The sequence below is a fragment of the Stenotrophomonas maltophilia group sp. Smal12 genome (assembly GCF_037079935.1).
Taxonomy (GTDB): Bacteria; Pseudomonadota; Gammaproteobacteria; order Xanthomonadales; family Xanthomonadaceae; genus Stenotrophomonas; species Stenotrophomonas sepilia.
Genome location: NZ_JBAWUK010000021.1, coordinates 18,737 through 72,487, shown reverse-complemented (window position 1 = coordinate 72,487; position 53,751 = coordinate 18,737). Strand labels below are relative to the sequence as shown.

Below are 53,751 nucleotides of genomic sequence, written 5' to 3'. Positions count from 1 at the left end.
GCTCGTTTCAATGAGTTTTTGTATAGTATTTTGTAGTTGCTGGGGGGGGTGGGGGTGCGGGGGTGGTTTTGTGGTCTGTGGGGGGGGGGGTGGGGTTGGTGGGTTATTTTGGCTAAAGCTGTGAGGGGGCGGAAACGGGGGGGGTCGGGCCCCCGCGCGCCCCCTAAGAGGGCGCCGCGGGGGGCGCCCCCCCCCCCCCCCCCACTACCGTGACGATCGTCAGAGGTCGCGGTACTGGGTCTGCGAAGCCAGTACGCGCAGGCCATCGGCATTGCTGGACAGGATGCGCTCTTCGCTGATGCCTTTCTGCCGTTTCAGCTGGAAGCCCTGGGCTGCAGGCAGCTGCGCGGCGATGCTGTCCATGCGCTGCAGGGCATCAGGCCCGCTGCAGTCGAAGTGGCCCCAGTAGGCGCCATCGCGGTGGATCTGCAATCGGTAGTTCATCGCGGTAGCTCCGGCAGGTCCTGCAGCCAATGGTCGAACATCGCGGTGGCGGCCGCGGCCAGTGGCGCGCCATAGCGACGCGCCTGCGTGCGCAGGTCGTTCGGATCGATGCCGGCCTGCGCCAGTTCCAGGGTGTGACCGATCAGCCAGCGCTCGAACTGGCGCGCGTCCAGCTCCGGATGGCATTGCAGTGCCAACGCATGGTTACCGATGGCAAAGGCCTGATGGCGGCAGGCCGGCGTACTGGCCAGGCGGCGTGCACCCGCCGGGAGTTCGAACGCCTCGCCATGCCAATGCAGTACCGGAATGCCCTGCAGGGCCTGCAGTGGCGAGCGCTGGCCGTCATCGGTGAGCAGCAGCGGCGAAAAGCCGATCTCCTTGCCGCCACTGGCGGCGACGTCGGCACCGAGTGCACGCGCCATCAGCTGCGCGCCCAGGCAGATGCCCAGCGTGGGCCGCTGCTGCTGCAGCCGACATTGCAGCAGCGCGATGCTGTCATTGAGGAAGGGATAGAGATCAACGTCGTTGACGCTGACCGGACCGCCCAGCACCACCAGCAGGTCGGCGGCTTCGGCCGGATCGAGGGCGTCGACACCGGCTTGCAGCACCTGCAGCTGCCAGCCCTGTGCCATCAGCAGAGGCTGCAGGGTGCCGAGGTCTTCAAAGGCGACGTGTTGCAGGACGACCGCGTGCTTCATGCCAGGGCTCCATTGCTGGGCCAGTAGAAACTGTCCGGGGTGGCGCGTGCGCCGAAGATGGCCTGCCCGACGCGGACCACGGTGGCACCTTCCTCGATGGCCACTTCGAAGTCACCGGACATGCCCATCGACAGCTGCGACAGGTCGATGCCGGGAGGTGCAGTGCGCTGCAGCTGGTCGCGCAGTTCGCTCAGGCGCACGAAGCAGGCACGCACGCGCTCGACCTCGGGGGTGAAGATGGCCAGCGTCATCAGGCCGCGTACGTGCAGGCGGTCGAACGCTGGAAGCTGCTGCACAAAGGCCTCGACGGCAGCGGGTTCCAGACCGTACTTGCTGGGTTCGGCGGAGGTGTTGACCTGTACGAACACATCGAGCGTGCGGTCTTCCAGCTGCAGGCGCTGCTGCAGCGCTTCGGCCACGCGCAGGCTGTCAAGCGCCTGGAACTCGCTGGCGAAGCGCGCCACGTAGCGCGCCTTGTTGGTCTGCAGATGCCCGATCACCGACCAGTGCACGTCCAGATCGGCCATCGTCTCGGCCTTGCGCTGCGCCTCCTGCACCTTGTTCTCGCCCAGCTCGCGGCAACCGGCGGCCACCGCCATGCGGATGCGGGCGTCATCGACGGTCTTGCTGACCGGCAGCAGGCGCACGCTGGCCGGGTCCCGGCCGACGCGGGCGCAGGCAGCGGCGATGCGTTGGCGCACCGTGACCAGGTTGGCGGCGATCTGTTCAACGGACTGGGCGATGGGCCAGTCGGCGGCGGCAAGGGGCATGCGGGCACCTCCAATGCAGGATGGCCAGGGTGGGATACACTGGCACAGGACAAGAATTATTTTGGCATAGGACAAAATGAAAATCACCGGGCATAGCGCCGAGTCGATCTTCGACAGCATCCGTGATGGCATCGGCAAGGGCCGCCTGCCGGCGGGCAGCGTGCTGCCGCCGGTGCGCGAACTGGCCGATCAGCTGGGGGTCAATCGCAACACCGTGGCTGCTGCCTACAAGCGACTGGATGCGGCCGGCCTGGCCAGTACCGCGGGCCGACGCGGCACGGTGGTGCGTGGCCTGCCGCCGACGCTGGCGCGCGAGGGCAGTACGCCGGGGTTGGCGCTGCAGGACCTGGCCGGTGGCAACCCGGATCCTCGCCTGCTGCCCAGCCTGCGCCTGGCCCCGGCGGCGCCACGGCTGTATGGCGTGGGCACGGTCGACCCGAGGTTGCAGGCGTTGGCACGCGCCTCGCTGGATGCGGATTGCCCCGAGGGGTACGCGCTGGAGCTGACCCATGGCGCGGTCGATGGCATCGAGCGCCTGTTGGCGGCATGGCTGCTGCCGGGGGATCGCATCGCGGTGGAGGATCCATGCTTCCTCGGCAGCCTCAATGTGCTCAATGCCGTGGGCCATGTGCCGTTGCCGGTGACGGTGGATGCGCATGGCATGCAGGTTGAATCGCTGCGACAGGCGCTGGAGGCCGGGGCACGCGCGGTGCTGCTGACCCCGCGTGCGCACAACCCGACCGGGGCCAGCCTGGATGCGAAGCGGGCACGGGCGTTGCGCCAGCTGCTGGCGGCCTACCCGCAGGTGGCGGTGCTGATCGATGACCACTACGCACTGCTCTCGCAGCAGGCCTACCACTCGGTACTGCCGCTGGATGGCCGGCGCTGGGCGCTGCTGCGTTCGCTGTCCAAGCCGCTCGGCCCCGACCTGCGCCTGGCCTGGCTGGCCTGTGATGACGAGACCGCGATGCGGTTGCGGTTGCGGTTGGCGTCCGGCATCGGCTGGGTCAGTCATCTGCTGCAGGATGCCGCCACTTCGGTGCTGGCCTCGGCGCCGCAGCGGGCGAAGATCGTCTCGGCAGGCGAGCGGTACCAGCAGCGCCTGCAGTCGCTACAGGAACTGCTGCGCGCGCGTGGTGTGCCGACGCCGTTGCCGATGGAGGGATTGAACCTGTGGCTGCCGTTGCCGGCCGACAGCCATCCACAGGTACTGGCGCTGGCTGCGCGCGGATGGCATGTGCGTGCTGGCGAAGTGTTTGCGGTGGCTGCACCAGGGCATGGCCTGCGCATCACCTGCGCGGCGCTGGGGGCGGCGCAGCTGCGGCAGCTGGCCGATGACCTGGCGGCGGTGTGTGGGGTATAGCGCCCAGCCATGCTCGACGCTACTTCACCTTTGTAGAGCCGAGCCATGCTCGGCTGCTGTTGCTAGAAGCAGCCGAGCATGGCTCGGCGCTACAGGGGCGAAACAAAGTCGAGCATGGCTCGACGCTAGAAGCAGATCAGGGCGCGGCGTTGGCGTTGGGGCGCACGTAGTAGGACTGGCCACTGTCATCGACGAACATCAGCTCCGGCTTGCCCTGCCAGGAGGTGAGCATGGCGCCGGTATTGTTCTGGTGCTTGACCATCAGGCTGGCGCCACGGTCCGGGTTGGCGACGACCTTGAAGACTTCGGTGGTGCCGGTGGCATCGTCCAGAGTGAGCAGGGCTTCGCCCCCGCGGTCGCTGGTGCCATAACCGCCGCGCTCGGAACCGTCGGGGCCAAGCAGGATCAGGCCGGACAGCGCGGTTGCACGCGGTCCTTGGGTGCGGCCCCTGCTGAGGGGGTCCGGCACCGGCGCACCGAGGATCAGCCGTGGTTGGCCAGTGCCATCGTGGATGACCAGGCCGCGCGCTTCGATGATCCGCTCAGGCGATTGGCTGCGATGCAGGCTCCAGGCGGTCCAGCCGGAAACGAGCAGGGCAAGGGTCGAGACCACCAGGGTGGTCAGCAGCAGCACACGGGGCATCGGGTCGTCCTTCCTTGGATAGGCCGACGATAGCGGATGCCGGCGGGCAAAGGCCAGTTCGTTGTGTGACGATCTGTATCGTCAGTGGAAATCGCGGCTGTGGCTGCGCAGTCCCTGCAGCAGCTCATCCAGGCAGTGCATGCGCTGCACGATGACATGCTGCACGCCATCAACGCGCTCCAGGCGGCCATCGATCTGCATCAGCTGGGTGTCGACCAGCACCCGGTGCTGGCGGTCGGCCAGGTGGCGCCAGACCACGGCGTTGACCATGCCGGTCTCGTCTTCAAGGGTGAGGAAGGTAACGCCACTGGCGGTCTGTGGCCGCTGGCGCATGCGCACCAGTCCGGCGATGCGCACACGGCGGCCGTGGCCGTGCCCGGCCAGCTGTGCGGCATCCAGGCAGCCACGACTGCGCAGCTGCGCGCGCAGGAACGAGATCGGGTGGCGGCCGAGGGTGGTGCCCGTGCTGCGGTAGTCGGCCTGCATGTCCTCCCAGGCGCTGGGCAGTGGCAGGGGCACGCGTGCTTCGGCAGTGGCACGGGCCTGGTCGAACAGCGGCAGCCGGTTCTCTACGCCCGAGATATCCCAGCGTGCACGATGGCGATGGCCGCTGAGCCCGCGCAGTGCCCCGGCATCGGCCAGCAGGCCCTGCTGGCGGCGGTCCAGCGCGGTGCGCTGGCACAGGTCGCCGACGTCGTCGAACGGGCGCCGCGCGCGCTCGCGCATGATGGCCTGCACGGCATCTTCGTTGCAGCCGTCGATCAGGCGCAGGCCCAGACGGATCGCCGCCGGCCCCCTGCTGAAGTCCAGCGTGCAGTCCCAGTCGCTGTGGCGTACGTCCACGGGAAGAACGGTAATGCCATGCCGCCGTGCGTCCTGCAGCAGCTGGTCGGGGCTGTAGAAACCCAGCGGCTGGCTGTTGATCAGGCTGGCAGTGAATGCGGCCGGGTGGTGGCATTTCAGCCAGCAGCTGTTATAGGTCAGCAGGGCGAAGCTGGCGGCGTGGCTTTCCGGGAAGCCGTAATCGCCGAAGCCCTTGATCCGCTCGAACAGGTGCTCGCCGTATTCGCGACTGAAGCCGTTCTCCAGCATGCCGGCCAACAGCTTCTCGCGATGCGGTTCCAGCCCGCCACGACGTTTCCAGGCGGCCATCGAACGGCGCAGGGCATCGGCCTGGCCAGGCGTGTAGCCGGCTGCTTCGACCGCCAGCTGCATCACCTGTTCCTGGAACAATGGCACGCCCAGCGTACGCGCGAACACGCGTTCCAGCTGCGGTGGGTAGAGCGGGTTGTCCGGGTCGTTCAGTGCCTCCGGGCCCTGTTCGCGCAGGATCCGGCGCCGCTCCAGATAGGGGTGCACCATGTCGCCCTGGATCGGGCCGGGGCGCACGATCGCCACTTCGATCACCAGGTCATAGAACGTGCGCGGCTGCATGCGCGGCAGCATCGCCATCTGTGCGCGCGATTCGATCTGGAACACGCCGATGGTATCGGCGGCGCAGATCATGTCGAAGGTTTTCGCATCCTTGGGCGGGATGGCATCCATGCGCCCTTCGTGCAGGCCATGCTGTTTCAGCATCGCCAGGCACTTGCGGATGGCCGTGAGCATGCCCAATGCCAGGCAGTCGACCTTCATCAGGCCGGTGGCATCCAGGTCATCCTTGTCCCACTGGATGACGGTGCGGTCGGCCATCGCCGCGTTCTCCACCGGTACCAGGGTCGACAGTGGATGCTCGGAGATGACGAAACCGCCCGGGTGCTGCGACAGGTGGCGCGGAAAATCGATCAGCTCTGCGGTGAGTGCCAGCAGGCGCCGCATCAACGGCGTGTCCGGATCGAAGCCACGCTCGCGCAGGGTTTCCGGCAGCGGGATGTTGCCGCCCCAGTGGTCCATCGCCGCGCCCAGTTCGTTGACCTGGTCCATCGGCAGGCCCAGTGCGCGGGCCACGTCGCGGATCGCGCTGCGGCCACGGTAGCTGATCGCCACCGCGGTCAGTGCGGCGCGCTCGCGGCCGTAGCGCTTGAACACGTACTGCAGCACCTCCTCGCGACGCTCGTGCTCGAAGTCGATGTCGATATCCGGTGGTTCGTCGCGCTCGGCGGAGATGAAGCGCTCGAACAGCAGGTTGCTGCGTGCCGGGTCGATCTCGGTCACGCCCAGCACGAAGCACACCGCCGAGTTGGCCGCTGAGCCACGGCCCTGGCAGAGGATGTCCTGGCTGCGCGCAAAGCGCACGATGTCCTGCACGGTGAGGAAATACGAGGCGTAGTTCTTCTGCTTGATCAGCGCCAGTTCGTGCTCGATCTGCGTGCGTTGCTTCGCTTCGATGCCGCCTTTCCAGCGCCACCGGATGCCGCGCTCGACCAGCACGCGCAGCCAGCTGTCCGGATCGTGTCCTTCGGGCACCAGCTCGCGCGGATAGGTGTACTGCAGCTGTTCCAGGGTGAAGTGGCAGCGATCGGCGATGCGCAGGGTTTCAGCCAGCAGTTCGGGCGGATACAGCTGGGCCAGCGCGGTACGCGGGCGCAGGTGGCGCTCGCCATTGGGAAACAGGCGCCAGCCGGCCTCGGCCACGCTGCAGCGGTGGCGGATCGCGGTCAGTGTGTCCTGCAGGGCACGGCGACGGCGCACGTGCATGTGCACATCGCCACTGGCGACCAGGGGCAGGCGGTGGCGTTCGCCGAAGGCCTGCAGCTGCTGCAGGCGGCGTGCATCATCGTGTTCGCGGTGCAGTTCCACCGCCAGCCACAGCCGATCATCGAAGCCGGTGCGTAGCAATTCAAGATCGGTGGCGGATGGCTGCCGGTCCAGCCACAGGCACAACAAACCGTCGGGCAGGCCGAGCAGATCGTCGCGCAGGCAGCGGTATTCGCCCTTGGCAGCCCGCCGCCGACAGGTCGTGATCAACTGGCACAGCCCGGCATAGGCGGCCTGGTCGGTGCACAGCAGGGCCAGCTTCGGCCCGTCCTCGACCTGGAATTCGGCGCCGACGATCAGCGCCACGCCATGTGTCTTCGCTGCCTGCCAGGCGCGCACGATGCCGGCCAGCGAGCATTCGTCGGTGATCGCCAACGCGCGGTAGCCCTGGCCAGCGGCGCGCGCGAACAACTCTTCGGCGATCGAAGCACCGCGCTGGAAACTGAAGGCCGACAGGCAGTGCAGTTCGGCGTAGCCGGGCAGTTCGCTGTGCATGGCGGCTCAGCCGAACCAGCCGTGCAGCATCCACGGCGCATGCGGATCGTTGCGCGCGCGGAAGGCCCAGCCGCGCTGGCCATGCGCGGTTTCCACCACGTAGTAGTCGCGGCGCGCGTCAGCCTGGTCCCACCAGCCCGATTCGATCCGCTCCGGCCCGGCGATGATGCGCAGGCGCGGGTCACGCAGCGGCTGTGGAGCGTCCAGCAGCCAACCGGGGCGCAGTGGCCAGTATGCCGGTGGCCTGGCTGCTGGCTGGGTGCCGCTGGCGCGTTCGGGGCGATGGTCGGCCTGCACTGCCAGCGGCTGCACGGCGTCATCGCCGAGCCGCGCGCGCAGGCGCTCACGCAGCTGGTTCCACGGCATCGCCTGCGCCGGACGGGTATCGAACAGGTCACGCGCGGCGGGCACGAACGGCGGCAGCTGTTCGGCCTGCAGGCGCAGTGCGCGGCTGCCGGCCGGCAGGGCGAACGCTTCCATGCGGTTGCGCGCGATCTCGAACAGCAACGCGGGATCGCGTTCGGGCGCCAACAGGCCGATGGTCAGCACGCTGGCCGGCAACAGGTCATGCTCGAAATGCAGGTCGAAGCGCTGCACGCCGCCATCGCGCGAACACAGGAACGCGGCCAGGTCGAGCAGCAGGCGGCGCAGCGGGAACAGCAGGGCCTGGCTGGATTCGATCTCGTATTCGAATTCGATGCGCGCATCGAAACGGTCCGGTGGCTGGTAGTAGCGCAATGGCGCGGTGGGCAGCCCGCGCAATGCATCCAGCTGCTGCAGGACCTCGGGGGCGAAGCGCCGGGCCAGGCTGTCGCGCGGCAGCTTGAGCACCGCGCCCAACGTGCGCAGGCCGGAACGGCCAAGCACCGTCACCGCCTCGCTGGGCAGGCCGCAGCGCGCCAGGGGCAGCTGCGCCAGCGCCGCCGGCAGCTGCTGCGCATCAAGGCCGAGGCCATCGTGGACGTTGGCCAGCACGCGCGCGGCATGTGGGTTAGGCGCGGCCACCAGGCGGTGGCGGAAGCCGAGTTCGTGCAGTTCGTTGCGCAGGCGCTGCTGGATCGTCAGCCAGTCACCGAACAGGGCGCGGCTGGCACCGATTTCCAGCACCAGCGCATGCGGAAAATCGAGGCTGACCTGCGAGCTGTAGGCATAGGCCCAGCTGGCCAGCAGCTGCCGGGTGTGCTGTTCGGCATTGGGGTCGTAGTCGTGCAGGTGCATGTCCTGCACCAGTACCTGTGCAGCCGACAGCAGCATGCCCGGGCGCAGCCCTGCTGCACGTGCCGACGGGCTGACCGCGCGCAGCACGCGACGCTGCGCCGGCCCCTGCAGCAGTACCAATGGCCGCTGTGGGTCGGGCTGCAGGCGCAGCACGCTGTCCAGCGCCAACTGCGGCAACAACAGGCAGGCCCAGTGCATGGCGCGTCCTCAGTGGGCGATGGCCAGCGGCAACGGTTGTGCCGGCGGCAGGCCGCCACGGCACTTCAGCACCCGCACCTGGCCGTGGTCGAGCTGCAGGCGCAGGCTGGCCGGGGAAGGATTGCGCGCGGCCTGCGCCTCGCGGAACACGAAGCCCAGGCACTGGCCGCTGTCGGCGGCCACCTGCAGGCGGCGCAGGGCGCGGTCGTCGGCTTGATGCGGCCAGCACAGTACCGCCGCGCAGGCCGCAGAGCGCAGGCACTGTTCGGCGGCCCACAGTGCCTGCTTCGGCGTGGCCTGGATGACCTGCAGCTGGGCCAGTTCCAGCCCGGCCGCTGCCCAGGCCGGAGCGTGCGGGCGATAGGGCGGAGCGACCAGCACGATCGGGCGGTCGCGCTGGCTCAGCCTGGCCAGTGCCGGCCAGACCAGCGCCAGTTCGCCAACGCCGGGCGCCGCCTGCAGTACCTCGCACAGCCCGCTGGCCGGCCAGCCGCCGCCGGGCAGGCGTGCATCCAGTGCCGGATGGCCGCTGGCCAGATGGTCGCTGGTGGGGCCCTGGCGGGCCGGGCCACGCCACAGCTGGCGCCCGTCCAGCAGCCGGTCGAGGGCGACGACGGCACCCATCAGTCAGCCCTCCAGGGGAGGCGCCGGGCGGGCTGGAAACGGCAGGAACGGGCGGAAACGGCGGGCATGGCGCGAGTATCGACGGGCCGGTATCAGGGGCTGAGACCAGACATGCTACTCGCGTTGTAAGTAGAATTACTAATGAAATCGGAGGGTCCGGTTTCAGGTTGCTGAAGGGGGAAAGCATCCACGCATGGCGTGGATCTACTGGAGAGAGCCCCGGCAAATCCATGCCGCAGCCTGGTAGATCCACGCCATGCGTGGATAGCGGTAAAGCGCGGTGCCGACCAAGGTCGGCACCCACCCGGCATGGCCCGGCGCTACCCGGGGATGCCCCTGGTTACGGGCGCACCGGCAGCGCCACCGGGCGCAGCGGCGCGGCATCGCCACCGCGGATCTTCAGCGGGCCGCCGATGAAGGCGAATTCGTAGACCTTGTCGCGGGCCAGTTCGTCCAGCGCCACCAGCTCGATGATCGGCGCACCCTGCTGTGCCAGCAGGTAGGTGTGCAGCGGCACGTAGTCGTCGGACACCTCCGAAGGGAAGGTCTCGAAGCTGAGGTTGTCGGCACCGACGATCATCGCGCCGCCGTCCTCGACCAGGAAGCGTGCCGCGTCCAGGCCCATGCCCGGCGGGTTGGCCATGTAGGCCCTGGGCTGCTCGAACAGGCGCATGCGGCCGGTGCGGATCAGCACCACGTCGCCCTGCTGCAGTTTCACCTTCTGGCGTGCCAGCGCATCCTTCAGGTCCTGGCGGGTGACGCGGTAGCTGTCCGGCAGCATGTCCACGCCCTTGGCGGCGGCCACGTCGATCAGCACGCCACGCGCTATCAGCGGCGGGAACTTCTCGATGCCGGTGACATTCCAGCCACGGTCGCCGAGGTGCTTGTCGGCCTCGAAGCCGTTCCAGATCTTCCCGTGGATGCCGAAGTGGTTCAGCGCATCGATGTGGGTGCCGGTGTGGCTGTACATCGAGAACGCGGTGCCGGTGTAGCTGCGGGTGAGGTTCATGGTTTCGCCCACGCCCATCGGATCATCCATCACCGTGCCGCGCGGGGTGTGGGTCATCCAGAACTGGTAGTGCGGGTCGCCGGCATCCTGCCAGCTGGGCATGCCGACGTAGTATTCGGTGGCCAGGTCATAGGCCTTGCCGCCGCTGACCCGCGACAGGATCGCGGCGCGCGAGGCTTCGGTGATCAGGTTGAGGCGGCCGATCTCGTCCTTCGGCCCCCAGGGGCTGGTGCCGACCTGCTGGCCGGAGGGAACGCGTTCGTGTGCGGACACGGGGGTGGAAGCGGCGGTGGCGGCCAGCAGCAGGGCCAGCGCGGTGGACAGGGTACGTGGGGTCATGGGGAGTCTCCTTGCAGGGTGGGGGAGGGCGCGGCTCAGGCCGCGACCAGGGGCGCCAGGGCCTGGCGCAATTGCGGCAGCGGCAGGGTCTGCAGGCGCAGGCCGTTGCCGCCGATCACGGTGGGGATGGACCGGATGCCGAGCGCGGCAGCGTCGGCGCGATCGGCCTGCACGCGCTGGCGCACCGCGTCGCTGCGCATGTGGTCAGCGAAGGCGCCACGTGGATGGCCCAGCGATTCGGCAATATCCAGCAGCACTTCGGCATCGCCGATGTTGCGGTGCTGGTGCAGGTGTGCCCATTGCACCGCGTCGAACATCGCGCCATGGGCATCATTGCCACCGATCAGTCCTGCGGCCTGGCAGGCCAGTGCGCCGAGCCAGCCGGAGGGATACTCGAAGTCCTGTGCGCGCATGCCTTCGATATCGATGCGCGCGGTGTCTTCATGCGCGGCGCAGTCGGTCCAGTGGCGCAGGATGATCGCCTTGGCGCGCGCCATCGAGCCGAACACCTCGACCATCTGCGCGCGCGAATCCTGCAGCACGAAGCTGCGGTGGCGCACCTGGATGCCGAGTTCGGCCGATACCTGCTGCAGGCGCGGGGCCAGCACGAAGCACCAGCCGCAGACCACGTCGTGGAAGAAATCGACCACCGGCGCTGCGGTGGCGGGGGAAGGAACGGAAGACATCTGCCTGCCATCGGTGAGAGGGGAGGCGGCAGAGTAGGCAGCGCGGCGTGGCCGAAACAGCACGCTGCGGGCAGCTCAGTTTTCGCTGGCGGTTACGAATCCAGACCGGCGCAGCCGGGCAGCTCGGCGTGCAGGAAGTCGATGAAGGCACGCACCTTGGGCTGCAGATGGCGCGAGGTGGGGTAGACCGCATGCACGAAGCGCGGCGGATAGCGATGGTCGGGCAGCACCTGCTGCAGTTCGCCACGGGCCAGCGCTGGTGCCGCCAGGAACGAGGGCAGGGCGCCGATGCCCATGCCGGCCACCAGCAGGTCACGCAATAGCAGGCTGTTGTTGACGGTCACGCGTGCCGGCAGGGTGATCGTCACCTGCCCATCCGGGCCGAGCAGCGGCCAACTGCCGGGCGAGTCGGACAGGCTGTAGGCCAGCACGCTATGCGCCTGCAGATCGCCTACTGCCTGGGGTGCCGGATGCTGCTGCAGGTAGGACGGCGCCGCGCACAGCACCTGCTGCAGCGAGGCCAGCCGGCGTGCCACCAGTCGTGAGTCATCAAGCTCAGCGCGCAATCGTAGCGACACATCGAAACCCTCGCCGACCGCATCGAGCAGGCGGTCTTCCATCACCAGGTCCAGCGACAGCTGCGGATGCTGCTGCAGGAAGCGGGGCAGTAGCGGCGACAGCGTGCTCAGCGCGAACGACTGCGGCACATTGACGCGCAGGCGCCCGGTCACCTCGCCACGCTGCTCGGCGATGCCACGTTCCAGCGCTTCCAGCTCGTCGAGCAGGCGGCAGCATTCGCGGTAATAGGCGTGGCCGGTTTCGGTCAGGCTCATGCGCCGCGTGGTCCGCTGCAGCAGTACCACGCCCAGATGCGCTTCCAGCGTGCGCAGCTGTTTGCTGAGCCCGGCGGGCGACATGCCCAGGTCTTCGGCGGCACGAGCGAGCCCGCCGCGTTCGACGATGCGGCGGAAGGCACGCATCAGGTTGAAGGAATCCATGCCGGTCCCGGGCGCGATGAGGGCGCCATTGTAGATCCACGCCATGCGTGGATGTGGGAAACGCGGTGCGGCAGGGTTGCGCCGTTTGTTCAAGCCGGCAACCCGCACGTGGCGCCAGCATGCAGGCCCCTCATTTCCCGGGTTGCCCATGAAGCACTGGATCCTGCGCCTGTATGCCCCGTTGTTCCTGCTGGGGTTCGTTGCCACTGCCGTCGTCTGGGTCGGCCACTGCCATGGCGATCCGTTGTGGCTGCTGGCCCTGCTGGCGATCGCCATTGCGGTCTCGTTCGTCGCTGAGCGCGCCTGGCCGTATGACCCTGCGTTCAACCATGACCAGGGCGACCGTGTGCGTGATGCCCTGCACGCGCTGGTCAACGAGAGCCTGAACCTGCTGTCGATCGCCACGGTGCCGCTGCTGGCGGCGATCATTCCGTGGCAGGTCTGGCCGCTGCAGTGGCCGTTCGCGCTGCAGGTACTGGTGGCGATCATCGCTGCCGATCTCGGCATCACCCTGGTGCACTACGCAAGCCATCGCATCGGCTGGTTGTGGCGCCTGCATGCGGTGCATCACAGCGTGACCCGCATGTACGGATTCAACGGGCTGATGAAACACCCACTGCACCAGGCGGCCGAAGCGGTGGGAGGTGTGCTGCCATTGTTGCTGCTGGGCCTACCGATGCCGGTGGCGGCGGTGCTGGCGTTTGCCATCGCCATCCAGCTGCTGCTGCAGCACTCCAACGTGGACATGCGCCCGGGTGTGCTGGGCCGGGTGATGGCGTGGGCACCGCTGCATCGCTTCCATCACATGCGTTACGGCACCGCCGGTGACGTCAACTTCGGCCTGTTCCTGACCGCATGGGATCATCTGCTGGGGACCGCCTTCGATGCGCCCGGTTATCGGCTGCAGCAATGTGATCTCGGCATCGGCAGCCAACCGGACTATCCGCGCGATTACGCGGGGCAGCTGCTGGCGCCGTTTCGTGAACTGCCGCATGGCGAGGTGCCGGAGCTGCCCGAAGGCCTGCGCAGGCGTGGGTGATCGGCCGTGTCAGGTCGCGTGCAACTGCAGGCCCTGCAGCTGTGCGGCACCGATGCCGAACATGCGGCGCAGGCTGCGCGAGAGATGGGCCAGGTCGGCGAAGCCGGCGGCATGCGCGCTGGCGGTCAGGCTGTGCCCCTGCAGGTGGTGCGCGAGCGCGGTACGCAAGCGCTGCCACAGCACCCAGCCGCGCAGGGTCACCGCCAGGTCGGACTGGAAACGCCGGTGCAGCTGGCTGGTTGACAGGTGCGCGGCTTCGGCGATGTCGGCAGCCGGCACCGGGCCGGGCAGGTACTGGGCGATACGGGCCAACGCCGCCTGCACGCGGCGGTCCAGCGGTTGCGGGCGGCTCAGCCGTGGCAACCAATCGCGCAGCTCCAGCGCGTTGCCCGGCAGCGCGTGCAGATGCTGCTGGATCTGGGTGGGATCGGCGTGGGCCGGCTCAAGGAACACCGTGCAGCCTGCTTCCGGTGCCGACAGGATCGCGTGCGGCTGGAACGAAGGCAGCCATAGCCGCTGGCCCTGCTGCTGTACGCCATCGATCTCGACGTGCCAGGGCGTACCGTCGCTCAGCAGCAATTGATGGGCGTAGTGCGCATGCAAAGCGCTGTCACCGGCATGGCCGTGCAGCACGGCGGCGTGCGCATCCAGCAGCAATGTGCCGTTCCAGGGCAGGGCGGGGGAAGACATGACGGGATTGTAGATCCACGCCATGCGTGGATGAATCTCCATCGAAATCGAGTAATTCGACAATGAAACGAAGAGCATCCACGCATGGCGTGGATCTACTGCAGGTCGCGAGAGACTGTCGAAGGCGGGGTGGGTCCGGTTGCGGGGCGTGAGCGCCATGGATGGCGCGACCGAGCTTACATGGACGTACTTGCAGCGCCCCCCGCAGCCGGACCCACCCCGCCATCCCACAGGAAGCCCGCTTTTGCTTCGGCTGTTGCTTCTGAGGTTGCCGGCCAGCGGCCGGCACTACCGCGGGGGCCGGGCGCAGCCCGGCCGTGCGCACCCTCACCGCCCCTGCGGATCCGGCCGGTGATGCACGTACTCGACCACCGTGCCATCGGGATGCACCGCATTGAACGCCGCCCCGGTCGGGACCACCTGCAACGGGAAGATGATCTCGGCGCCGGCGGCGACCAGTTTGTCGTGATAAGGCCGAACGTCATCGACCAGCAGTGTCCCCGTGGTCGAGGTGAACGGCGCCAGCGCCGCCTCGCTGCCCTCGATCAACAGGAACGCACCGACCATGGCCAGGCGCAGCCCGGCCTCCGGAAACGGAAAGCCCGCATCGGCCACCACGCCCTGCAGCTGCTCGTAGAACGCCACGCTGCGTTCCAGCTCACCGGGGGCCACGAACACACGGATCAGCACGCGCGGTGCGCGCTGGCTGGACGTATCGCAGCGGTCGCGCCAGAGATGGTCGAAGTCGCGGTGGACGGTCATGGGATCGGTTCGTGGCCAGGGACCTTCATTATCGGCAGCCTCGCACGGCGCGCTGATGACCGCCGGTGATGGCCTGATAACTGCAGGCTGGGATCGCCCCTGTGACTTAGGTCCTGTTGACAGGTGTGAACGCCCTCGCACAATCTTCACAGGATTGGGTCGCCCTGCGCGGCTCGGGCAGGCAGGTTGTCACGCCGGGAGGAGGGTCCCGCGCGCAGACCGGCCTGTCCTTTGGCCTGCGGGAGGTTGCCTGGCAATCCCTGCGCGGCATGAACGCTGCACCCTTCGGCGGCACTTTCCCTGGACCGATTGCCTTGGCAACGGAATTACGCCTGTCGATGAAAACGTTTACAAAGCCGCTTGTACTGTCCCTGGCCCTGTCCGCTGCACTGGCCGCTCCAGCGTGGGCCGACCCTGCCGCGTTCACCGTGCTGACCCTGGAACAGGCCCCGACCGCCGAGGCGATGCCGGCCTTGGCCGCCCAGCTGAAGACCCTGCAGGTGGACGCGGTGAGCGTGCGCCAGGTGCAGCGCGGTATTGGCCAGGTCGATCCGCTGCAGGTGCTGGCCGACGGACTGGGTTACGAGTACCGCTTCATTGCTGCGGGCAAGGACGATGGCCAGACCCAGCGCGGCCAGGCCGTGCTGACCCGGCTGCCGATCGCCGCTGAGTCCGGCCCGGACCAGCCGGGTCTGAACTACCTGCGCCTGGACGATGGCCGCCACACCGTGGCGGTCTATACCGATGCCGGCGCAGGTGCCGCGCAGCTGCCGGCGCTGGTCACCCGTTCGCGGCTGGGTGCACCGGCGGTGCTGCTCGGCGCAGTGGCCGGTGAATCGGCCAAGGCCGCCGGCTTCGATCCGGCGCGTGTGGCGCTGGAAGCGGATGCCAGCTATTTCAGCGACGGTTTCCAGGCCGCCAGCAGCGCGCCGTTCAAGGTGGAAGGCAGCACCCTGCGCGCCACCCTGCTGACACTGGCCTATGCCGCCGACAAGCACGGCGAAAAGCCATGGATGGACACCGCCCTCAACGCCGATGCACGCGCCGCGCTGCTGCTGAAGGCGATGACCGAGGATGAGAAGTTCCAGATGCTGCACAGCTACTTCGGGCTGGGCAAGGATGGTGGCCCACTGCCGGAAGGCGCGGTCGGTTCGGCCGGTTTCGTGCCGGGCGTGGCGCGGCTGGGCATTCCGTCGCAGCAGTCGGCCGATGCCGGCGTCGGCGTGACCAATCCGGGCGGCATCCGTCCGGGCGATTTCGCCACGGCAATGCCCTCAGGCCCATCCACCGCCTCCAGCTGGAACCGCGAAGTCGCCTTCGCAGGTGGCGCGACCATGGGCCGCGAGGCGTGGCAGCAGCGCTTCAACATCCTGCTGTCGGGCAGCGTCAACCTGCAGCGCGATCCACGCAACGGCCGCAACTTCGAATATGCCGGTGAGGACCCGCTGCTGGCCGGTTCGATGGTCGGCGCGCTGATCCAGGGCGTGCAGAGCCAGCACGTGATCTCCTCGATGAAGCACTTCGCGCTGAACGACATGGAGACCCGGCGCAACTTCCACGACGTGCGCATCGGCGAACAGGCCATGCACGAGTCGGACCTGCTGGCCTTCGAGATCGCGCTGGAGGCTGGCCGCCCGGGCGTGGCGATGTGCTCGTACAACAAGATCAACGGCACCTACGGCTGTGAGAACGGCTACCTGATGAACCAGGTGCTGAAGCAGGAATGGAAGTTCCCCGGTTTCGTGATGTCCGACTGGGGCGGCGTGCACAGCGGTTCGAAGGCGGCGCTGGCCGGCCTGGACCAGCAGTCGGCCGGTGAAGTGTTCGACGCGGCGGTGTTCTTCGACGAACCGCTGCGTCTGGCCGTGCATGGCGGCGTGGTGCCGCAGGCGCGCCTGAATGACATGGTCACGCGCATCCTGCGCACGATGTTCCTGCACGGCAACTTCGACAACCCGCCGCAGCACCAGAAGGTGGATGCCGAGGCCGGCTTCGCCGTGGCCCAGCGCACGGTGGAAGAGGGCAGCGTGCTGCTGCGCAATGAGGGCAACCTGCTGCCGCTGGCCGACAGCGTGAAGCGCATCGTCATCATCGGCGGCCATGCCGACAAGGGCGTGATCGGCGGCGGTGGTTCGTCGATGGTGGGCGTCACCGCCAAGGGCACCAATGCGGTGCCGGGCGTGCTGCCGACCACCTGGCCGGGCCCGGTGATCTTCCACCCGTCCTCGCCGCTGGAATCGCTGCGTGCGGCGCGTCCGGACGCAACCATCGAGTATGTGGACGGCACCAATGCCGCCGCTGCGGCCAGGGCCGCCGCGCAGGCCGATGTGGCCATTGTGTTTGCCACGCAGTGGGCCGCCGAATCTGTGGACCTGCCGGACATGCAGCTACCGGACAACCAGGACGCCCTGATCTCGGCGGTGGCCGCGGCAAACCCGAAGACCGTGCTGGTGCTGGAAACCAACGGCCCGGTGCGCACCCCTTGGCTGGCGCAGGTGCCAGCGATGCTGCAGGCCTGGTACCCGGGCATCCGCGGCGGCGAAGGCATCGCCGCGCTGCTGACCGGCCAGGTCAATCCGTCCGGCCGCCTGCCGGTGACCTGGGTGACGGACGAATCGCAGCTGCCGCGCCCGCATATCGATGGCCTCGGCTTCAAGCCGGCCAAGCCGTTCGGTGATGTGTTCGATTTCGATATCGAAGGCGCCAACGTCGGCTACAAGTGGATGGCGGCCAAGGGCCTGACCCCGACCTTCGCCTTTGGCCATGGCCTGTCCTACACCTCGTTCGCCTATGAGAACCTGAAGGTGAGCGTGGAAGGCTCGCGCCTGGTCGCCAGCGTCGATATCCGCAATACCGGCAAGCGCGCCGGCGCCGACGTGGCCCAGCTGTACCTGAAGCTGCCGGCCGGCAGCACCACGCCGATCCGCCTGATCGGCTACGACAAGGTGACCCTGCAGCCGGGCGAACAGCGCCGCATCCGCATCGAAGCCGAGCCGAAGACGCTGGCGCACTACGATGCGCAGGCGCGCCAGTGGAAGATCGACGGCGGCACCTACCAGGTGCAGCTGTCGCGCAATGCCGCCGAGCCGCTGCAGACGGTAGATGTGCAGCTGGTGGAGCAGGTGCTGCGCTGATGCCTGACGACACGGCCCGCACAGGGCCGTGTCCGTTCGTGGTGTTCCTGTAGAGCCGAGCCCACGCTCGGCTGATGAACGGTCAATCGAACCGATGGGCAGCCGAGCATGGACTCGGCTCTACAAAGGTGCGGTGCCGAACCACCTGCGCAGGAAATCGATCAGCTGCCGCACTTTCGGTGAAGGCTGCGAACTGTGCGGATAGACCGCGTAGACACTCTGCTGCGGGAAGCGGTGCTGGCGCAGCACCGGGCGCAGCCGGTCCTGGGCCAGGTCGTCCTCGATCAGCCAGCGTGGCAGCACGGTGACCCCGGCGCCGGCCAAGGCGAACGCGCGCAGGCTGCTGGCACCATCCACGCGTACCACGGCGTTGCCCGGGTTGGTGGCAAACAAGGCATCGCTGCCGTCAGGTGCAACCACCGGCACATCGGCCAGGCGCGGATAGCCCAGGCGGGGCAGGGTGCCCAGCAGTACTGGATCGTCGGCAGCCTCGGCAGAGGGCAGGCGCGCCAGCAGTGACGGCGCCGCCACCGCGTACAGCGGGTGGCGCTCCAGTTCATGGCGTGCAGGCCCGAGTCCGGCAGGCGGCCGAGGCGAATCGCCAGGTCGAAGCGTTCGGGAATGAGGTCCGCTGGCGCTGGAGAAGTTGAAAGGTGCAGCTGCAGGGCCGGGTGCTGCGCGCGGAACGCCTCCAACGCGGGAATCAGGCGTAGCTGGGCGTACTCCGGTGTGGTGGTCAGGCGCAGCACGCCCTGCAGCTGGTGCTGGTCGCGGCGCGCGGCATCGATCGCCGCCTGCGCAGCATCCAGTGCCTGCACGCAATGTTGCAGGAACTGCTCGCCGGCCTCGGTCAGGGACAGGTGGCGGGTACTGCGCAACAGCAGGGTCACGCCCAGCTCCTGCTCCAGCCGCTTCAGGTTGAAGCTGACCACCGCGCGGCTGAGGCCGAGCCGATCGGCCGCAGCGGTCAGGCTGCCGGCTTCGACCACGGCACGGAAGATATCGAAGCGATCGAGGCTGACCATGGCGATTCATTGTCAGAACAGATTTGACAGTGTTGCAGCTGCCGTCGTGTTTTTCCAATGGGGTCCGGGCGGCATGCTGGCTGCTTCCTCGCTGGAGCGCCGCCGATGCCGTCCCCCCGCCTGCGCCATGAGGCGATCTTCCTGCTGGTATTCGCCCTGGATCTGGTCAACATGTTCATCGCCACGGTGGCCTATCCGGCATTGGCAGCGGAGCTGCACGCCGACGTGAGCACCCTGGCCTGGGTCGGCACGGCGTACATGCTGGGCCTGAGCATGGTGATTCCGCTGGCGCCGTGGCTGGCCGCACGCTGTGGCGAGCGTCGCTTGCTGCTGGCGGCGTTGCTGTTGTTCGCGGTCGCCGCTGTGCTGGCTGGCGCAGCGCCAGGAATCGGCTGGCTGCTCGGCTGGCGCCTGCTGCAGGGCCTGGCCGGTGGCCTGCTGATTCCCGTGGCGCAAGCCGCAGCGTACCGGCAATGCACGCCCGACCAACGTGGCGCGCTGACCCGCCGCATCCTGCTGGTGGCGCTGCTGGTGCCAGCACTGGCGCCGGCGCTGGGCGGGCTGCTGGTGCAGTGGCTGTCCTGGCGCGGTGTGCTCTGGGCCAGCCTGCCGTTGGCGGTAGCGGTCATCGGTCTGGTGCTGGCCTGGATGCCGGCCGATGGCGCGCGCAGTGCGCCGCGCCTGCAGGCCTATGCCCTGTCCACCGCGATGCTGGCGCTGGGTGCGCTGCTGCTGGCGCTGACCTGGCTGGGCGAATCGGGACATCGCGGTGCAGGTGCCGTGTTGCTGCTGGCCGCGCTGTTGCTGGCGGCGACGCACCTGCGACATGCACGTCGGCAGGCGCAGCCACTGCTGCGCTGGTCGCTGCTGTCCCATCGCGGGCTGCGGCTGGCGATGCTGGTGTATCTCGCCGTACCCGGTGTGTTCATCGGCAGCCAACTGGTCAGTACCCTGCAATTGCACCACGCCGGTTACAGCGCGGCACGCATCGGCGCGCTGATGCTGCCCTGGGCGCTGGCTGCGGCCATCGCGATCATGGCCAGCAAGCGCCTGCTGGCTCGCTTCGGTCCGGCCGCGGTACTGCGCGCCGGCATGCTCCTGCAGGCCAGCGGCCTGTTGTTGATGGCGCTGCTGCCGCAGCCGGCCTTCGTGCTGGCCGGATTGTTGTTCGCGTTGATGGGCGCCGGCGGCAGCCTGTGCAGCAGCACCGCGCAGACGCTGGCCTTCCATGGCGTGGAAGGTGAGGCGTTGGGCGATGCCAGTGCACTCTGGAACCTCAACCGCCAGCTCAGCTTCTGCCTCGGCACCGCCGCCATCGCACTGCTGCTGGCATTGGCCATGCAATGGCTGCCGGAACGCGCCACCAGCGTGGCGCTGGGTTTGGCCGCTGCAATGACGCTGCTGCCGATGACGCTGCTGCGCCGTCCGCAATCGATCTCTCTTTCCCAACCCGAGACAATGCAATGATGATGACCGCAGAGAACGAGTTCCATGATCTGATCGCCAAGCTGCAGGCCTGGTTCCGTGCGGAAGCAGCCGCCAGTACGCTGGATGCGCTGATGGATCATTTCTGCACCGACTTCAGCATGGTCGGTATTGCTGGGCAGCGCCTGGACCGCGAAGCACTGGCCGGAATGTTCGCTGGCGGCCACGGTGCCCGCCCGGGCCTGCGTATCGAAGTCGATGCCCTGCAGTTCATTGCGGTGCCGGCACTACCTTTCGCCGACGAGCGCAGCGGCACCGCAGGCACATGTGCCATCAGTCCTGCCCGCATCCACCGAAGAATGCAAAGCCTGCGCACACTTCACGGCGCCAGGCAGGAGTAGGCTTGAGGCTTTCCTGCCGGGAGGGGTTGTCCATGCGTGTGCGTGCCGTCGCTGTAGCCATTGCCCTTTGCCTGTCCAGCACCGTGCTGGCCGCCGATACCCCGCCGATGACCCCGGATATCAGCGGCAAGCCGTTCGTTGCCCCGGATGTCGGTCGCGACTACGACAAGCGCGTGGTGATGGTGCCGATGCGTGATGGCACCAAGCTGTACACGGTGATCGTGGTGCCCAAGGGCGCCCACAATGCGCCGATTCTGCTGACCCGGACCCCCTATGATGCTGCCGGTCGCGCCAGCCGCAGTGATTCGCCGCGCATGCGCGACCTGTTGCCGCAGGGTGACGAGGTGTTTGTCGACGGCGGCTACATCCGCGTGTTCCAGGATATCCGCGGCAAGTATGGTTCCGAGGGCGATTACGTGATGACCCGGCCGCTGCGCGGGCCGTTGAACAACACCAAAGTCGACCATTCCACCGATGCCTGGGACACCATCGACTGGCTGGTGAAGAACGTACCGGAGAGCAATGGCAAGGTCGGCATGCTCGGCTCGTCGTACGAGGGCTTCACCGTGGTGATGGCGTTGACCGACCCGCATCCGGCGTTGAAGGTGGCCGCACCACAGAGCCCGATGGTCGATGGCTGGATGGGTGACGACTGGCTCAACTACGGTGCGTTCCGCCAGGTCAACTTCAACTACTTCGCCATGCAGACCGAGAAGCGCGGCAAGGGTACGCCGCTGCCCAGCCTCGGCTACGACGACTACAGCACCTTCCTGCGCATCGGCTCGGCAGGCGACTACGCGCGTTTCACCGGCGTGGACCAGTTGACCTGGTGGAAGAAGCTGGTCGAGCATCCGGCCTATGACGGCTTCTGGCAGGGCCAGGCGCTGGACGCGGTGATGGCAAAGACACCGCTGAAGGTGCCGACCATGTGGCTGCAGGGCCTGTGGGACCAGGAGGACATGTGGGGTGCCAACCACGCCTATCAGGCGATGGAAGGACGCGATAGCGGCAACAACCGCAATTACCTGGTGATGGGGCCGTGGCGACACAGCCAGGTGAACTACAGCGGCAGCGAACTGGGTGCGCTGAAGTTCGACGGCGATACCGCGCTGCAGTTCCGCCGCGACGTGCTCAAGCCCTTCTTTGACCAGTACCTGGTGGATGGCGCGCCGAAGGCCGATACGCCACCGGTGCTGATCTACAACACCGGCGAAAACCACTGGGACCGCTTGAAGGGCTGGCCGCGCAGCTGCGACAAGGGGTGTGCCGCCAGCAGCAAGCCGCTGTACCTGCGCGCCGGGGGCAAGCTGGCGTTCCAGGCACCGGCGGCGGGCGAGGGTGATTTCGAGGAATACGTGTCCGACCCGGCCAAGCCGGTGCCGTTCGTGCCGCGCCCGGTCCGCTTCGGTGACCGCGACATGTGGACCACCTGGCTGGTCAAGGACCAGCGCTTTGTCGATGGTCGCCCGGACGTGCTGACCTTCATCACCGAACCGCTGACCGCGCCGCTGCGCATCGGCGGCGCGCCGGTGGTGCATCTGCAGGCGTCGACCAGTGGCACCGACAGCGACTGGGTGGTGAAGCTGATCGACGTGTATCCGGACCAGGAAGCGTCGACGCCGGAAATGGGGGGCTACGAGCTGCCGGTGTCGCTGGCGATCTTCCGTGGCCGCTACCGCGAGAGCTTCAGCGATCCGAAGCCGCTGGCCGCCAACCAGGTGCTGCCGTATCGCTTCGATCTGCCCAACGCCAACCATACGTTCCAGAAGGGCCACCGGGTGATGGTGCAGGTGCAGTCCAGCCTGTTCCCGCTGTACGACCGCAATCCGCAGACCTACGTGCCGAACATCTACCTGGCCAAGCCGGGCGATTACCAGAAGGCCACGCAGCGGGTCTGGCATAGCGCGGCGCAGGCCAGCTACATCGATCTGCCGGTGTATTGAGGCCCGCAGGGTGACGCCGGGCCGTGCCTGGTAGCACGTGGTAGTGCCGGCCGCTGGCCGGCACCCGCAATGGCGCAGGAGCGTGTCGACCAAGGTCGACACCTGCCAGGGCCCGGGCCTTCAGCCCACCTTCGAGGGGCCCGTACGCCAGCGGCTGGGGACCAGGCCGAAGCGCTTGCGGAACGCGGCGGCGAAGTTGCTGGGGTGGCGGTAGCCGCTGGCGGCGGCAGCCTGCTCGACGGTCCATCCGTTTTCGCGCAGGCCCTGTTCGGCATGGCGCATGCGCTGCTCATGCAGGTAGTCGAACACCGAGCTTCCATATTGCTGGGCAAAATGGCGGCGCAAGGAGCTGGGGCTCAAGCAGGCCAGCTGGGCCAGTTCGATCAGGCTGTGGGCATGGCTGGGGTCGTCATGCAGGTAGCTGCGCACTCGCTCCAGCCGCTCGCGCTGGCCGGCGCGCAGCGTGCGTACATGCTCGGTCTGCATATCCTCGGCCTGCAGGCCGACGGCCAACACCTGCAGGGCCACGCCTTCGCGCCACAGCGCATCGATGTCGTCCTGCCAGGGGCTGTCGAACAATTGGGCGAGCGTCGGCAGCAAGGCATGCGGAATGGCCCAGTGGCGGCACTGCAGAGGGGAATGAAGGACCCGTTGCAGTGCCGGCAGGCGCAGCATGTCCACGTCCAGATCGGCCGGTACGCTCAAGCTGACCCCGCGCAGGTGGCTGCCACCGGGATGCAGCCCGGCCATCGACACAGGTTCATGGTGGCTGGTGGTCATGCCTGTGCCGGCGCGCAGGGTGAACCCCTTGCGACGAGGAAACTGGACATCCACTTCGCCCTGAAGCATCAGGCGGATGGTCAGGCCGGCACCGTGCACAGCGGTGGCCGTGTAGGTGAACCGGTTGTGCACGTCCGAGGCGATCAGGCCCAGGCCACCGCGCAGTGACTGTTCGTGGACGTCGCCACGCCCTGCCCATTGGTCGTCGCGCAGTTCACTCCCTTCGATCCGGTAGTCGTAGCCATGGCGTTCGCCGAACTGGCGGTAATCAGCAAAAGTGAAATATCGGGACATCGCTCTGCGCAAACACAGGTTGAATTGAATGTGTCGAAGAAACTGGAAGCGTTTCCCATTGTCGCCGCGATTCGCGCGCTTTTGACTTCGATAAGGTCAAAACGATTTGCGATTACGGCCAAAGTGAAAAAGCAGAAGAACATACGCCGGGGTTTTGCACGCATATCCGTACACAATTCCATACATAAACTGCAGTTGAGGTTTCATGGCTGGAACGATCTGGAGATGCGATGTCAGCCCGGCCATCACGGGCGCGCGCGTAAGGTAGGTAGGTTGGCTGTTGCAGGCCACTTCGATACCCCCGCATTTGGAGAACGCAGATGATTGACTACCAGCTCACCGGCAAGACCGCGATCGTGACCGGAGGCGTGTCGGGCATCGGCCTGGCCGTGGCCCAGACGCTGGCCGCATCCGGTGCCCGTATCTCGGTCTGGGACCTCAAGCAGGATGCAGTGGATGCCACCGTGGCGCAGTTGCGCAGCACCGGCACACAGGCCATCGGCATCGCGCTGGACGTCACCGACGACGCGGCGGTGGAGGCAGCGGTGCAGCGCACGATCAAGGAACTCGACGGCCTGCACGTGGCGGTCAACAACGCCGGCATCAGCGGGCCGGCCGCCGCCAGCGGTGACTATCCTATCGATGGCTGGCAGCGCGTGATCGATGTCAACCTCACCAGCGTGTTCCTGTGCCAGCGTGCGCAGATCCAGGCCATGCGCGCGGCCGGCACGGGCGGCAGCATCATCAACATGGCCTCGATCCTGGGCCAGGTGGGCTATGCCGGTTCCACTGCGTACGTGGCGGCCAAGCACGGCGTGGTCGGGCTGACCCAGACCGCAGCGTGGGAACATGCGGCTGACGGCATCCGTGTCAACGCGGTGGGTCCGGGCTTCATCAGCACGCCACTGCTGGAGAAGATGGACCCGAAGGTGCGCGCCACGCTGGAAGGGCGGCACGCGTTGAAGCGGCTGGGTACGCCGGAGGAAGTGGCCGCATTGGTAGCCTGGCTGGCCAGCGACGATGCCTCGTTCGCGACCGGCACGTACTACGCCATCGATGGTGGCTACCTCGCGCAGTGAGCGAATGCGGCCCGCAGATCCACGCCATGCGTGGATGAAAGCGGGCGGTGAAGAAGGCGTGCCATGGCCTTCACCGCCGTCCCACAATCGCCGCGCGACGCTGCGGGAAAATTCCGGAGCTTGCCCATGGAACTCACCCAGGATGTCTCGATCCTGCTGCGCGTAGCCGCAGCGATGCTGTTCGGCGGTGTGCTCGGTGTCGAGCGGGAAATGGGCAAGCACGCCGCCGGCCTGCGTACGCACATGCTCATTGCCGGAGCGGCGGCATTGATCGTCGGTCTCGGCGACTCGGTGGCCGAGCATTTCCAGCAGGAGCGTTACCGCGACCTGCTGCAGGTTGATCCGGTGCGCCTGATCGAAGCGGTGGTGGCCTGCGTCGGCTTCGTGGCCGCTGGCACCATTCTGCGCGGCTCACGCGAGGACCAGGTCAGCGGCTTGACCACGGCCAGTTCGCTGATCATGGCGGCGGCGATCGGGATTGCGGTGGGGATCAGCAAGTACGTGATCGCGATCGGGGTCAGCGTGCTGTGCGTGCTGGTGCTGGCGGTGATGCGGCGGTTGGAGAAACGGATCTCGTAGGGAAGGTCGAGTTGCCGGCCAGCGGCCGGCACCACCATGAAGGCTCAAATGGTCAGACCAATAAAGGGCTAGCCCTATGGTCTAATAGGCTCTTCGTCGGAGTAGCGGTTAAATCCGCTGCAAGTGGTCTGATCGCAATCATTAATGGTAATACCACTGATCGACGGCCACGGCGACCCACCGCCTGCGGTGGGCTCCTTCCGTTTCCAGTCGAGAGTCTTCATGCAGCCCTGGCAACACCTGTACGACCCCGCCGGCAACCTGTGGCTGTCGAGCCTGATCGCGCTGCTGCCGATCGCGTTCTTCTTCGTTGCCCTGGCCGTGCTGCGCATGAAGGGCTGGCTGGCCGGCACGATCACCGTGGCCATCGCACTCGGCGTGGCCCTGTTGTTCTACCGCATGCCGTTGCCCCAGGCGCTGGGCGCGGCCGGCTTCGGTTTCGTCTACGGCCTGTGGCCCATCGCGTGGATCATCATCGGTGCGGTGTTCCTCTACAAAGTTTCGGTCAAGACCGGGCAATTCGACATCATCCGCGCCTCGATCCTGTCCGTGACTGAAGACCAGCGCCTGCAGATGCTGATGGTCGGCTTCGCCTTTGGCGCCTTCCTGGAAGGTGCGGCCGGTTTCGGTGCGCCAGTGGCGGTCACCGCGGCGCTGCTGGTCGGGCTGGGCTTCAAGCCGCTGTCTGCCGCCGGCCTGTGCCTGATCGTCAACACCGCGCCGGTAGCGTTCGGCGCGATGGGCATTCCGATCATCGTGGCCGGGCAGGTCACCGGCCTGGATGCATTCGAGATCGGCCAGATGGCCGGTCGCCAGCTGCCGTTCCTGACCATCATCGTGCTGTTCTGGATCATGGCGATCATGGATGGCTGGCGCGGCATCAAGGAAACCTGGCCGGCGGTGCTGGTGGCCGGTGGCTCGTTCGCCATCGCGCAGTACCTGACCTCCAACTTCATCGGCCCGGAGCTGCCGGACATCACCGCCTCGCTGGCGTCGCTGGTGTGCCTGACCCTGTTCCTGCGCCGCTGGAAGCCGGTACGGATCTTCCGTTTCGACATCGAAACCAGCGCCGAGGCGGCCGCACAGGCGCTGGAGGCACCGCTCCACAGCGTCGGCCAGATCGCCAGGGCATGGTCGCCGTTCCTGATCCTCACCGCGATGGTCACGCTGTGGAGCATCAAGCCGTTCAAGTCGCTGTTCGCGGCGGGCGGCCCGCTGGAAGGCTGGGTGCTGAAGATCCCGGTGCCAGGCCTGGACCAGCTGGTGCAGAAGATGCCACCGATCGTGGCTGCGCCGCTGAGCTATGAAGCCATCTACAAGTTCGACTGGTTCTCGGCCACCGGTACCTCGATCATCCTGGCCGCGTTGATCGCCATCATCGCGCTGCGCATGCCGGTCCGTTCGGCGCTGCAGACCTTCGGCGAGACCGTGCGTGAGCTGCGCATGCCGATCTACTCGATTGGCATGGTGCTGGCGTTCGCCTTCATCGCCAACTACTCGGGACTGTCTGCCACGTTGGCCCTGGCGCTGGCGCATACCGGCGACGCGTTCCCGTTCTTCTCACCGTTCCTGGGCTGGCTGGGCGTGTTCCTGACCGGTTCGGACACCTCGTCCAATGCCTTGTTCTCGGCACTGCAGGCCACCACCGCACAGCAGATCGGCGTGTCCGACGTGCTGCTGGTAGCGGCCAACACCACCGGCGGTGTCACCGGCAAGATGATCTCGCCGCAGTCGATCGCCATTGCCTGCGCGGCGGTCGGCCTGGCCGGCAAGGAGTCGGATCTGTTCCGCTTCACGGTCAAGCACAGCCTGATCTTCACCACGATGGTCGGCCTGATCACCCTGGCCCAGGCTTACTGGCTGACCTGGATGATTCCCTGAGCCATGCGCGGCTGGCCGACCACCCGCTGCGCGCTTCGGGCCACAATGGCGCCATGAGCACGCAACGTATTTCGGACAAGGTGGCCGCGCAGCTGCGCGGCCTGGTGCAGGAACAACGGCTGCAGCCGGGTGACCGGCTGCCGGCCGAGCGCACCCTGGCGGTGCAGCTGGGGGTCTCGCGCACGGCCTTGCGCGAGGCCATCGCGCAGCTGGCCAGCCAGGGTCTGTTGACCGCACGGGTCGGTGGCGGCACCTACGTGGCCGAGCCTGCGGCACGCGCGCGGCAGGCGCTGGATGAACCGCTGGCGCCGTACCTGCCGCTGTTCCAGGGCGACCCGGAATACCGCTTCGACGTGCTGGAGATCCGCCACGCGCTGGAAGGTGCCACCGCCTGGCATGCGGCGCTGCGTGCCACCGACGAGGACCGCGCGCGCATCGCACAGGCCTTCCAGACCATGATGGACGCGCACGGCAAGGACGACCCCACCGGCGAAGCCGAGGCCGACGCGGCCTTCCACCTGTCCATCGCCGAGGCCTCGCACAATCTGGTGCTGCTGCAGGTGATGCGCGGGCTGTTCGAACTGCTGCAGACCAACATCTCGCAGAGCCGCGAAAAGCTCTACACCTCGGCGAGGACCTTCTCGCCGCTGTCCGACCAGCACCGCGAGATGATGGATGCGGTGCTGGCCGGCGACCCCGAACGCGCGCGCGCCGCCGCGCATGCCCACCTCGAGTTCGTGCACACAACGCTGCGCACCCTCGATGACAACGAAGCCCGGCGTGCGCGGGCCTCGCGCCTGCCTTCCCCCCACGGTTGACCCCATGATCATCTCCGCCTCCACCGATTACCGTGCTGCTGCCGAACGCCGGCTGCCGCCGTTCCTGTTCCACTACATCGATGGCGGCGCGTATGCCGAGCACACGCTGAAGCGCAACGTTTCCGACCTGTCCGACATCGCGCTGCGCCAGCGCATCCTGCGCAACATGTCCGACCTGAGCCTGGAAACCGAGCTGTTCGGCGAAAAACTGGCGATGCCGGTGGCGCTGGCGCCGGTCGGCCTGACCGGCATGTATGCGCGGCGCGGCGAGGTACAGGCGGCGCGCGCGGCTGACAGCCGCGGCATCCCGTTCACCCTCTCCACGGTGTCGGTGTGCCCGATCGAGGAAGTGGTACCGGCCATCCAGCGGCCGATGTGGTTCCAGCTGTACGTGCTGCGCGACCGTGGCTTCATGCGCAATGCGCTGGAGCGTGCACAGGCCGCCGGCGTGACCACGCTGGTATTCACCGTGGACATGCCGGTGCCGGGCGCGCGCTACCGCGATGCACACTCGGGCATGAGCGGCCCGAATGCCTCGCTGCGCCGCATCGGCCAGGCCATCACCCATCCGCACTGGGCGTGGGACGTGGGCCTGTTCGGCCGCCCGCATGACCTGGGCAACATCTCCACCTACCGCGGCAACCCGACCGGGCTGGAGGATTACATCGGTTGGCTGGGCAGCAACTTCGATCCCTCCATTTCGTGGAAGGACCTGGAGTGGATCCGCGAATTCTGGAAGGGCCCGATGGTGATCAAGGGCATCCTCGACCCGGATGACGCGCGTGATGCGGTGAAGTTCGGTGCCGATGGCATCGTGGTCTCCAATCACGGTGGCCGCCAGCTGGACGGCGTGCTGTCCACCGCGCGTGCGTTGCCGGCCATCGCCGATGCGGTGCAGGGCGACCTGAAGATCCTCGCCGATTCCGGCATCCGCACTGGCCTGGATGTGGTGCGCATGCTGGCGCTTGGGGCCGATACCGTGCTGCTGGGACGCGCCTTCATCTATGCGCTGGCCGCGCAGGGCGAGGCCGGCGTGGCCAACCTGCTGGACCTGATCGCCAAGGAAATGCGCGTGGCGATGACCCTGACCGGTGCGCGCCGCATCGCCGACATCGGCCGCGATTCGCTGGTCAGCCTGCCATGAGCGGCCACGACGCCGTGCTGGCACAGTTGCGCGATGCGGTCGGCAATCGCCATGTACTGACCGGCGACAAGGCCACGCGGCGCTTCCGTCGCGGCTACCGCTTCGGCGATGGCCCAGTGCTGGCGGTGGTGCGCCCGGGGACGCTGCTGGAACTGTGGCGCGTGCTGCAGGCAGCGGTGCAGGGCGGCGCCGCGATCATCCTGCAGGCGGCCAATACCGGGCTGACCGGTGGCTCGACCCCGGATGGCGATGACTATGGCCGGCCGATCGTGCTGGTCAGCACGCTGCGCCTGACCGGCATCCAGTTGTTGAACGAAGGCCGGCAGGTGCTGTGCCTGCCTGGCGCGACGCTGGACCGCCTGGAGCAGACGCTGGCCCCGCTGGGTCGCGAACCGCATTCGGTGATCGGCTCGTCCTGCATCGGCGCCTCGGTGCTGGGCGGCATCTGCAACAACTCCGGTGGCGCGCTGGTGCGACGTGGCCCGGCCTACACCGAGCTGGCGCTGTATGCGCAGGTCGATGCGCAGGGCCAGTTGCAGCTGGTCAACCATCTGGGCATCGCGCTGGGTGACACGCCCGAGCAGATCCTGCAGCGCCTGCAGGCCGGTGACTACACGGCCGCCGACGTGGGCGATGGCGACGGCCGTGCGGCTTCCGATCCACGCTATGCCGAGGAAGTACGCAAGGTCGATGCCGATACCCCCGCACGTTTCAACGCCGATCCCAGCCGCCACTTCGAGGCGGCCGGGTCCGCGGGCAAGCTGGCGGTGTTCGCGGTGCGCCTGGACACCTTCGAAAAGGAGGCCGCCGAAGTCTTCTACATCGGCAGCAACCGCACCGACAGCCTCACCGCGATCCGCCGCCAGCTGCTGACCGGCTTCGAGCGCCTGCCGATCGCGGGCGAGTACATTCACCGCGATGCCTATGACATCGGCGAGCGCTACGGCAAGGACAGCTTCCTGCTGATTGATCGCCTCGGTACCTCTCGTGTGCCCGCGGCGTTCGCATTGAAGAGCCGCATCGATGGCTGGTTCGAACGGCTGGGCCTGCGCGGGGTGACCGACCGGGTGATGCAGGTGCTGACCGGCCTGCTGCCCTCGCACCTGCCCAAGCGCATGGGTGAGTTCCGCCAGCGCTATGAGCATCACCTGCTGCTGAAGGTGTCCGCGCAGGACGCAGCGCAAACCGAAGCCTGGCTGCGCGATTTCTTCGCTGGCCACGAAGGCGGCTATTTCCACTGCACGGCCGAGGAGGGGCGCAAGGCGTTCCTGCATCGTTTCGCCGTAGCCGGTGCCGCGGTGCGCTACCGCGAAGTGCATCGTGAGCAGGTGCAGGACATCGTCGCGCTGGATATCGCGCTGCGACGTGACGACGCCGACTGGTTCGAGCAGCTACCACCTGATATCGACGCCCGTCTGCTGCACAAGCTGTATTACGGGCACTTCCTGTGCCACGTGTTCCATCAGGACTACATCGCGCGCAAGGGCGAAGACCCGATGGCGATCGAGCATGCGATGTGGGCGCTGCTGGACAAGCGTGGCGCCGAGTATCCGGCCGAGCACAACGTCGGCCACCTGTACCCGGCCAAGCCGGCGCTGGCCGGGTTCTACAAGCAGCTGGACCCGAGCAATACGTTCAACCCGGGCATCGGCCAGACCTCGAAGGCGAAGGGGTGGGGCAGCTGCGATTGCAGTGGGCATTGAGGACGGAAAGGGCAGTCGAGCATGGCTCGACGCTACAAGGGCGATGCCGGGCAGGCCCGACGCCGTCCGGGTAGCGGTTACCATCGGAATCCCAGCCACAGGAGCCGCACATGCCTTCCATTCCCGTCCGCGCCGCCCTGTGCGCTGCATTGCTGGCGACCCCGCTGCTGGTGCTGGCACAGTCTTCTATCCTGCCGCAGCAGCGCGATGCCGCCGGCAACGTGATGGAACCGCTGGGGCAGGTGCTGATCGCGAGTGAGACTGGACCGTCGGGGCTTTATGACTGCACGCGGGACGGCAACTGGTGCGTGCGCGTGCAGCCGGTCGCCGAGGAGGGTGACCGGCCGAGCGTGCTGGAAGTGCTTGAGAAGGTGCAGGGCCAGGGCAAGCCACACACCTACCACGTCAGCATCGACGTGCCGCAGGAAGCCGACCTGTCACTGTGGCCGTGGATCGTGCGCCTGGCGTCGGGCGTGGGCAGCGACGAAACAGTGACCGACCCGCAGCAGCGCGCCCGCCAGAATGTGCTGGTAGGCGGCATCGTCAAGTTCAGCACCATGTACTCCGGTGGAGGTGCCGACGCGTCCACGCTGCAGTTGGCACGCGTGCGCCACCTGCAGGACGACATCCAGGTGGACGACGACGTGCTGACCGTGCCATGGCTGGGCAATGCGATGATCCGCGCCTGTTTCAGCGAGCAGGACATGAAGCAGCGCGCAGGCGCCTGCCACGACGAATACGGGTTCTCGGCCAAGCTCGGGCTGGATCCGGTGGCCGAGGGCATGCCGGTGCTGCGCTACCAGACCGTGGCGACCCGGTTCCCGGCGGGTGTTTCGCGCTTCGAGGATTCGCTGGCCAGGGGCCCGCTGAAGAAGAAGGACCTGCGCACCGAGCAGGACCCGGCGTGCAGCTACACGCGGCTGTTCCGCTTCAGTGATGGGGTGTTCAACCCCGACCAGGCGCTGCCGGACTGCGCGGGGTATACCGAACCCTGACATGTAGCGTCGAGCCATGCTCGACTGGGGTTTTCTGTAGAGCCAAGCCTGCCCTCGGCTGTCACGGAAGCGCAGCCGAGCGTGGGCTCGGCTCTACAGCGCCTACTCGCAGCGGGTGGCGGTGATGATGTTGTCCTTGTCCACGTACACGCGCAGGCGATCCTGGCGGATGTCCTTGGTGGTGATGGTGCTGGGGCCGATCGGGTTGACCAGGCCGGCGCCGCTCTCGCTGGACAGGCGGCGGATGTTGGGTTCGTTGGCCGGCTGGCCGATTGCCCAGCCCAGCTGGCTGGCATCGCAGTGGCCGGTACCCTTGACCTGCGGGCCAGGGGTGCTGACGCAGGCCGACAGCAGCAGGGCCGACGCAGGCAGTAGCAGGGACAGACGGAAGGCGGACATGCGAGCGCTCCTGCGCAGGGAAGATGGGCGGAACGATAGCACCCGTCGCGCGAAAGGCGTCAGCACTCCGGTCATTGCCGGCACAGCGTGGTCATTGCATAGTGGCAGGGATGGCTGGCAGCACGCCAGCGGGCAGGCCGGGCCATTCCGGTGCAGGTGTTGGATACGCTATGACTGCAGGCAGTTTGCGCGACAAGCGCAGGGCGAGAAGGGTACTGGCAGTGTCGGTGCTGGGCGTGGCGTTTGCCGCCTCTGCCATCGAACCGGCGCCGGACGCCGCTGCGGAAGCGCCGGTGTTCGGTGCCTGGCGCAACCTGCAGACCGAGGCAGGCTACGCACCCGCTCAGCGCAACCTGGCGTTCGCGATGCTGCCGCAGGCCGCCACTCGTGGCGATCGATTCGCCATTGTCGATCGTGAGGGCAAGCGCGCGGTGTGCTGCCTGCAGGTGGCCAGCCCGTCGCTGGGCGTGGCCGCACTGCGCGAGCAATACCACCTGCCACAGGCCTGGGTGACCGACCTCAGCAATGGCCGCAGCCCGGCACGCCCCTACCTGCCGCACGTCTATGCGATGCAGCGCGTGGATGAGCTGGCTGACTATGGTTTCACCGATGTGCCGGGGGCCTATAGCGACCTGGGTGGACTGCTGATTCCCGAAGGTGCCGCGCTGGAGGCCGATGGCAGCGCCGTGCGCCTGGGTGATGACCGTTATCCCCTGCATTTCCAGCGCCAGCCGCACGCCGAAGATGATGGCGCACTGGACCGCTACACCCTGCAGGCGGGCGAGGGCGTGGCTCCGATCGTGGTTGAAGTGCCGTTCGGCACCTACTGATTGCAGCACCGCACTGGCTAGAATGCAGCGCGGCACCGCCTGCCGTGCTTGTTCCGTGAGTCGCCGCCGTGTCCCTGCGCCCGTTGCTGCTGTCGCCCCTGCTGCTGTTGTCCGCCTGTGCGAGCGCGCCGCCTCCGCCGCCCGCCCATTCCGATGCGCTGTGGCGCCTGATCGAGCGTGACTGCCAGGCAGCTGACGGCCCGCGCGGCAGCTGCCTGCGGGTAGAGACGGCAACCGGCCGCCGTGACGTGCTGGTCAAGGATGCACACGGTGACTACCAGTTCCTGCTGATGCCGCTGGACAAGGTAAGTGGCATCGAGAACCGCGGTCTTTACCAGCGTGGGGCGCCGAACTACTTCGCTGCGGCCTGGCAGGCGCGCAGCCACACCGAACAAGCCTTGCGGCAACCGCTGCCGCGCAACGTCGCGAGCCTGGCATTGAACTCGCCGCACGGCCGTTCGCAGCACCAGCTGCATATCCACGTGGATTGCCTGCGTGGCGACGTGTTGCAGGCGTTGGACGTGCATGCCGCTGCCCTGGGCAGCCAGTGGTCACCGTTGCCGGTGCCGCTGCGCGGTCATCAGTACCAGGCCCGCCTGTTGCCGGGCGCGGAACTGACCGCCAATCCGCTCAATCTGCTGGCCTATGACCTCGCCGGCGTGGACGACGTGGGCCAGTGGAGCCTGGTGGTGGCGGGACGGGATCCGGTGCAGGGTGGCCCGGGTTTCATCCTGCTGGCCACCCGTGTGGACCCCGGCACCGGCAACGAGGCCAGCGCTGAAGAGCTGCAGGACCACGCCTGCGCAGTGCTGACCGGCGCAGGTGCATCGCTGGAGCGGGTCCGCTAACTCTCGGGGTGCTGGCGGCTGCGCCAGACCGGCGCGGTCAGTGCCAGCAGCTGGCGATCCTGCCAACCGTCCAGATCCAGGTGGTGGTCGCGCAGCAGCCCTTCCTGTTCGAAGCCGAAGGCGTGCAGTGCAGTGGCGAACGGGCTGCTGCAGTCCGGTGGCAGCATCACGAACAGGCGGTGCACGCCCACATCCTCGAAAAGGAACGGGCACAGCGCCCGCAGCGCTGCATCCGCGTGCGGGTGCCAATGCTGCAGCGACAGCAGCTCGGCGCAGCGCGTATGCAAGCACTGCAGGCGGACATGCAACTGGTCCAGCACGGTGCCGTGCTCGTCATCGAATACCCCCAGCATCAGCTGATCGTTGTCCTGCTCCAGCCGCGAGCGGTGCATGTGGGCCAGGAAGCGGGCTTCCTCGTCGATACCCGCCGGATGGCGTCGGCCGCGCCGGCGGCGATCATCGAACAGGCGCCAGCGCGGCAGGTCGGTACGCTGGAACGGGCGCAGGGTGACCGGTGCGGCCTGCAGCTGCAGCAGGTGACGGCGCAGCACCGGTCGCAACGGGGGGAGAAGCGAGGTGGGATACGGGATCATCATCCCCGGCACGATGGCCGTGCCCGCCTCCCTGCACCATTCAAAACATTGCAAAAATGCGGTGAGCGGAGCCGGGGGTCTGATTCGGTTCAGGCATAAGCCCATCAGGGCTGGTCATTTCCGTTGAAACCACCCATTCAGGACACTTTCGTTACGGGATCGTTATGTGCCGCACAGGCCACGGCTCCCCCGTACCACCCGCCCACTCCCCCAGGAAGCCCATGTCCGCCTCCCACAAGGCGTTGCGCCCGCGTCCGCTGGTGCTCGCGCTGTCGTCCCTGATGCTGGTCTCGCTGCCGGCCTTCGCGCAGGAAAGCGCACCCACCACATTGCAGGAAGTGAAGGTCACCGGCTCGCGCATTCCCCGTGCCAGTGTCGAGGGGCCCTCGCCGGTGACGGTGATCAGCCGAGAGCAGATCGATGCGCAGGGCTACCGCAATGCCTTCGACGCGCTGAGCGCGCTGACCGAGAACACCGGCAACGTGCAGGGCGAGGACTTCGGCAATACGTTCACACCGGCCGCCAACACCATCAACCTGCGTGGACTGGGTCCGAACCGCACGCTGGTGCTGGTCAACGGCCGCCGCCAGGCCGACTACCCGCTGGCCTACGAGGGCTCGGTGAACGTGGTCAACCTCGCCAACATTCCCAGCGCCCTGATCGAGCGCATCGAGGTGCTCGCCGCGGGTGCGTCGGCGGTGTATGGCTCCGATGCCATCGCCGGCGTGGTCAACATCATCCTCAAGGACCGCTTTGAAGGCGTGGACGTGAACGTGCGCGCCGGCGGCACCCAGCAGGGCGGGGGTGACAACCAGCGGGCGCAGGTGGTCGGTGGCAGTTCCGGCGAGCGTTGGGATGCGCTGTTCGGCTTCGAGTTCGACGTGCGCAAGGCGATCCACGCGCGCCAACGCGACTTCATGGATTCACTGGACGATGATCCGGCCGGCAAGGCGCCGCAGGCGACCGCGATCGCCTATCGCCGCAATGCTGCCACCGGCCGCAACATCGATCCGGGCGTGAGCGGCTGCGACGCAGCGTCGGGCATTTATGGCGGCAGCGTGTTCCGTGCCAACAACCCGCGCCAGGGCTGGTACTGCGGCAGCAACGAGGCCGCCGCCAGCTACTGGACCGTGCAGACCCAGAAGCGCAACCTCAATGGCTATGGCCTGTTGACCTTCCACGTCAACGACACCACCGACCTGTTCGCCGATGTCGCCGTGGGCAGCGCGCGCATCTACAACAACACGCGTGCGCCGACCTGGACGTCGTCACGCAACTACTTCTACAACCAGAACAGCGGGAACCTGGAGAGCTGGTACCGCCGCTTCGCGCCGGAGGAAATCGGTGGCCTGCCGCGCAATGCCAATCGGTTCCTGGAGAACTCGTGGTCGTTCAACCTGGGCGCGCGCGGCCAGATCGGCGACAGCGGCTGGGACTACGAGGCGGTCTACAGCCGTTCGCGCTACGAGAACCGCACCCGTCGCCCGGTGCTGCTGGCCGGCATCAACGAGTACCTGCTGGGCCCGAAGCTGGGCGTGCGCAATGGCGTGGAGGTCTATGCGCCGGACCCGGTGCGCCTGTTCAAGCCTTTGACTCCGAACGAGTACGAGGGCCTGTCCGACTATCAGGAAAGTCGCAACGCGGCGTGGCTGCAGACCTTCAGCGCCAGCATCAATGGCCGCCTGTTCGCACTGCCGGGCGGCGATGCTGCGCTGGCGGCGGTGGTCGAGGCCGGCAGCCAGGGCTACCGTAACCGCCCGGACCCGCGCCTGGGCACCGGCGAGTTCTGGAACACCAGCGCCGGTATCGGTGCCGGCGGTGATCGTGATCGCTATGCGGCCGGCGTTGAACTGCAGTTGCCGTTGCTGCAATCGCTGACCACCACGCTGGCCGGCCGCTACGACCAGTACCGCGCAGGCGGCGAGCACATCGGCAAGGCGACCTGGAGCTTCGGCGTCGAGTTCCGCCCGATCGAGAGCCTGTTGATCCGCGGCTCTGCTGCGACCAGCTTCCGTGCACCGGACATGAACTACGTGTTTGCCACCGAGACCCGCGGCTACAACCCGGGCATGACCGATTACTGGCGCTGCCGTACTGCAGGCCAGTCGTACGACAACTGCGACTACAACGGCCTGTCGATCGACTACAGCAACCGTGCCAACGCACAGCTGCAGCCGGAAACCGCCAAATCCTATGGGTTCGGCGTGGTCTGGTCGCCGCTGTCCGGGCTGGACTTTAGTGCTGACTACTACGACATCCGCATCGACAATGAGGTCACCAGCCTCGACACCAGCCGTATTCTTCGTGATGAAGCTGATTGCCGCCTGGGACGCACGTTGGGTGGCGAAGCGCGCGATATCGGTTCACCGCTGTGCCAGGACGCGCTGTCGCGGGTGATCCGCAACCCGTCCAATGCCACGGTGCAGCCGGACCAGGTAACCCGCGTGCTGATCAATCCGATCAACGCGGCCTCCGAGTCGGTGCGCGGCCTGGACCTGAAGGGCAACTGGCGCTTCGACGCCGGCCGCTATGGCCGCTTCACCACGCGCCTGGCCTATACCGTGGTGCTGGAGCATAAATACCGGCAGTTCTCCGATGATCCGGAGCGTGACATCCGCAATTCACTGGATGACTACCAGTGGCGCAGCAAGGCCAATGGCAGCATCACCTGGAACCAGGGCGACTGGACCACCACGCTGTACGGCAATCGTTTCGGTTCACTGCCGAAGACCGATGGCAGTGGCCGCATCGCGCCGTACATGACCTACAACGCCAGCGTGTTCCGCCAGTTCGGCGAGAACCTGTCGGTGGGCGTGATCGTCAACAACCTGCGTGACAGCCGCCCGCCGGCGGACAGGAACGGGGGCGGCTGGCCGTTCTACCCGGTCGGCAACTACGACCCGTATGGCCGCCAGTACTGGCTGCAGCTGGACTACCGGTTCCGCTGATCGGGCGGGCAGACAGAAGGCCCGGCAATGCCGGGCCTTCTGCTGTCTAGACACCGCGGTGATGGCGCGCGCCGGTCGGCTAGGGCAGGGCCTGTTGCAGGTACGACTCGATGACGTAGCTGAAGGGCTGCTGCTGGCGATCGCGTAGCAGCGCGCGCACTTCCAGGACCACGCCGTCGTCGCCTTCGCCACGCGGTGGCCAGAACGTCTGGTCAGCCAGGGTCTGGCGCTGGAAACCGAGCGGGCCGACCACGCGGCCAAAGGGTTCGTCGGTGCTGTCCAGCACCTGGTTCATGGCCGGGCTGAGATGGTCCGGCAGGTACCAGTTGTCGGCCTCGGACAGCACGCGGCTGCCACAGACCAGCTGTACCCGGCGGTAGCGCAGCGCGGTGCCAGGCTGCGTCGCACCCAGCGCCTGCAGCACATCGGCAGGGGCAGGCTTGTCCTGGGCATGCACACGCACCGCGCGCACCCGCGCCTGTTCGGCCAGGCCGTGTTCGGCGCACCAGTGTTCCAGGGTGGCGGTGGCGCTCTGCCCGGACAGCACACGCTGGTGCAACCGCTCGACGAGGGCAGCCGATGCGATGCGCTGTTGGCCCGGCGGCGCCTGCAGCGGCGCGGTGGCGGCCGTATCGGCGGCGGACAGGCTGGCCATCGGGGCAGCAGCGAGCAGGGACGCGGCCTGCCAGCGGCGGAGGCGATCGTGGCGGTCGGACGGGCCCATGCGGCATCACAGCGGAAACAGGTGCCTATGGTACCCGTTCAGGCGTGTGCACGGCGTGGCTGCGAGCTCCGTCGCAACCGCGTTCATCGGATTGGTGAATATGTGGCATCCAGATATTTCGTTGGCCGATGACAGCGCGGGCGCGCAGGATGGCGTCATGACTTGGCTTTTCGGGAGTTTCCGATGACGCTTCAGTTCGTCCATGGCGGTGTAGACCGCTACGGCGCGCCACTGCATTTCCATATCCGTGACGGCCGCATCAGTGGCCTCAATGGCGAGGCCTCGCCGGCCGACGGGGCGGAATGCGTCGACCTGCAGGGCTTCGCGGTCCTGCCCGGGCTGGTCGACGGCCACATCCATCTGGACAAGAGTTTTGTCGGCGACCGCTGGCACCCGCATCAACCGGTGAACAGCCTGCGTGAGCGGTTGGCGGTAGAGAAGGCCGCGGTAGCGAGTGCCGCGCCGATGGTGGACCGTGCCGAGGCATTGATCCGCCAGTGCAGCCGCTTCGGCACGGTGGCCATGCGCTGCCACGTCGACATCGACGGCAGCACGGGCCTGCGTCATCTCGAAGCGGTGCGCGAGGCGGCGCTGCGCTGCGCCGACATCATGCGGATCCAGCTGGTGGCGTTCCCGCAGGCCGGGGTGATGTCCTGTCCGGGCACCGCCGCCGTGCTTGAGCAGGCCCTTGCAGCGGGCGTGGAGGTGCTGGGAGGCATCGACCCGACCACGCTGGATGGCGATGCTGAGGGCCAGCTGGCACTGCTGTTCGGCCTGGCCGAGCGCTATGGCGTGCGCCTGGACATCCACCTGCATGAGCCCGGCGAAACCGGACTGGCCCAGTTGCTGCGCATTGCCGCGCGGACCCGGGCCGCTGGCCTGCAGGGGCGGGTGGCGGTCAGTCATGCCTACTCGCTGGGCGACGTGCCGCTGGCGCGCGCGTTGCAGGTGGGCGAGGCGCTGGCCACGGCGGGTGTGGCGATCATGAGCAACGCGCCGGGTGATCATCCATTTCCGCCTTTGCGCGCACTGCATGATGCGGGCGTGCGCGTGTTCGCCGGCAACGACAACATCCGCGACTGCTGGTGGCCTTACGGCAACGGCGATCTGCTGCAGCGGGCGATGCTGCTGGGCTACCGCTCGGGCTTCTACACCGATGCCGACCTGATGCTGGCGCTGGACATGGTCACGACCCATGCGGCGCAGGTGATCGGGCTGCCGCAATACGGTCTCGTGGAAGGGCATCCGGCCACTTTCGTGGCCGTGCGGGCCGATCATGGCCCGGCTGCCGTGGCCGGGGTGCCGGTGCAGCGCCGGGTAGTGGTGGATGGCCGTTGGCTGTAGATCCACGCCGCGCCAGCTCCGTGTAGTGCCGAGCCATGCCCGGCGGCTTTCAGGCGTAATCGTCTGCGCGGGTGGCGACGAACTCTTCCAGCCACGCCAGCAGATGGGCGATGTCGATGACCTCGCCCTGCTCCACGCGCTTGAGCAGCAGGGTGCCGGCGCCGATCTGCAAGTTGCTGTCGGCATGGCGCAGCACCGCGTCGATGCCCCAGGCATCGGTGACCTGCATCCAGGCCAGGCCCGGCACGCGTTGCGCCAGAGTGTCACCGAACGCCACGCCCAGGGCTTCCCAGCCGCCGCAGTCGTCACGATCGATCAGTTCGGCATCGACCACGCGCTGCAATGTGCTGGCGGCCAGCGGCCATTGCACCGGCAACGTCGGGAAGCTGGCGGCCACGCGCGCGGCGATCAGTGCACCCTGGTGCTGCAGGTGCGTCTGCAGCGCCGCAGGCAGGGGATCGAAGCGGGTCGGGGTTTCGTCGGACATGGCGAGGCGCCGTGGAGCACGGAATCAAGGGGCACTGTACGAGGCCATGATGCCTGCCGTGCGGCAAGATTGATCAGATATCGATGATCAATGCGCGTAAGGCATCCACGCGTGGCGTGGACCTACCGTGGTCAATCCGGTTCGCGCTGTACCTGCCGCCACAGCTCGCTGGCCAGTGCCCGCACCGCATCATCGGCATCGGCACGATGCAGCAGGCCGATTTCGTAGTTGTTGATCACCGGCAGCCCACGCTCGCCATCGATGATGCGGTGCTCGCGCGTGACCGCGCGGCGCGGCAGCAGGCTGATGCCGATGCCATCAGCCACCGCGCCCTGGATGCCACTCAGCGACGAACTGGTGAAGGCAATGCGCCAGCGCAGGCCCAGCGCTTCCACGGCGTGGATCATCTCGTCGCGGTACAGCCCTCGCGGCGGGAAGGTGACCAGCGGCAGCGGGTCCTGCTGCAGGCAGCTGCTGCGCAGGCTGTCGATCCAGTGCATCGGCTCGCGGCGGCAGTGCACCGCCTGGCGGCTGTTGCGGCGCTGCTTGACCAGCACCAGGTCCAGCTCGCCGTGGTCGAAACCCTGTGCCAGGGCGCGGCTCAGGCCGCTGCTGATCTCCAGCTTCACCTGCGGGTGGCGGCGGCTGAAGGCGGCCAGCATGCGAGTGGTCTGCGGGTTGACGAAGTCTTCGGGTACGCCGATGCGGACCGCGGTTTCCACCGTCGCGCCGGCCAGCGCCTGTGCCATTTCCTCGTTCAGGTCGAGCATGCGCCGCGCATAGCCGAGCAGGGTGTGGCCGGCGTCGGTGGGGTGTACATCGCGGTGGCCGCGCTCGAGCAGGCGATGCCCGGCCAGTTCCTCCAGCCGCCGTACCTTCTGGCTGACCGTGGACTGCGTCGAATGCAGGCGCGTGGCCGCCGTGGTGAAGCTGCCGCAGTCGGCCACCATCACCAGCGCCCGCAGCAGGTCCAGTTCGAACAGGGTTCTATTCGATTTGGCACTGTCTTGCATTTGAACATTTCACTTCTGGATACCCAGGCCGACTTCTACCATGCGGGGCAGGGGCCGGCAATGCGCGGCCCCTGCGACCATCGCCCTGCGGCGATGGAGAAAAGGAGACACCGTGATGCGCTTCCATTGCCCTGCTGGCTGGCCTGCACCGTTCACGCGCGTGCTGTTGTTGTGTCTGCTGGCCATGGTCACCCCTGCCTGCACTGCCAGCTCCAGAGCTGACGCAGACGCGCGCCTGCGTGATGCCGCCAGCCGCGGCGATGCCGAGGCGGTGCGCGGCGCACTGGCCGATGGTGCTGATCTTGAGGCGCGCGATGGCCAGGGCCGCACGGCGCTGCTGCTGGCCACGCAGGGCAACAACGTGGATGCCGCGCGCGAACTGATCGAGGCCGGGGCGGACGTCAATGCCAAGGATGCGCTGCAGGACAGTGCCTACCTGTATGCCGGCGCGCGCGGCCTGGATGAGATCCTGGCGATGACCCTGGCGCACGGCGCCGATCTGCGCAGCACCAACCGCTATGGGGGCACTGCGTTGATTCCGGCCGCCGAGCGCGGCCACGTCACCACCGTGCGCATGCTGCTGCGTGCAGGTGTGGCGGTGGACCACGTCAACCGCCTGCACTGGACCGCGCTGCTGGAAGCGATCCTGCTTGGCGACGGTGGTGAACGCCATGTGCAGATCGTGCAGCTGTTGCTGGAGGCCGGTGCCGACCCGGAGCTGGCCGACGGCGATGGCGTAACGCCACTGGCGCACGCGCGCCAGCGTGGCTATGCCGGCATTGAAACCCTGCTGCGCCAGCACGGCGCGGCGCGCTGAACCGCTACTCCTTCCACCCGCACGCTGGCCGTGCCTACCAGGATGCTGTCCATCATGTTCCGTTCCCGCCCGTTGTCCCTTGCCATCCTTCTTGCGGTGGCGCCGCTGTCGGCATCTGCTGCCGAGCGCGCCGACCTGCTGATCCGCAATGCCATCGTGGTCGACGTCGAGCACGCCAGCGCGCGGGCTGGGCAGAGCGTGGTGATCCGCGGCGAGGACATCGTCGCGGTGGGCCCGGACGCGCAGCTGCGCGGCCAGTGGAGCGCGGCCCGCCAGATCGATGCCAAGGGCAAATACCTGATCCCGGGCCTGTGGGACATGCATGTGCACTTCGGTGGCGGCCCGGCGCTGATCGAAGAGAACAAGGCGCTGCTGCCGCTGTACATCGCGCACGGCATCACCACCGTGCGTGACTGTTCCGGCGATCTGCCCGAGCAGGTGCTGCAGTGGCGTGGCGAGATCGCCAGGGGCACGCTGTTCGGCCCGCGCCTGCTCAGCTCGGGCGCGAAGATCGAAGGCATCAAGCCGGTCTGGAAGGGCACGATCGAAGTGGGTAGCGAGGCCGACGTCGACAAGGCGATCACCCGACTGCAGCACGATAAGGTCGATTTCGTGAAGATCACCGACAGCACGCTGAAGCCGGATCTGTTCCTGTATTCGGCCAGCGCAGCGCGCAAGGCCGGCTTCAAGGCCTCGGGCCACATTCCGATGGCGCTGACGGTGGAGCAGGCGGTCGATGCCGGCCTGGCCTCGATCGAGCACCTGGACTACGCATTCAAGGCCGGCAGCAAGGACGAAGCGAAGATCGCCGCCGACTTCGGCGCCGGCCGCATCGACCGCGCGGAAGCCAATCGCCGCCTCGACGCCAGCTTCGACCGTGACACCGCGATGCACGCCTACCGTGATTTCGCCAAGCGCGGCGTATTCGTGACCCCGACCCTCAACGGTGGCCGTATCCTCGATTTCCTGGACCAGGATGACCACGCCAACGATCCGTACCTGGCCTACATCGGCCCGGGCCTGCGCGCGACCTACCAGTGGCGCGTGGACCGCGCCGCGAAGGCGACGCCGGCACAGATCGAGGCGCGCCACGCGCAGTACCACCAGGTGGCGGCCGTGCTGCCGTTGCTGCAGGAGGCGGGCGTGACGATCATTGCCGGCACCGATGCGGGCTTCCTCAACTCGTTCAACTTCCCGGGCATCGCCCTGCACCAGGAACTGCAGCTGTTCGTGAAGGAGGGTCTGAGCGCGCCGCAGGCGCTGTCGGCCGCAACCCGTTCCGGCCCGGCCTGGTTCGGCCAGATGGACCGTTACGGTGGTGTCGCGCAGGGCAAGGCCGCCGACCTGGTGCTGCTGACCGCCAACCCGCTGCAGGACATCGCCGCCACCGAGAAGATCGACAGCGTGATCCTGCGCGGCAACGTGTATGACCGCGCCGCGCTGGACAAGATGCTGGCCGACACCAAGGCCAAGGTCGCGGCGTGGAATGCAGAGGCGGCGAAAGCTGACTGATTGCGGGGTTGGACGGAATCCACGCATGGCGTGGATCTACCGTACCCTCAGTAGATCCACGCCATGCGTGGATGATGCGGCCGGTGACCTAGCGCGGTGCCGGCCGCATTCCGTGCAGCTGCGGCAACGCGGCCTTCATCGCATCGATGAAGGCGCGCAGCCGTGGCGGCTGCTGGCGCGCGGCAGGAAACACGACGTGGACCGGCAGTGCCGGCGACCACCTGCACATCGCCCACCGGATACTGCGCCGCTTCCAGCGCATCGACCAGGCGCTCGCGCACCCGCGGCACGGCGTCGGCATCCACGCTCAGGCGCACCTCGTAGGTGGCTTCGGTCGCTGCCTCGTTGATCGGAATGCGGTTGATGGCATTCACCAACGGCCGCAGCAGGGTGTTGCCGGCGATGATCAGCACGGTCAGCAGCACGCCCTCGGCCAGCATGTCCGCGCCGGTGCAGCTGCCGACCGCTGCAGAGCACCACAGGGTGGCGGCGGTGTTCAGGCCACGCACGTTCATGCCTTCCTTCATGATCACGCCGGCGCCGAGGAAGCCGACACCGGAGACCACGTAGGAGATCACCCGCACCGCCTCGGCACTGCCGGCGATGCGCATGCCGAGGTCGACGAAGGCGGCGGCACCGACTGCCACCAGCACGTTGGTGCGCAGGCCGGCGGTGCGTTGCCGGTACTGGCGCTCGGCACCGATCAACGTACCCAGCACGAAGGCGGCCCGCAGGCTGACCACGGTGTCGGCGAAAGGACCGGCCTGGAAGGTCTCAATGAAGCGCATGGCCGGAGTCTACCCGGTCGAAGTGACAGTAGATCCACGCCATGCGTGGATACCCGGAAGTGCCAGAAACGACTTAATCCCCTCCGTCCCCTTTTTCGGGGTCAGTCGGTGTCGTCGACGCGCTCGCCCATCAGTTCGCGCTGGCGCTTGTCCAGTTCCTCGGCATAGCGCTTGCGTACGAAGGCTTCGGACACCACGCCCAGCACCTGGCCGTCGGCGCCGACCACGGCCAGTTCATCGGCCTGGGTCTGGTCGAAGCGCTGCATCACGCTGACCACGTCCGCGGACGGCGACAGCGAGATGTCACGGTTCTCGGCAAGCTCACCGATCGCGGTCTCCGGCTTCACGCCATCGCCGTACACGCGTGGGATCTGCACGATGCCCGCGTAGTGGCCTTCGCTGTCGATCAGGATCACGCGGCTGCCCGAGCCCAACGGGAAGCGCTGGCGGAAGGCGGCGGCGTCGAGGTCAGCGGGAGCCGTGGAAACCCCTTTGCGCATCATCCGGCCGGCATTGAGGTTGTGCACCCAGCCGACGTCGCGCGCGCTCCTGATGGTTTCGCCACGCAGGTGCATGCGCCAGGTCGAGAACGAATAGCCGAACCACTGCCGCACCAGCGTGCTGGACACCAGCACTGCACTCATCACCACGCTGGTCAGCAGGAAATCGTGGGTGCCCTCCAGCACCAGCATGGCCATGGTCATTGGCGCACCGACCACGGCAGCGGCCAATGCGGCCATGCCGGCCAGCGCCGCAGAGGTGGCGTCGACCACGGGCACGCCAGTGGCCATGCCGAGCAGGCCCGCGAACAGCGCGCCGACCAGGGTGCCCATGAACAGCGAGGCAAAGAACAGGCCGCCGCGGAAGCCGAAGCCCAGCGAGATGCCCGAGGCCAGGCATTTCAGGGTCAGCAGGCCGCCGATCCAGATCAGCGGCAGATGCGTGGTCAGGTCAAGATGCAGCGCGCCGTGGCCTGACGACAGCACCTGTGGGCTTGCCATGGCCAGCGGGATCAGCAGCAGGCCGCCCACCACCGGCCGACCCCAGGCAGGCAGCGGGCTGCGCTTGACCGTGCCCTCGATCGAGGCGATGAGCCGCATGATGACAATGCCGACCATCGCGCAGCAGCAGCCGAGCAGGCCGTAGATGGCGTAGTCGGCGGCGCGCACGTCGATGGTCGAGGCGGCGGGCAGCAGGTAGGCCTCGATGCCGGCCTGGTCGGCCACAAACGCGCCGGCCAGCGCGGCGACCGCCACCGGGGCCAGTGCGGCCGGCGTGTAGGCGCCGATGACGATCTCGAAGGCATAGAACGCACCGGCCAGCGGCGCACCGAAGGCGGCGGCAATGGCACCGGCGGCACCGGCGCCGACCAGGATGCGCACATCGTTGCGGCGCAGGCGCATCACCCGGCCCAGCTGCGAGCCAGTGCCGGCCCCCATCTGCGTATACGAGGCTTCCAGCCCGACCGAAGCGCCGCAGCCGTTGGACAACAGGGTCTGGGTCAACACGATCAGGTTGTCGCGCATCGACATGCGGCCGCCGTGCAGGGCATTGGCTTCCACCGCATCGAGCAGGGGCCGCTTGAGTCGCGTTGCCGCCAAACTGACCAGGCCCACCAGCAGGCCACCCAGCGGCAGCACCAGCAGCGCGGCCCAGGTCATCGAGGGCAGGGAGCTCAGGCGCATCCCTTCATCCAGCCCGTACAGCGTGCCCTGCAGCCAGCGTGCGATGCCGGACTGCAGCAGGGTCAGGTAGCCGGCAAGCAGGCCGACCAGCAGGGCAAGTGCGATGAACCACAGGTCGCTGCCGCGCAGCCGCAGGCGCAGGCCCTGGAAGGCCGAATGCAGGCGCGATGGCGAAACAGGCAGTGACATGGTGGCGGCATGATACGCCGCCACCGTGATCGCCACCGTCACTGCATCGGGCGGCTACCGCTTCAGAAGCGGTAGCGACCCTGCACGTAGAAGGTGCGCGGTGCGGCCACCATGCGGCCGGCGTTGCCATCGACGTTGCGGGTGTACCAGCGCGTGTCGGCCAGGTTGTTCACGCCCAGCGCGATCTCGCTGTCACCCAGGCCCGGCACCTGCCAGGCCACCTGCGCATTCCACAGGCGCACGCCCGGCACGCGGCCCACGCGCGCATCGGCGGTTTCTTCCCAGGTGTTGGCGGCATCGGAGAACTGGCCGCTCTGGTGGGTGCTGGAGACATTGAAGGTCCAGCCGGCCAGCGCGTAGCGGGCGCCGACGCTGTCGGTGTCGCGCGAGTAGAACGGCACGTCCAGGCCACGGTTGTCACCGGACTGCTGGACCGCCTTGGTCCAGGTGTAGTTGGCGTACAGCTCCAACCCGGCCAGCGCACTGTCCTCGGCGAAGTGGTACTCCACCGCGCTCTCCACGCCCTTGTGGTCGGTGGCGCCGATGTTCTGGAAGGTCGGCGGGGTGATGCCCGGCACCTGCAGGATCTGGTTGTCGAAGCGCATCTTGAACACGGTCACTTCCGCGCGCAGGGCGCCGTCCTGCCAGCGCGCGCCCAGCTCGGTGGTCCTGGCGATTTCCGGGTTCAGCGGGTTGCTGGCCGTCTGCGAATTGAGCTGGATGTTCTGCACCGGCCCGAACGAGGTGGTGTAGTTGCCGAACACGGTCAGCTGCGGAGTCAGCAGATAAGCGATGTTGAGCGAGGGCAGAGCCTTGTCGTTGCGGCTGCTGAAGGTCGCCGCGCCACCGGCCTGGCGGCGGTCCATGTCGATCCACTCCATGCGCACGCCCGGGGTGATCCGCCACTGGCCGATCGCGATGCGGTCGTCGATGTAGAACGCGTGGGCGTCGGTGGCGTTGTCGAAGCGGTTGGTGGCGCCGGCCACGCCGGTGCGGCGGGTGACGGTGTAGCTGCGGTCGTTGCCACGTTCGCGCAGGAAACGGTAGCCGGCGGTGATGTCGTGAACGCTTGCACCCCAATGCAGGCGCTGGGTGTAGCGCGGCTCGATGCCGAGCACGCGGTAGTCGCGCGGCTGCACGGTCAACTGGGTGTTGGCGGCGTTGATCAGCGAGCTGGCACGGGTACTCTCGTTGTAATAAGCCAGCACCTCGAACTCGCTGTTGGCCGACAGCGTGTTGGTGTAGCCCAGGTCGATGCCGGTGCGATGGCCCTTCCAGAAATCGGTGGGGCGGGTGTTCTGGAACGGGTCGGCCTCGTACTGGGCGCGAGTCAGGCCGCCCGGGGTCAGCGAGCGCACATCGTAGTAGGACAGCTTGGCGCGCAGTTCCTGTTGTTCGTCGATGGCATAGGCGAACTTCAGCGCCAGGTCGTTGAAGCGGTCATCGCTGCCCTGGCGCCAGCCGCGGCCGTCCTGGCCGGAGTACAGCAGGGCCGCGCCCAGGCCATTGTCGCCGGTGCCGCCGAGGAAGGCGTTGTACTGGGTGCTGTCGCCGCCGCCGTGGTCGTAGGCGGTGTAGCGCACACCGGCTTCGCCATGCAGGCCGGTGCCGGTGGGAATGGCACGGGTACTGAAGTTGATGATGCCGCCCACGTTCTGCGGGCCGTAGCGTACCGCGCCGCCACCACGCACCACGTCGATCGATTCGATGTTCGACAGGCTGGTCGGCGCGAACGACAGCTGCGGCTGCCCATACGGCGCTACCGCCAGCGGCACGCCGTCCAGCAGTACCGTCGAACGCGGCGAGTAGCGGCCGGTCAGGCCACGAACGCCGATGTTCAGCGACACGGAACTGCCGGCGGTGCCGGAGTTTTCGGTGACCTGCACGCCGGGGATGCGGCGCATGGCATCGCCGATGCTGGCCGCGCCGCTGGCCTCGATGCGCTGGCGGTCGACCACCGTGCGTGCGCCGGCAAAGCGCTTGACGCTGTCATGCAGGCCGGTGCCGAGCCAGCTGCCCGAGACCTGGATGCTGTCCAGCGTAGTGGCGCTGTCCTGGGCAAAGGCGCGGGTGGCCGGAAGCAGGCACAGGGCGAGGGCGGCGGCCAGGGGCAGGCGGGCCGGTTGCAGGGCGTGGATGGCCATCGGTAGAGGTTGTGGAAGGTCGCAAATGAGAATTATTGCTGATTCCATTCGCTATTGGAATGCGCCCCCGGTTCATGCCCGTGCCCCGGTGATAGAGTGGGCGATTGTTTCCTGACTCGCTGAGATCCGCCATGTCCCAAGCCCCCTTCTACCCCGTCGGAACCCCTGGCCAACCGTGGGGAGCGGCGGAACGGGAGCTGTGGCGTGGCCGCCAGCAGCGCCTGCGTCGGTATGACAAGGAGGTGCTGCCGCGCATCGAGTCGCTCGCATCGCGCTTCGACAAGGTGGCCTATGGTCAGCTCGACTACGCCGGCGAGAGCTATACTCTGTTTGCCCTGCGCAGCCGCGACTGGAACCCGGCGCTGCCGGCCGCACTGGTCACCGGTGGCGTGCACGGCTACGAGACCAGCGGCGTGATGGGCGCGCTGGAATTCCTCGAGAAGCACGCCGCCGACTATGCCGCCAAGGCCAACCTGCTGGTTGCGCCGTGCGTGAACCCGTGGGGTTTCGAGCGCATCAACCGCTGGAACTTCGATGCGATCGACCCGAACCGCAACTTCCGCGCCGATGGCCCGGCGCGTGAATCAACGGCGGTGATCGATCTGATCGCGCCGTACAAGGGCCAGTTCGTGCTGCACATCGACCTGCACGAGACCACCGACAGCGACGAGAGCGAGTTCCGCCCAGCGCTGGCCGCACGTGACGGCAAGCCGTTCGAGCCGGGCCTGATCCCCGATGGCTTCTACCTGGTGGATGACAGCGAGAACCCGCAGCCGGCCTTCCAGCAGGCGGTGATCGCTGAGGTGGAAAAGGTGACCCACATCGCCCCGGCCGACGACAAGGGCGAGATCATCGGCTCGCCGGTGGTGGCCCACGGCGTGATCGAGTATCCGCTGGTGAAGCTCGGACTGTGCGCGGGCATCACCGGTGCGAAGTTCACTACCACCACCGAGGTCTACCCGGACAGCCCCCGGGCGACCCCGCAGCAGTGCAACGACGCGCAGGTGGCCGCGGTGTGCGCGGCGCTGGATTACGCGCTCGCCCATCGTTGACCGGTAGTGCCGGCCGCTGGCCGGCAACTGAAAAAGGGGACGGAGGGGATCAAGTCGTTTGTGGCACAAACGACTTGATCCCCTCCGTCCCCTTTTTTGTGTCATCCCAACGCGTCGGCCCACCACAGTGCGGCCGGTCCCGGCGGCGCGTCGCGGCGCCACAGCAGGTCGCTGTGGATGCGTCGTGGCCAGCCGGGCAGCGTCAGTTCCACCAGCTGCCCGCGGTCGTAGCGCTGTACCAGCGCGCGTGGCAGCTCGGCCCAGCCGATGCCGTCCTCGGCCATCTCCATCACCATCAGGTAGTCGGTGGCGGTCCACGCCAGCCCGGTAACCGCCCGCGCATGGTCGACCTCCGCGCTCAATCGCACCTGCCGGTACCGTGCCAGCTGGGAAGCTGCGCGACGGCCGGCGTCGGCCAGCGCATGGTCGCGCGCCACATACACCGACAGCTCGCTGTGATGGGCCAATGGCCGTGCCACCAGACCATCCGGATAGCTTTCCTGGCGCGGCAGCAGGCCCAGCGCGGCGCGGCCGCTGCCGACCAGCTCCAGCACGTCATCGCCTTCGGCATCCAGCCATTCCAGTTCGATCTCCGGGAATGCTTCGGCAAAGCGCTGCAGCACGCGCTGCTCCGGATCGAGCTGGTACACGTCGGAGAACACCACGGTCAGCCGCGCTTCGACCGGCGCGGCCAGGCGCACACTCAACTGCTGCAGGCGGGCATCGGCGGCGAGGATTTCCTGGGCATGGCCAAGCACCTGGCGCCCGGCCTCGGTCAACCGGGGGTAGCGCCCGCTGCGGTCGAACAGGCTCACCCCGAGGTCGGCCTCCAGATGGGCAATGGCGGTACTGACCGTTGACTGCGTCTTGCGCAGGCGGCGCGCCGCCGCCGAGAACGAGCCCAGCGCGGCGGCTTCCACGAAGGCCTGCAGGGATTCGGGGGAATAGGGCATTGAACCATCGCTCCTGTCGATGGAATCCATTTTGATACCACCGTAAAAGGCGATGATACTGGCCGCCGTCGCCCCTGTCTGCGGGGCGTTCCGGACCCTCCACGCATGCCGTGGACCCATTGAAGAGGCGGCGCGGTCCCCGCCCTGCAAGGAGCTTCACATGTCCCGTACTGTTCCCGCCCGTGGCGCGCTGGCCGCCTGGGCCTGCCTGACCGTGGCGATCATCGCCGAGGTGGTCGGCACCTCGTTCATGGCCCATGCCGCCCGCGATGGCGGCTGGACCGGCTACCTGATCATGGCCGGCGCGCTGGCGCTGTCCTACTTCTTCCTGGCGCAGTCGGTGCGCCGCATCGCCGTGGGCGTGGCCTACGCGGTGTGGGAAGGCCTCGGCCTGACCCTGCTGACCGTGGTCGGCCTCACCGTGTTCGGCGAGAGCCTGTCGCTGCAGCAGTTGGCCGGCCTGATGCTGGCCGTGGCCGGCATCGTCTGCGTCACCCTCGGGGAGGCGCACTGATGAATACCCTGGCCCTGTTTTTCGTGATCTGCTCGGCGTTGATCGACGTCGCCGCCAACATGATGGTGGCCAAGTCGGAAGGTTTCCGTCGTTGGCGCTGGGGCGTCGGTGCTATCGTCCTGGTCTGGATTGCCTTCGCCCTGCTGGGCCAGGCCGTACGCTACATGGATCTGGCCACGGCCTATGCGATGTGGGGGGCGATCGGCGTGATCGGCACCGCCAGCTGCGGCCGCCTGTTGTTCGGTAACCGCCTGCGGCCGATCGGCTGGATTGGCATCGCCCTGGTCACGGCGGCGGTACTGCTGCTCAGCACCGCCAAGTAGCAGCACGTCCGGTCGCGAGCGGGGCGGCGATGATGCAGCGATTTGCGAAGTCGCCCATGCTCATCGACACTGCGGTTTTCCACATGGAGTGCCCGCATGTTCAGCCACATCACCGTAGGAACGAACGACATGAATGCCGCACGTCGCTTCTACGACGCCCTGTTCGCCGCGATGGACGCGCGGGCGGGCGTATTCGACGAGAAGGGACGGCTGCTGTACTTCAAGGATGGGCGGATGTTCGGTGTAACCGCGCCGATCGATGGGCAGCCAGCGTGCCATGCCAACGGTGGCACCATCGGTTTCAGTCTGGGCAGTGCAGAGGCTGTGCGTGCCTGGCAGGAGGCTGGAGTGGCTCACGGTGGCACTGCCATCGAAGATCCGCCCGGCGTCCGCAACATGTCCGGTCGCCAGGTGTTCCTGGCCTATCTGCGTGACCCGGATGGCAACAAGCTGTGTGCGGTGCACGTAATGTCGTGATCGGACAGGATGTGCGTGGCCGCGCCGCAGCCCGCGCGGGCAAGGTGGCACTCCGGCGCGCGCGTGATACCACGGAATGAGCGGACGGGCCTGCGACCGCAGGCCGCAACTTCATGCTCTGTCCACTGCGGTTCAGCCAGAATCGGTCGGCTAACCCTTTGATCTACCGGAGAACGCCGCCCCATGGAAGTACTGGAGCCGCAACAATCCCCGGTGCGCACCCTTCGGCCTGTGTTCGCCTTCGCGGCGATCATTGTCGTGGCGTTCGCGCTGTTCGTCAGCCTGTTCCCGCTCGGCGCGGGCCGCCTTCTGCTCAAGGCACAGGATTGGGCCGCCCTCAACGTCGGCTGGTACTACCTGCTGGCCATGACCCTGTACCTGGTGTTCGTGGTGGGCGTGGCGCTGTCCAAGTACGGTGGCATCAAGCTGGGTGCCGACCATGACGAGCCGGAGTTCAGTTACCTCTCGTGGGCCGGCATGCTGTTCGCCGCCGGCATCAGCATCACCCTGTTCTTCTTCTGCGTGTCCGAACCGCTGACCCACTACCTGCAGCCGCCGCAGGGCGATCCGGCCGCAGGCGAGGCTGGCGCGCGCCAGGCCATGCAGCTGCTGTTCCTGCACTGGGGCCTGCACGGCTGGGGCGTGTTCGCGCTGGCGGCGATGGCGATGGCCTACTTCGCCTATCGCCACAACCTGCCACTGGCCCTGCGCTCGGCGCTGTACCCGCTGATCGGCAAGCGCATCAACGGCCCGATCGGATACACCTTGGACGCGCTGGGCATCGTCGCCACCGTATTCGGCATCGGTGCCGACATGGGCTTCGGCGTGCTGCACCTCAATGCCGGTCTGTCGCACCTGTTCGACATTCCGCACTCCAACCTGGTGCAGATCATCCTGGTGGTCAGCATGATGGGCGCGGCGGTGGCCGTGGCCGTGTCCGGCGTCGAGAAGGGCGTGCGCTGGATGGCCAACATCAACATGCTGCTGGCGATCGCGCTGGTGCTGTTCATGCTGTTCGCCGGGCCGACGCAGTACCTGTTCAGCACGCTGATGCAGAACCTGGGCGACTACCTGGGCAGCGTGGTCGGCAAGAGTTTCGATGTGTACGCCTATGGCGGCCGACCGGAATGGCTGGGCGGCTGGACGGTGTTCTACTGGGCCTGGTGGATCGGCTGGGCACCGTTCGTCGGCCTGTTCATCGCGCGCATCTCACGTGGCCGCACCATCCGCGAATTCGTATTCGGGGTGCTGCTGATCCCGCTCGGCTTCACCCTGGCCTGGCTGTCGATCTTCGGCAACAGCGCGCTGGACCAGGTGCTCCACCACGGCCAGCAGCAACTGGCGCAGCTGGCGGTGGATGATCCACCGACGGTGCTGTACGCGCTGCTGGACGGCTACCCGTGGAGCCGCACGGTGATCGCGGTGACGGTGCTGGTGAGCTTCATCTTCTTCGTGACCTCCGCTGATTCAGGGGCGGTGGTGTTGTCCACGCTGTCGTCGCATGGTGGATCACCCGAAGACGATGGTCCGCGCTGGCTGCGCGTGTTCTGGGGCACGGTGATCGCGGTGCTGACCGCCGGGTTGTTGCTGGCCGGCAGCATCGATGCATTGAAATCGGCGGTGGTGCTGGCATCGCTGCCGTTCTCGGCGATCCTGTTGCTGATGATGTGGGGCCTGACCCGCGCGTTCAGTGACGAGTCGCACCGCAAGCGCGCGCTGCAATACCGGCCATCGCCCTTGATCGGAGACGATCGCCATCATCAGGGCTGGCGCCAGCGCCTGAGCCAGGCCATGCACTTCCCGGTACGCGACCAGGTCTACCGTTTCATGGATGACACGGTGAAGCCGGCGATGGAGGCGGTGGCCGAGCAGCTGCGCGGGCAGGGTTGGGATGTATCCACCCGCTTCGAGGCCGGCGACATGGAGCTGACGGTGAACCACGGCGAGCAGCAGGACTTCCTGTACCGGGTGATCCTCAGCGGCTACCTGACCCCGTCGTTCGCCGCCCAGCAGCTGCGCAATCAGCGCTACTACCGCGCTGAGGTACATCTGTTCGAAGGCAGCCAGGATTACGACCTGGTGGGCTACAGCCGCAAGCAGATCATCAACGACATCATCAGCCAGTACGAACGGCACCTGCAGTTCCTGCACCTGAGCCGTTGATGCGGTGGGTGCGGACCGCGGGACCGCACCGACCTGTAGAGCCGAGCCATGCTCGGCTGCGTGGTGCCGAAGAG

At 67.4% G+C, this 53,751-nt stretch carries 46 protein-coding genes and 1 pseudogene; 24 read left to right on the top strand and 23 right to left on the bottom strand.

Translation table 11 applies throughout. From position 1 onward, the window contains the following. Positions 1 to 219 precede the first annotated feature (219 nt). Genes WDC87_RS11310 through WDC87_RS11300 form a run of 3 tightly spaced genes read right to left on the bottom strand, consistent with a single transcriptional unit; the run spans position 220 to position 1,912 of the window. Entirely contained in the window at positions 220 to 444 is a 225-nt protein-coding gene (locus WDC87_RS11310) for a hypothetical protein (protein ID WP_088497903.1), read from the bottom strand. Further along, positions 441 to 1,142 (bottom strand): glutamine amidotransferase, encoded by a 702-nt coding sequence (locus WDC87_RS11305; protein WP_072167454.1) that lies wholly within the window; start codon positions 1,140 to 1,142, stop codon positions 441 to 443. Before WDC87_RS11305 ends, WDC87_RS11310 begins: the two co-directional genes overlap by 4 nt. Next, a complete protein-coding gene (locus WDC87_RS11300) occupies positions 1,139 to 1,912 on the bottom strand; it encodes a YggS family pyridoxal phosphate-dependent enzyme (protein WP_111201497.1) in 774 nt (257 codons plus the stop codon). The genes WDC87_RS11305 and WDC87_RS11300 overlap by 4 nt, the downstream gene beginning before the upstream one ends. Positions 1,913 to 1,988: 76 nt before the next feature. On the opposite strand from WDC87_RS11300, the gene ptsJ reads away from it, so the two are divergent. Continuing rightward, on the top strand, positions 1,989 to 3,275 hold the full coding sequence (gene ptsJ / locus WDC87_RS11295; RefSeq protein WP_227837757.1) for a transcriptional regulator PtsJ: 1,287 nt from the start codon (positions 1,989 to 1,991) through the stop codon (positions 3,273 to 3,275). Between the two features lie 136 nt (positions 3,276 to 3,411). On the opposite strand, the gene WDC87_RS11290 is transcribed toward ptsJ, so the two are convergent. From WDC87_RS11290 to WDC87_RS11260, 7 genes are all read right to left on the bottom strand, one after another. Then, positions 3,412 to 3,918, bottom strand: a complete 507-nt coding sequence (locus WDC87_RS11290; RefSeq protein WP_005417089.1) for a hypothetical protein — start codon at positions 3,916 to 3,918, stop codon at positions 3,412 to 3,414. Positions 3,919 to 3,999: 81 nt separating this feature from the next. Next, positions 4,000 to 7,110, bottom strand: coding sequence for an error-prone DNA polymerase (locus WDC87_RS11285; RefSeq protein ID WP_252744502.1), 3,111 nt, complete (start codon positions 7,108 to 7,110; stop codon positions 4,000 to 4,002). 6 nt (positions 7,111 to 7,116) lie between these two features. After that, positions 7,117 to 8,526 carry a DNA polymerase Y family protein gene (locus WDC87_RS11280; protein WP_088497899.1) on the bottom strand — a complete coding sequence of 470 codons (1,410 nt, stop codon included), beginning with the start codon at positions 8,524 to 8,526 and terminating at the stop codon, positions 7,117 to 7,119. Between the two features lie 9 nt (positions 8,527 to 8,535). Beyond that, positions 8,536 to 9,150 (bottom strand): translesion DNA synthesis-associated protein ImuA, encoded by a 615-nt coding sequence (imuA, locus tag WDC87_RS11275; protein WP_252744501.1) that lies wholly within the window; start codon positions 9,148 to 9,150, stop codon positions 8,536 to 8,538. A gap of 340 nt (positions 9,151 to 9,490) precedes the next feature. Beyond that, positions 9,491 to 10,498: a cyclase family protein gene (locus WDC87_RS11270; RefSeq protein WP_072167459.1), complete on the bottom strand. Its 1,008-nt coding sequence runs from the start codon at positions 10,496 to 10,498 to the stop codon at positions 9,491 to 9,493. A gap of 35 nt (positions 10,499 to 10,533) precedes the next feature. Further along, positions 10,534 to 11,184 (bottom strand): DsbA family protein, encoded by a 651-nt coding sequence (locus WDC87_RS11265; RefSeq protein ID WP_061479094.1) that lies wholly within the window; start codon positions 11,182 to 11,184, stop codon positions 10,534 to 10,536. 92 nt (positions 11,185 to 11,276) lie between these two features. Next, entirely contained in the window at positions 11,277 to 12,227 is a 951-nt protein-coding gene (locus WDC87_RS11260) for a LysR family transcriptional regulator (RefSeq protein ID WP_172412164.1), read from the bottom strand. Between the two features lie 103 nt (positions 12,228 to 12,330). Here WDC87_RS11260 and WDC87_RS11255 point away from each other — a divergent pair, with 103 nt between their 5' ends. Then, a complete protein-coding gene (locus tag WDC87_RS11255) occupies positions 12,331 to 13,221 on the top strand; it encodes a sterol desaturase family protein (RefSeq protein ID WP_088497897.1) in 891 nt (296 codons plus the stop codon). A 9-nt stretch (positions 13,222 to 13,230) separates the two neighbouring features. On the opposite strand, the gene WDC87_RS11250 is transcribed toward WDC87_RS11255, so the two are convergent. Both WDC87_RS11250 and WDC87_RS11245 read right to left on the bottom strand, forming a co-directional pair. Further along, positions 13,231 to 13,935, bottom strand: coding sequence for a helix-turn-helix transcriptional regulator (locus tag WDC87_RS11250; protein WP_072167461.1), 705 nt, complete (start codon positions 13,933 to 13,935; stop codon positions 13,231 to 13,233). A 303-nt stretch (positions 13,936 to 14,238) separates the two neighbouring features. Then, positions 14,239 to 14,673 (bottom strand): glyoxalase/bleomycin resistance/dioxygenase family protein, encoded by a 435-nt coding sequence (locus WDC87_RS11245; RefSeq protein WP_049429041.1) that lies wholly within the window; start codon positions 14,671 to 14,673, stop codon positions 14,239 to 14,241. Positions 14,674 to 15,011: 338 nt separating this feature from the next. Between WDC87_RS11245 and WDC87_RS11240 the strand changes: the two genes are divergently transcribed. Next, positions 15,012 to 17,807, top strand: a complete 2,796-nt coding sequence (locus WDC87_RS11240) for a glycoside hydrolase family 3 C-terminal domain-containing protein (protein ID WP_072167463.1) — start codon at positions 15,012 to 15,014, stop codon at positions 17,805 to 17,807. 120 nt (positions 17,808 to 17,927) lie between these two features. Here the strand turns inward: WDC87_RS11240 and WDC87_RS11235 are convergent. Next, a pseudogene (locus WDC87_RS11235) lies at positions 17,928 to 18,832 on the bottom strand (LysR family transcriptional regulator). A gap of 105 nt (positions 18,833 to 18,937) precedes the next feature. Between WDC87_RS11235 and WDC87_RS11230 the strand changes: the two are divergent. Genes WDC87_RS11230 through WDC87_RS11220 form a run of 3 tightly spaced genes read left to right on the top strand, consistent with a single transcriptional unit; the run spans position 18,938 to position 22,601 of the window. Beyond that, positions 18,938 to 20,299 carry an MFS transporter gene (locus tag WDC87_RS11230; RefSeq protein WP_072167465.1) on the top strand — a complete coding sequence of 454 codons (1,362 nt, stop codon included), beginning with the start codon at positions 18,938 to 18,940 and terminating at the stop codon, positions 20,297 to 20,299. After that, positions 20,296 to 20,658, top strand: coding sequence for a DUF4440 domain-containing protein (locus WDC87_RS11225; RefSeq protein ID WP_336331300.1), 363 nt, complete (start codon positions 20,296 to 20,298; stop codon positions 20,656 to 20,658). The genes WDC87_RS11230 and WDC87_RS11225 overlap by 4 nt, the downstream gene beginning before the upstream one ends. Before the next feature lie 32 nt (positions 20,659 to 20,690). Beyond that, positions 20,691 to 22,601, top strand: coding sequence for a CocE/NonD family hydrolase (locus WDC87_RS11220; RefSeq protein ID WP_088496135.1), 1,911 nt, complete (start codon positions 20,691 to 20,693; stop codon positions 22,599 to 22,601). Between the two features lie 120 nt (positions 22,602 to 22,721). Here the strand turns inward: WDC87_RS11220 and WDC87_RS11215 are convergent, their stop codons facing one another. Further along, a complete protein-coding gene (locus tag WDC87_RS11215; RefSeq protein ID WP_252744305.1) occupies positions 22,722 to 23,675 on the bottom strand; it encodes an AraC family transcriptional regulator in 954 nt (317 codons plus the stop codon). Between the two features lie 320 nt (positions 23,676 to 23,995). Here WDC87_RS11215 and WDC87_RS11210 point away from each other — a divergent pair, with 320 nt between their 5' ends. The 7 genes from WDC87_RS11210 to WDC87_RS11180 all read left to right on the top strand — a co-directional run bounded on the left by WDC87_RS11210 (position 23,996) and on the right by WDC87_RS11180 (position 31,874). After that, the gene (locus WDC87_RS11210; RefSeq protein ID WP_072167469.1) at positions 23,996 to 24,754 is read left to right on the top strand and encodes an SDR family NAD(P)-dependent oxidoreductase; all 759 of its coding nucleotides are present in this window, start codon (positions 23,996 to 23,998) and stop codon (positions 24,752 to 24,754) included. A 126-nt stretch (positions 24,755 to 24,880) separates the two neighbouring features. Next, on the top strand, positions 24,881 to 25,333 hold the full coding sequence (locus WDC87_RS11205; protein WP_005413774.1) for an MgtC/SapB family protein: 453 nt from the start codon (positions 24,881 to 24,883) through the stop codon (positions 25,331 to 25,333). Between the two features lie 222 nt (positions 25,334 to 25,555). Continuing rightward, positions 25,556 to 27,214, top strand: a complete 1,659-nt coding sequence (lldP, locus tag WDC87_RS11200; protein WP_252744304.1) for an L-lactate permease — start codon at positions 25,556 to 25,558, stop codon at positions 27,212 to 27,214. A gap of 53 nt (positions 27,215 to 27,267) precedes the next feature. Further along, positions 27,268 to 28,032 (top strand): transcriptional regulator LldR, encoded by a 765-nt coding sequence (gene lldR / locus WDC87_RS11195; protein ID WP_012511377.1) that lies wholly within the window; start codon positions 27,268 to 27,270, stop codon positions 28,030 to 28,032. A 4-nt stretch (positions 28,033 to 28,036) separates the two neighbouring features. Then, a complete protein-coding gene (lldD, locus tag WDC87_RS11190; RefSeq protein WP_088497346.1) occupies positions 28,037 to 29,176 on the top strand; it encodes an FMN-dependent L-lactate dehydrogenase LldD in 1,140 nt (379 codons plus the stop codon). Further along, positions 29,173 to 30,879 (top strand): D-lactate dehydrogenase, encoded by a 1,707-nt coding sequence (gene dld, locus WDC87_RS11185; RefSeq protein ID WP_252744303.1) that lies wholly within the window; start codon positions 29,173 to 29,175, stop codon positions 30,877 to 30,879. The genes lldD and dld overlap by 4 nt, the downstream gene beginning before the upstream one ends. 110 nt (positions 30,880 to 30,989) lie before the next feature. Then, positions 30,990 to 31,874 carry a hypothetical protein gene (locus tag WDC87_RS11180; protein ID WP_252744302.1) on the top strand — a complete coding sequence of 295 codons (885 nt, stop codon included), beginning with the start codon at positions 30,990 to 30,992 and terminating at the stop codon, positions 31,872 to 31,874. A 102-nt stretch (positions 31,875 to 31,976) separates the two neighbouring features. Here the strand turns inward: WDC87_RS11180 and WDC87_RS11175 are convergent, their stop codons facing one another. Further along, positions 31,977 to 32,273, bottom strand: a complete 297-nt coding sequence (locus WDC87_RS11175) for a hypothetical protein (protein ID WP_005417035.1) — start codon at positions 32,271 to 32,273, stop codon at positions 31,977 to 31,979. A 170-nt stretch (positions 32,274 to 32,443) separates the two neighbouring features. Between WDC87_RS11175 and WDC87_RS11170 the strand changes: the two genes are divergently transcribed. Next, the gene (locus WDC87_RS11170) at positions 32,444 to 33,103 is read left to right on the top strand and encodes a decarboxylase (RefSeq protein WP_134971855.1); all 660 of its coding nucleotides are present in this window, start codon (positions 32,444 to 32,446) and stop codon (positions 33,101 to 33,103) included. 68 nt (positions 33,104 to 33,171) lie between these two features. Further along, the gene (locus WDC87_RS11165) at positions 33,172 to 33,951 is read left to right on the top strand and encodes a CDP-diacylglycerol diphosphatase (protein WP_072167475.1); all 780 of its coding nucleotides are present in this window, start codon (positions 33,172 to 33,174) and stop codon (positions 33,949 to 33,951) included. On the opposite strand, the gene WDC87_RS11160 is transcribed toward WDC87_RS11165, so the two are convergent. Beyond that, complete coding sequence (locus WDC87_RS11160; protein WP_072167476.1) at positions 33,948 to 34,547, bottom strand: GNAT family protein; 600 nt, start codon at positions 34,545 to 34,547, stop codon at positions 33,948 to 33,950. The two genes, WDC87_RS11165 and WDC87_RS11160, sit on opposite strands and share 4 nt — an antisense overlap. Positions 34,548 to 34,765: 218 nt before the next feature. On the opposite strand from WDC87_RS11160, the gene WDC87_RS11155 reads away from it, so the two are divergent. Continuing rightward, on the top strand, positions 34,766 to 37,492 hold the full coding sequence (locus WDC87_RS11155; RefSeq protein ID WP_072167477.1) for a TonB-dependent receptor: 2,727 nt from the start codon (positions 34,766 to 34,768) through the stop codon (positions 37,490 to 37,492). A 79-nt stretch (positions 37,493 to 37,571) separates the two neighbouring features. Here the strand turns inward: WDC87_RS11155 and WDC87_RS11150 are convergent, their stop codons facing one another. Next, complete coding sequence (locus tag WDC87_RS11150) at positions 37,572 to 38,216, bottom strand: hypothetical protein (RefSeq protein WP_088497340.1); 645 nt, start codon at positions 38,214 to 38,216, stop codon at positions 37,572 to 37,574. Between the two features lie 183 nt (positions 38,217 to 38,399). Here WDC87_RS11150 and WDC87_RS11145 point away from each other — a divergent pair, with 183 nt between their 5' ends. After that, a complete protein-coding gene (locus WDC87_RS11145; protein ID WP_088497339.1) occupies positions 38,400 to 39,560 on the top strand; it encodes an amidohydrolase family protein in 1,161 nt (386 codons plus the stop codon). Positions 39,561 to 39,609: 49 nt separating this feature from the next. Here the strand turns inward: WDC87_RS11145 and WDC87_RS11140 are convergent, their stop codons facing one another. Further along, positions 39,610 to 40,047 carry a DUF3806 domain-containing protein gene (locus tag WDC87_RS11140; protein WP_252744451.1) on the bottom strand — a complete coding sequence of 146 codons (438 nt, stop codon included), beginning with the start codon at positions 40,045 to 40,047 and terminating at the stop codon, positions 39,610 to 39,612. 131 nt (positions 40,048 to 40,178) lie between these two features. Next, a complete protein-coding gene (locus tag WDC87_RS11135) occupies positions 40,179 to 41,060 on the bottom strand; it encodes a LysR substrate-binding domain-containing protein (RefSeq protein ID WP_252744450.1) in 882 nt (293 codons plus the stop codon). Positions 41,061 to 41,175: 115 nt separating this feature from the next. Here WDC87_RS11135 and WDC87_RS11130 point away from each other — a divergent pair, with 115 nt between their 5' ends. Further along, complete coding sequence (locus tag WDC87_RS11130; protein ID WP_088497337.1) at positions 41,176 to 41,877, top strand: ankyrin repeat domain-containing protein; 702 nt, start codon at positions 41,176 to 41,178, stop codon at positions 41,875 to 41,877. A 54-nt stretch (positions 41,878 to 41,931) separates the two neighbouring features. Continuing rightward, on the top strand, positions 41,932 to 43,389 hold the full coding sequence (locus WDC87_RS11125; RefSeq protein WP_072167483.1) for an amidohydrolase family protein: 1,458 nt from the start codon (positions 41,932 to 41,934) through the stop codon (positions 43,387 to 43,389). 47 nt (positions 43,390 to 43,436) lie between these two features. Here WDC87_RS11125 and WDC87_RS11120 read toward each other — a convergent pair whose 3' ends face one another. The 3 genes from WDC87_RS11120 to WDC87_RS11110 form a co-directional block, all read right to left on the bottom strand. Beyond that, positions 43,437 to 44,177: an MgtC/SapB family protein gene (locus WDC87_RS11120; RefSeq protein WP_252744449.1), complete on the bottom strand. Its 741-nt coding sequence runs from the start codon at positions 44,175 to 44,177 to the stop codon at positions 43,437 to 43,439. Between the two features lie 101 nt (positions 44,178 to 44,278). Next, a complete protein-coding gene (locus tag WDC87_RS11115; protein WP_252744448.1) occupies positions 44,279 to 46,051 on the bottom strand; it encodes a chloride channel protein in 1,773 nt (590 codons plus the stop codon). Between the two features lie 62 nt (positions 46,052 to 46,113). Next, entirely contained in the window at positions 46,114 to 48,195 is a 2,082-nt protein-coding gene (locus tag WDC87_RS11110) for a TonB-dependent siderophore receptor (RefSeq protein ID WP_088497875.1), read from the bottom strand. Positions 48,196 to 48,326: 131 nt separating this feature from the next. Here WDC87_RS11110 and WDC87_RS11105 point away from each other — a divergent pair, with 131 nt between their 5' ends. Then, on the top strand, positions 48,327 to 49,247 hold the full coding sequence (locus WDC87_RS11105; protein ID WP_252744447.1) for a M14 family metallocarboxypeptidase: 921 nt from the start codon (positions 48,327 to 48,329) through the stop codon (positions 49,245 to 49,247). A gap of 101 nt (positions 49,248 to 49,348) precedes the next feature. Here the strand turns inward: WDC87_RS11105 and WDC87_RS11100 are convergent, their stop codons facing one another. Further along, positions 49,349 to 50,200: a LysR family transcriptional regulator gene (locus WDC87_RS11100; protein ID WP_188240899.1), complete on the bottom strand. Its 852-nt coding sequence runs from the start codon at positions 50,198 to 50,200 to the stop codon at positions 49,349 to 49,351. Positions 50,201 to 50,360: 160 nt separating this feature from the next. Between WDC87_RS11100 and WDC87_RS11095 the strand changes: the two genes are divergently transcribed. From WDC87_RS11095 to betT, 4 genes are all read left to right on the top strand, one after another. Then, on the top strand, positions 50,361 to 50,714 hold the full coding sequence (locus tag WDC87_RS11095; RefSeq protein WP_072167514.1) for an SMR family transporter: 354 nt from the start codon (positions 50,361 to 50,363) through the stop codon (positions 50,712 to 50,714). Continuing rightward, on the top strand, positions 50,714 to 51,037 hold the full coding sequence (locus WDC87_RS11090) for an SMR family transporter (protein ID WP_072167515.1): 324 nt from the start codon (positions 50,714 to 50,716) through the stop codon (positions 51,035 to 51,037). Before WDC87_RS11095 ends, WDC87_RS11090 begins: the two co-directional genes overlap by 1 nt. Before the next feature lie 96 nt (positions 51,038 to 51,133). After that, positions 51,134 to 51,514: a VOC family protein gene (locus WDC87_RS11085; RefSeq protein ID WP_088497871.1), complete on the top strand. Its 381-nt coding sequence runs from the start codon at positions 51,134 to 51,136 to the stop codon at positions 51,512 to 51,514. 183 nt (positions 51,515 to 51,697) lie between these two features. Next, complete coding sequence (betT, locus tag WDC87_RS11080) at positions 51,698 to 53,677, top strand: choline BCCT transporter BetT (RefSeq protein WP_252744446.1); 1,980 nt, start codon at positions 51,698 to 51,700, stop codon at positions 53,675 to 53,677. The last annotated feature ends 74 nt before the right edge of the window (positions 53,678 to 53,751 follow it).

Coding starts and splice junctions, on each gene's coding strand:
- WDC87_RS11285 (WP_252744502.1), bottom strand. CDS start 7,110: ATGCACAGCGAACTGCCCGGCTACGCCGAACTGCACTGCCTGTCGGCC.
- dld (WP_252744303.1), top strand. CDS start 29,173: ATGAGCGGCCACGACGCCGTGCTGGCACAGTTGCGCGATGCGGTCGGC.
- WDC87_RS11250 (WP_072167461.1), bottom strand. CDS start 13,935: ATGGCGTGGATCTACAATCCCGTCATGTCTTCCCCCGCCCTGCCCTGG.
- WDC87_RS11120 (WP_252744449.1), bottom strand. CDS start 44,177: ATGCGCTTCATTGAGACCTTCCAGGCCGGTCCTTTCGCCGACACCGTG.
- WDC87_RS11180 (WP_252744302.1), top strand. CDS start 30,990: ATGCCTTCCATTCCCGTCCGCGCCGCCCTGTGCGCTGCATTGCTGGCG.
- WDC87_RS11215 (WP_252744305.1), bottom strand. CDS start 23,675: ATGTCCCGATATTTCACTTTTGCTGATTACCGCCAGTTCGGCGAACGC.
- WDC87_RS11210 (WP_072167469.1), top strand. CDS start 23,996: ATGATTGACTACCAGCTCACCGGCAAGACCGCGATCGTGACCGGAGGC.
- WDC87_RS11290 (WP_005417089.1), bottom strand. CDS start 3,918: ATGCCCCGTGTGCTGCTGCTGACCACCCTGGTGGTCTCGACCCTTGCC.
- WDC87_RS11310 (WP_088497903.1), bottom strand. CDS start 444: ATGAACTACCGATTGCAGATCCACCGCGATGGCGCCTACTGGGGCCAC.
- WDC87_RS11140 (WP_252744451.1), bottom strand. CDS start 40,047: ATGTCCGACGAAACCCCGACCCGCTTCGATCCCCTGCCTGCGGCGCTG.
- WDC87_RS11110 (WP_088497875.1), bottom strand. CDS start 48,195: ATGGCCATCCACGCCCTGCAACCGGCCCGCCTGCCCCTGGCCGCCGCC.
- betT (WP_252744446.1), top strand. CDS start 51,698: ATGGAAGTACTGGAGCCGCAACAATCCCCGGTGCGCACCCTTCGGCCT.
- WDC87_RS11135 (WP_252744450.1), bottom strand. CDS start 41,060: ATGCAAGACAGTGCCAAATCGAATAGAACCCTGTTCGAACTGGACCTG.
- lldR (WP_012511377.1), top strand. CDS start 27,268: ATGAGCACGCAACGTATTTCGGACAAGGTGGCCGCGCAGCTGCGCGGC.
- WDC87_RS11245 (WP_049429041.1), bottom strand. CDS start 14,673: ATGACCGTCCACCGCGACTTCGACCATCTCTGGCGCGACCGCTGCGAT.
- WDC87_RS11255 (WP_088497897.1), top strand. CDS start 12,331: ATGAAGCACTGGATCCTGCGCCTGTATGCCCCGTTGTTCCTGCTGGGG.
- WDC87_RS11175 (WP_005417035.1), bottom strand. CDS start 32,273: ATGTCCGCCTTCCGTCTGTCCCTGCTACTGCCTGCGTCGGCCCTGCTG.
- WDC87_RS11240 (WP_072167463.1), top strand. CDS start 15,012: ATGAAAACGTTTACAAAGCCGCTTGTACTGTCCCTGGCCCTGTCCGCT.
- lldP (WP_252744304.1), top strand. CDS start 25,556: ATGCAGCCCTGGCAACACCTGTACGACCCCGCCGGCAACCTGTGGCTG.
- imuA (WP_252744501.1), bottom strand. CDS start 9,150: ATGGGTGCCGTCGTCGCCCTCGACCGGCTGCTGGACGGGCGCCAGCTG.
- WDC87_RS11260 (WP_172412164.1), bottom strand. CDS start 12,227: ATGGCGTGGATCTACAATGGCGCCCTCATCGCGCCCGGGACCGGCATG.
- WDC87_RS11170 (WP_134971855.1), top strand. CDS start 32,444: ATGACTGCAGGCAGTTTGCGCGACAAGCGCAGGGCGAGAAGGGTACTG.
- WDC87_RS11220 (WP_088496135.1), top strand. CDS start 20,691: ATGCGTGTGCGTGCCGTCGCTGTAGCCATTGCCCTTTGCCTGTCCAGC.
- WDC87_RS11150 (WP_088497340.1), bottom strand. CDS start 38,216: ATGGGCCCGTCCGACCGCCACGATCGCCTCCGCCGCTGGCAGGCCGCG.
- WDC87_RS11280 (WP_088497899.1), bottom strand. CDS start 8,526: ATGCACTGGGCCTGCCTGTTGTTGCCGCAGTTGGCGCTGGACAGCGTG.
- WDC87_RS11095 (WP_072167514.1), top strand. CDS start 50,361: ATGTCCCGTACTGTTCCCGCCCGTGGCGCGCTGGCCGCCTGGGCCTGC.
- lldD (WP_088497346.1), top strand. CDS start 28,037: ATGATCATCTCCGCCTCCACCGATTACCGTGCTGCTGCCGAACGCCGG.
- WDC87_RS11090 (WP_072167515.1), top strand. CDS start 50,714: ATGAATACCCTGGCCCTGTTTTTCGTGATCTGCTCGGCGTTGATCGAC.
- WDC87_RS11225 (WP_336331300.1), top strand. CDS start 20,296: ATGATGATGACCGCAGAGAACGAGTTCCATGATCTGATCGCCAAGCTG.
- WDC87_RS11085 (WP_088497871.1), top strand. CDS start 51,134: ATGTTCAGCCACATCACCGTAGGAACGAACGACATGAATGCCGCACGT.
- WDC87_RS11115 (WP_252744448.1), bottom strand. CDS start 46,051: ATGTCACTGCCTGTTTCGCCATCGCGCCTGCATTCGGCCTTCCAGGGC.
- WDC87_RS11300 (WP_111201497.1), bottom strand. CDS start 1,912: ATGCCCCTTGCCGCCGCCGACTGGCCCATCGCCCAGTCCGTTGAACAG.
- WDC87_RS11160 (WP_072167476.1), bottom strand. CDS start 34,547: ATGATGATCCCGTATCCCACCTCGCTTCTCCCCCCGTTGCGACCGGTG.
- WDC87_RS11105 (WP_252744447.1), top strand. CDS start 48,327: ATGTCCCAAGCCCCCTTCTACCCCGTCGGAACCCCTGGCCAACCGTGG.
- WDC87_RS11305 (WP_072167454.1), bottom strand. CDS start 1,142: ATGAAGCACGCGGTCGTCCTGCAACACGTCGCCTTTGAAGACCTCGGC.
- WDC87_RS11230 (WP_072167465.1), top strand. CDS start 18,938: ATGCCGTCCCCCCGCCTGCGCCATGAGGCGATCTTCCTGCTGGTATTC.
- WDC87_RS11155 (WP_072167477.1), top strand. CDS start 34,766: ATGTCCGCCTCCCACAAGGCGTTGCGCCCGCGTCCGCTGGTGCTCGCG.
- WDC87_RS11145 (WP_088497339.1), top strand. CDS start 38,400: ATGACGCTTCAGTTCGTCCATGGCGGTGTAGACCGCTACGGCGCGCCA.
- WDC87_RS11100 (WP_188240899.1), bottom strand. CDS start 50,200: ATGCCCTATTCCCCCGAATCCCTGCAGGCCTTCGTGGAAGCCGCCGCG.
- ptsJ (WP_227837757.1), top strand. CDS start 1,989: ATGAAAATCACCGGGCATAGCGCCGAGTCGATCTTCGACAGCATCCGT.
- WDC87_RS11130 (WP_088497337.1), top strand. CDS start 41,176: ATGCGCTTCCATTGCCCTGCTGGCTGGCCTGCACCGTTCACGCGCGTG.
- WDC87_RS11125 (WP_072167483.1), top strand. CDS start 41,932: ATGTTCCGTTCCCGCCCGTTGTCCCTTGCCATCCTTCTTGCGGTGGCG.
- WDC87_RS11270 (WP_072167459.1), bottom strand. CDS start 10,498: ATGACCCCACGTACCCTGTCCACCGCGCTGGCCCTGCTGCTGGCCGCC.
- WDC87_RS11205 (WP_005413774.1), top strand. CDS start 24,881: ATGGAACTCACCCAGGATGTCTCGATCCTGCTGCGCGTAGCCGCAGCG.
- WDC87_RS11265 (WP_061479094.1), bottom strand. CDS start 11,184: ATGTCTTCCGTTCCTTCCCCCGCCACCGCAGCGCCGGTGGTCGATTTC.